This is a genomic window from Mycobacterium sp. ITM-2016-00317 (genome assembly GCF_002968295.1).
In the GTDB taxonomy this organism is placed as follows: domain Bacteria; phylum Actinomycetota; class Actinomycetes; order Mycobacteriales; family Mycobacteriaceae; genus Mycobacterium.
Genome location: NZ_CP134399.1, coordinates 1,085,136 through 1,141,742 on the forward strand (window position 1 = coordinate 1,085,136; position 56,607 = coordinate 1,141,742).

53 protein-coding genes, 3 tRNA genes and 3 pseudogenes (2 of these 59 running past the window's edge) are annotated in these 56,607 nt (G+C 68.2%); 36 read left to right on the forward strand and 23 right to left on the reverse strand.

Annotated features, from left to right (window positions below):
• From C6A87_RS05080 to C6A87_RS05125, 10 genes are all read right to left on the reverse strand, one after another.
• On the reverse strand, nt 1-355 hold the beginning of the coding sequence (locus C6A87_RS05080; protein WP_311116270.1) for an MSMEG_0565 family glycosyltransferase. The gene continues 740 nt to the left of window position 1, outside the view; 355 of the gene's 1,095 nt are visible here — the first part of the coding sequence; its start codon is at nt 353-355; its stop codon lies off the left edge, out of view.
• A complete protein-coding gene (locus C6A87_RS05085; protein WP_311116271.1) occupies nt 340-1,191 on the reverse strand; it encodes a carbon-nitrogen hydrolase family protein in 852 nt (283 codons plus the stop codon). Before C6A87_RS05085 ends, C6A87_RS05080 begins: the two co-directional genes overlap by 16 nt.
• On the reverse strand, nt 1,188-2,603 hold the full coding sequence (locus tag C6A87_RS05090; RefSeq protein ID WP_311117821.1) for an MSMEG_0567/sll0787 family protein: 1,416 nt from the start codon (nt 2,601-2,603) through the stop codon (nt 1,188-1,190). The genes C6A87_RS05085 and C6A87_RS05090 overlap by 4 nt, the downstream gene beginning before the upstream one ends.
• A 5-nt stretch (nt 2,604-2,608) precedes the next feature.
• Complete coding sequence (locus C6A87_RS05095) at nt 2,609-3,676, reverse strand: MSMEG_0568 family radical SAM protein (RefSeq protein ID WP_311116272.1); 1,068 nt, start codon at nt 3,674-3,676, stop codon at nt 2,609-2,611.
• Nucleotides 3,677-3,680: 4 nt separating this feature from the next.
• Complete coding sequence (locus tag C6A87_RS05100; protein ID WP_311116273.1) at nt 3,681-4,955, reverse strand: MSMEG_0569 family flavin-dependent oxidoreductase; 1,275 nt, start codon at nt 4,953-4,955, stop codon at nt 3,681-3,683.
• Entirely contained in the window at nt 4,952-5,248 is a 297-nt protein-coding gene (locus C6A87_RS05105; RefSeq protein ID WP_311116274.1) for an MSMEG_0570 family nitrogen starvation response protein, read from the reverse strand. Before C6A87_RS05105 ends, C6A87_RS05100 begins: the two co-directional genes overlap by 4 nt.
• Nucleotides 5,241-6,140 carry a carbon-nitrogen hydrolase family protein gene (locus C6A87_RS05110; RefSeq protein ID WP_311116275.1) on the reverse strand — a complete coding sequence of 300 codons (900 nt, stop codon included), beginning with the start codon at nt 6,138-6,140 and terminating at the stop codon, nt 5,241-5,243. The genes C6A87_RS05105 and C6A87_RS05110 overlap by 8 nt, the downstream gene beginning before the upstream one ends.
• Before the next feature lie 5 nt (nt 6,141-6,145).
• Nucleotides 6,146-6,667 carry an MSMEG_0572/Sll0783 family nitrogen starvation response protein gene (locus C6A87_RS05115; protein WP_311116276.1) on the reverse strand — a complete coding sequence of 174 codons (522 nt, stop codon included), beginning with the start codon at nt 6,665-6,667 and terminating at the stop codon, nt 6,146-6,148.
• A 143-nt stretch (nt 6,668-6,810) separates the two neighbouring features.
• A complete protein-coding gene (locus C6A87_RS05120) occupies nt 6,811-7,512 on the reverse strand; it encodes a crotonase/enoyl-CoA hydratase family protein (RefSeq protein WP_311116277.1) in 702 nt (233 codons plus the stop codon).
• Between the two features lie 312 nt (nt 7,513-7,824).
• On the reverse strand, nt 7,825-8,550 hold the full coding sequence (locus C6A87_RS05125; RefSeq protein WP_311116278.1) for an MBL fold metallo-hydrolase: 726 nt from the start codon (nt 8,548-8,550) through the stop codon (nt 7,825-7,827).
• Nucleotides 8,551-8,694: 144 nt separating this feature from the next.
• On the opposite strand from C6A87_RS05125, the gene C6A87_RS05130 reads away from it, so the two are divergent.
• The 11 genes from C6A87_RS05130 to rplA all read left to right on the forward strand — a co-directional run bounded on the left by C6A87_RS05130 (nt 8,695) and on the right by rplA (nt 13,475).
• Nucleotides 8,695-8,767, forward strand: a tRNA-Thr gene (locus C6A87_RS05130).
• A 50-nt stretch (nt 8,768-8,817) separates the two neighbouring features.
• A tRNA-Met gene (locus C6A87_RS05135) sits at nt 8,818-8,891 on the forward strand.
• Between the two features lie 39 nt (nt 8,892-8,930).
• On the forward strand, nt 8,931-9,098 hold the full coding sequence (rpmG, locus tag C6A87_RS05140) for a 50S ribosomal protein L33 (protein ID WP_003929651.1): 168 nt from the start codon (nt 8,931-8,933) through the stop codon (nt 9,096-9,098).
• Nucleotides 9,099-9,162: 64 nt separating this feature from the next.
• Nucleotides 9,163-9,642, forward strand: coding sequence for a (3R)-hydroxyacyl-ACP dehydratase subunit HadA (gene hadA / locus C6A87_RS05145; protein WP_311116279.1), 480 nt, complete (start codon nt 9,163-9,165; stop codon nt 9,640-9,642).
• Nucleotides 9,629-10,057 (forward strand): (3R)-hydroxyacyl-ACP dehydratase subunit HadB, encoded by a 429-nt coding sequence (gene hadB, locus C6A87_RS05150; protein WP_311116280.1) that lies wholly within the window; start codon nt 9,629-9,631, stop codon nt 10,055-10,057. Before hadA ends, hadB begins: the two co-directional genes overlap by 14 nt.
• An 11-nt stretch (nt 10,058-10,068) precedes the next feature.
• Complete coding sequence (hadC, locus tag C6A87_RS05155) at nt 10,069-10,593, forward strand: (3R)-hydroxyacyl-ACP dehydratase subunit HadC (protein WP_003929648.1); 525 nt, start codon at nt 10,069-10,071, stop codon at nt 10,591-10,593.
• Nucleotides 10,594-10,718: 125 nt separating this feature from the next.
• Nucleotides 10,719-10,791: transfer RNA gene (locus C6A87_RS05160), tRNA-Trp, on the forward strand.
• 103 nt (nt 10,792-10,894) lie between these two features.
• Complete coding sequence (secE, locus tag C6A87_RS05165) at nt 10,895-11,359, forward strand: preprotein translocase subunit SecE (protein WP_311116281.1); 465 nt, start codon at nt 10,895-10,897, stop codon at nt 11,357-11,359.
• A gap of 60 nt (nt 11,360-11,419) precedes the next feature.
• Nucleotides 11,420-12,232, forward strand: a complete 813-nt coding sequence (gene nusG / locus C6A87_RS05170; RefSeq protein ID WP_311116282.1) for a transcription termination/antitermination protein NusG — start codon at nt 11,420-11,422, stop codon at nt 12,230-12,232.
• Between the two features lie 42 nt (nt 12,233-12,274).
• Nucleotides 12,275-12,703: a 50S ribosomal protein L11 gene (gene rplK / locus C6A87_RS05175; RefSeq protein ID WP_003929645.1), complete on the forward strand. Its 429-nt coding sequence runs from the start codon at nt 12,275-12,277 to the stop codon at nt 12,701-12,703.
• Nucleotides 12,704-12,767: 64 nt separating this feature from the next.
• Nucleotides 12,768-13,475 carry a 50S ribosomal protein L1 gene (gene rplA, locus C6A87_RS05180; RefSeq protein WP_311116283.1) on the forward strand — a complete coding sequence of 236 codons (708 nt, stop codon included), beginning with the start codon at nt 12,768-12,770 and terminating at the stop codon, nt 13,473-13,475.
• Between the two features lie 409 nt (nt 13,476-13,884).
• On the opposite strand, the gene C6A87_RS05185 is transcribed toward rplA, so the two are convergent.
• A complete protein-coding gene (locus tag C6A87_RS05185) occupies nt 13,885-14,181 on the reverse strand; it encodes a hypothetical protein (protein ID WP_311116284.1) in 297 nt (98 codons plus the stop codon).
• A 118-nt stretch (nt 14,182-14,299) separates the two neighbouring features.
• On the opposite strand from C6A87_RS05185, the gene C6A87_RS05190 reads away from it, so the two are divergent.
• Nucleotides 14,300-15,817 (forward strand): PE-PPE domain-containing protein, encoded by a 1,518-nt coding sequence (locus C6A87_RS05190; protein ID WP_311116285.1) that lies wholly within the window; start codon nt 14,300-14,302, stop codon nt 15,815-15,817.
• Nucleotides 15,818-15,885: 68 nt separating this feature from the next.
• On the opposite strand, the gene C6A87_RS05195 is transcribed toward C6A87_RS05190, so the two are convergent.
• The 6 genes from C6A87_RS05195 to C6A87_RS05220 form a co-directional block, all read right to left on the reverse strand.
• Nucleotides 15,886-16,779 (reverse strand): cyclopropane mycolic acid synthase family methyltransferase, encoded by an 894-nt coding sequence (locus tag C6A87_RS05195; protein ID WP_311116286.1) that lies wholly within the window; start codon nt 16,777-16,779, stop codon nt 15,886-15,888.
• 142 nt (nt 16,780-16,921) lie between these two features.
• The gene (locus C6A87_RS05200) at nt 16,922-17,791 is read right to left on the reverse strand and encodes a cyclopropane mycolic acid synthase family methyltransferase (protein ID WP_311116287.1); all 870 of its coding nucleotides are present in this window, start codon (nt 17,789-17,791) and stop codon (nt 16,922-16,924) included.
• Nucleotides 17,792-17,898: 107 nt separating this feature from the next.
• Nucleotides 17,899-18,801, reverse strand: coding sequence for an alpha/beta fold hydrolase (locus C6A87_RS05205; protein WP_311116288.1), 903 nt, complete (start codon nt 18,799-18,801; stop codon nt 17,899-17,901).
• A complete protein-coding gene (locus C6A87_RS05210; protein WP_311116289.1) occupies nt 18,802-20,157 on the reverse strand; it encodes an AarF/ABC1/UbiB kinase family protein in 1,356 nt (451 codons plus the stop codon).
• 71 nt (nt 20,158-20,228) lie between these two features.
• Entirely contained in the window at nt 20,229-20,543 is a 315-nt protein-coding gene (locus C6A87_RS05215) for a hypothetical protein (RefSeq protein WP_311116290.1), read from the reverse strand.
• Nucleotides 20,544-20,618: 75 nt separating this feature from the next.
• Nucleotides 20,619-21,629, reverse strand: a complete 1,011-nt coding sequence (locus tag C6A87_RS05220; RefSeq protein ID WP_311116291.1) for an oxygenase MpaB family protein — start codon at nt 21,627-21,629, stop codon at nt 20,619-20,621.
• A gap of 82 nt (nt 21,630-21,711) precedes the next feature.
• Here C6A87_RS05220 and C6A87_RS05225 point away from each other — a divergent pair, with 82 nt between their 5' ends.
• A complete protein-coding gene (locus C6A87_RS05225; protein ID WP_311116292.1) occupies nt 21,712-22,332 on the forward strand; it encodes a TetR/AcrR family transcriptional regulator in 621 nt (206 codons plus the stop codon).
• Here C6A87_RS05225 and C6A87_RS05230 read toward each other — a convergent pair.
• Together C6A87_RS05230 and C6A87_RS05235 are read right to left on the reverse strand one after the other, a co-directional pair.
• Nucleotides 22,305-22,922 carry a DinB family protein gene (locus tag C6A87_RS05230; RefSeq protein ID WP_311116293.1) on the reverse strand — a complete coding sequence of 206 codons (618 nt, stop codon included), beginning with the start codon at nt 22,920-22,922 and terminating at the stop codon, nt 22,305-22,307. The genes C6A87_RS05225 and C6A87_RS05230 overlap by 28 nt on opposite strands.
• 1 nt (nt 22,923) lies before the next feature.
• Complete coding sequence (locus tag C6A87_RS05235) at nt 22,924-23,451, reverse strand: DinB family protein (protein ID WP_311116294.1); 528 nt, start codon at nt 23,449-23,451, stop codon at nt 22,924-22,926.
• Between the two features lie 61 nt (nt 23,452-23,512).
• Here C6A87_RS05235 and C6A87_RS05240 point away from each other — a divergent pair, with 61 nt between their 5' ends.
• The gene (locus C6A87_RS05240) at nt 23,513-24,466 is read left to right on the forward strand and encodes a YafY family protein (protein WP_311116295.1); all 954 of its coding nucleotides are present in this window, start codon (nt 23,513-23,515) and stop codon (nt 24,464-24,466) included.
• Between the two features lie 16 nt (nt 24,467-24,482).
• On the opposite strand, the gene C6A87_RS05245 is transcribed toward C6A87_RS05240, so the two are convergent.
• Complete coding sequence (locus C6A87_RS05245; RefSeq protein ID WP_311116296.1) at nt 24,483-24,833, reverse strand: hypothetical protein; 351 nt, start codon at nt 24,831-24,833, stop codon at nt 24,483-24,485.
• Nucleotides 24,834-24,990: 157 nt separating this feature from the next.
• Here C6A87_RS05245 and C6A87_RS05250 point away from each other — a divergent pair, with 157 nt between their 5' ends.
• The 13 genes and pseudogenes from C6A87_RS05250 to C6A87_RS05310 all read left to right on the forward strand — a co-directional run bounded on the left by C6A87_RS05250 (nt 24,991) and on the right by C6A87_RS05310 (nt 48,002).
• Nucleotides 24,991-29,118: an NEW3 domain-containing protein gene (locus C6A87_RS05250; RefSeq protein WP_311116297.1), complete on the forward strand. Its 4,128-nt coding sequence runs from the start codon at nt 24,991-24,993 to the stop codon at nt 29,116-29,118.
• A complete protein-coding gene (locus tag C6A87_RS05255) occupies nt 29,115-29,720 on the forward strand; it encodes a malonyl CoA-ACP transacylase (protein WP_311116298.1) in 606 nt (201 codons plus the stop codon). Before C6A87_RS05250 ends, C6A87_RS05255 begins: the two co-directional genes overlap by 4 nt.
• Nucleotides 29,720-30,631: an ROK family protein gene (locus C6A87_RS05260; RefSeq protein WP_311116299.1), complete on the forward strand. Its 912-nt coding sequence runs from the start codon at nt 29,720-29,722 to the stop codon at nt 30,629-30,631. Before C6A87_RS05255 ends, C6A87_RS05260 begins: the two co-directional genes overlap by 1 nt.
• A gap of 269 nt (nt 30,632-30,900) precedes the next feature.
• Complete coding sequence (rplJ, locus tag C6A87_RS05265) at nt 30,901-31,440, forward strand: 50S ribosomal protein L10 (RefSeq protein ID WP_311116300.1); 540 nt, start codon at nt 30,901-30,903, stop codon at nt 31,438-31,440.
• 39 nt (nt 31,441-31,479) lie between these two features.
• Complete coding sequence (rplL, locus tag C6A87_RS05270) at nt 31,480-31,869, forward strand: 50S ribosomal protein L7/L12 (protein ID WP_003929624.1); 390 nt, start codon at nt 31,480-31,482, stop codon at nt 31,867-31,869.
• Between the two features lie 186 nt (nt 31,870-32,055).
• Nucleotides 32,056-33,130: pseudogene (locus C6A87_RS05275) on the forward strand (ABC transporter ATP-binding protein).
• A 326-nt stretch (nt 33,131-33,456) separates the two neighbouring features.
• Nucleotides 33,457-35,136: an alpha/beta hydrolase gene (locus tag C6A87_RS05280; RefSeq protein ID WP_311116301.1), complete on the forward strand. Its 1,680-nt coding sequence runs from the start codon at nt 33,457-33,459 to the stop codon at nt 35,134-35,136.
• A gap of 69 nt (nt 35,137-35,205) precedes the next feature.
• On the forward strand, nt 35,206-36,936 hold the full coding sequence (locus tag C6A87_RS05285; protein ID WP_311116302.1) for a hypothetical protein: 1,731 nt from the start codon (nt 35,206-35,208) through the stop codon (nt 36,934-36,936).
• A gap of 284 nt (nt 36,937-37,220) precedes the next feature.
• On the forward strand, nt 37,221-40,733 hold the full coding sequence (locus C6A87_RS05290) for a DNA-directed RNA polymerase subunit beta (protein ID WP_311116303.1): 3,513 nt from the start codon (nt 37,221-37,223) through the stop codon (nt 40,731-40,733).
• A 41-nt stretch (nt 40,734-40,774) separates the two neighbouring features.
• Nucleotides 40,775-44,725: a DNA-directed RNA polymerase subunit beta' gene (locus C6A87_RS05295; protein WP_311116304.1), complete on the forward strand. Its 3,951-nt coding sequence runs from the start codon at nt 40,775-40,777 to the stop codon at nt 44,723-44,725.
• Between the two features lie 78 nt (nt 44,726-44,803).
• Nucleotides 44,804-45,795 (forward strand): annotated as a pseudogene (locus tag C6A87_RS05300) (calcium/sodium antiporter).
• A 153-nt stretch (nt 45,796-45,948) separates the two neighbouring features.
• Complete coding sequence (locus C6A87_RS05305; RefSeq protein WP_311116305.1) at nt 45,949-46,698, forward strand: deoxyribonuclease IV; 750 nt, start codon at nt 45,949-45,951, stop codon at nt 46,696-46,698.
• Between the two features lie 107 nt (nt 46,699-46,805).
• Nucleotides 46,806-48,002 (forward strand): phosphatase PAP2 family protein, encoded by a 1,197-nt coding sequence (locus C6A87_RS05310; protein ID WP_396837005.1) that lies wholly within the window; start codon nt 46,806-46,808, stop codon nt 48,000-48,002.
• Here C6A87_RS05310 and C6A87_RS05315 read toward each other — a convergent pair.
• A pseudogene (locus tag C6A87_RS05315) lies at nt 47,940-48,206 on the reverse strand (cupin domain-containing protein); the annotation flags it as partial. The gene C6A87_RS05310 and the pseudogene C6A87_RS05315 overlap by 63 nt on opposite strands.
• A 73-nt stretch (nt 48,207-48,279) precedes the next feature.
• On the opposite strand from C6A87_RS05315, the gene C6A87_RS05320 reads away from it, so the two are divergent.
• The 3 genes from C6A87_RS05320 to C6A87_RS05330 are packed head-to-tail and all read left to right on the forward strand — an operon-like array spanning nt 48,280 to nt 51,388.
• On the forward strand, nt 48,280-49,908 hold the full coding sequence (locus C6A87_RS05320; protein ID WP_311116306.1) for an acyl-CoA dehydrogenase family protein: 1,629 nt from the start codon (nt 48,280-48,282) through the stop codon (nt 49,906-49,908).
• Between the two features lie 5 nt (nt 49,909-49,913).
• Complete coding sequence (locus C6A87_RS05325; RefSeq protein ID WP_311116307.1) at nt 49,914-50,633, forward strand: PaaX family transcriptional regulator C-terminal domain-containing protein; 720 nt, start codon at nt 49,914-49,916, stop codon at nt 50,631-50,633.
• A complete protein-coding gene (locus C6A87_RS05330; RefSeq protein ID WP_311116308.1) occupies nt 50,630-51,388 on the forward strand; it encodes a crotonase/enoyl-CoA hydratase family protein in 759 nt (252 codons plus the stop codon). The genes C6A87_RS05325 and C6A87_RS05330 overlap by 4 nt, the downstream gene beginning before the upstream one ends.
• Before the next feature lie 30 nt (nt 51,389-51,418).
• Here C6A87_RS05330 and C6A87_RS05335 read toward each other — a convergent pair whose 3' ends face one another.
• The gene (locus tag C6A87_RS05335; protein WP_311116309.1) at nt 51,419-51,829 is read right to left on the reverse strand and encodes a DUF3060 domain-containing protein; all 411 of its coding nucleotides are present in this window, start codon (nt 51,827-51,829) and stop codon (nt 51,419-51,421) included.
• A 2-nt stretch (nt 51,830-51,831) separates the two neighbouring features.
• The gene (locus C6A87_RS05340; RefSeq protein WP_311116310.1) at nt 51,832-52,209 is read right to left on the reverse strand and encodes a DUF3060 domain-containing protein; all 378 of its coding nucleotides are present in this window, start codon (nt 52,207-52,209) and stop codon (nt 51,832-51,834) included.
• A gap of 67 nt (nt 52,210-52,276) precedes the next feature.
• Here C6A87_RS05340 and C6A87_RS05345 point away from each other — a divergent pair, with 67 nt between their 5' ends.
• The 6 genes from C6A87_RS05345 to fusA all read left to right on the forward strand — a co-directional run.
• Nucleotides 52,277-52,816 (forward strand): DUF3558 domain-containing protein, encoded by a 540-nt coding sequence (locus tag C6A87_RS05345; RefSeq protein WP_311116311.1) that lies wholly within the window; start codon nt 52,277-52,279, stop codon nt 52,814-52,816.
• 1 nt (nt 52,817) lies between these two features.
• The gene (locus tag C6A87_RS05350) at nt 52,818-53,354 is read left to right on the forward strand and encodes a DUF3558 domain-containing protein (RefSeq protein ID WP_311116312.1); all 537 of its coding nucleotides are present in this window, start codon (nt 52,818-52,820) and stop codon (nt 53,352-53,354) included.
• 53 nt (nt 53,355-53,407) lie between these two features.
• Nucleotides 53,408-53,983: a TetR/AcrR family transcriptional regulator gene (locus C6A87_RS05355; RefSeq protein WP_311116313.1), complete on the forward strand. Its 576-nt coding sequence runs from the start codon at nt 53,408-53,410 to the stop codon at nt 53,981-53,983.
• 319 nt (nt 53,984-54,302) lie between these two features.
• On the forward strand, nt 54,303-54,677 hold the full coding sequence (rpsL, locus tag C6A87_RS05360; RefSeq protein ID WP_003929602.1) for a 30S ribosomal protein S12: 375 nt from the start codon (nt 54,303-54,305) through the stop codon (nt 54,675-54,677).
• Nucleotides 54,677-55,147, forward strand: coding sequence for a 30S ribosomal protein S7 (gene rpsG, locus C6A87_RS05365; RefSeq protein WP_043405699.1), 471 nt, complete (start codon nt 54,677-54,679; stop codon nt 55,145-55,147). Before rpsL ends, rpsG begins: the two co-directional genes overlap by 1 nt.
• 131 nt (nt 55,148-55,278) lie before the next feature.
• On the forward strand, nt 55,279-56,607 hold the 5' portion of the coding sequence (fusA, locus tag C6A87_RS05370) for an elongation factor G (protein ID WP_396837071.1). It continues 723 nt past the right edge of the window; only the first 1,329 of its 2,052 coding nucleotides appear in the window; the start codon lies at nt 55,279-55,281; the stop codon falls past the right edge of the window.

The following is a 56,607-nucleotide window of genomic DNA, read 5'->3' on the forward strand; positions in this document are numbered from 1 at the left end:
GGGTGGTGAACTCGTCGAGATGGTGGATGGTGCGGATGCAGGGGCCGACGGCGTTGGCGCTGATGCAGTCCTGCGCGTGCACGATGTCGTACGCCGCCGGGGTGAAGTGACTGTGCAGGGTGTCGATCGAGCGCACGATGCGGTCGGTGACCGTCTCGCCGGGGCGGTCCGGGAATCCGAGCAGGCGCAGTTCCACCGCGGGGTCCACGTCGCGGAAGAACCCGGTGTCGCCCTGCCTGGCCAGTGACCAGACGGTGACGGCGACGCCCAGACCGGCCAGCGCTTCGGCGAGGTTCAGGGTGTGCACCACCCCGCCACGGGGTTTGGTCGAGTACGTGATCAGTGCGACGCGCATGGCCGATCCCGTCCCGCGGCCGAATACGCGTCCACCCGCCGTTCCGCGAGGTGGTCCAAAACCCTCCGGGCGCGCGCTATCTCGGTCTCCACATCGATCTCGACACAGGCCATGCCGCCCTTGGACCGGGTGGTGGCCAGCACGTCGCCGCCCGGACCGACGACCTTGGCCTGACCGAGGAACCGAAGGGACCCCATCACGCCGGTCTGGTTCGCCGACACCACGACGACCTGGTTCTCGGCGGCGCGGGCGCAGTCGTAGAGGTCGAACAACCGCGACTGGCGGTCGGCGGGCAGCCGCGACGCCCGGTCGGTGACACTGGCCGGCCACGCCGACAGTGCGGCGACGATCTGGGCCCCGTCCAGCGCGAGCGCCCGCGCGGATTCGGGGAACGTCTTGTCGTAGTCGATCAGCATGCCCAGTCGGCCGACGGCGGTGTCGAATGCGGCGAACGTGTCACCGGCCAGATAGGCCAGCGACTCCCCGGCCGGCTGGTGCACCTTGCGGTGGGCGCCCAGCACCCCGTCGCCGGACACGCAGATCGCCGAGTTGTAGCGCCCCCCGCCGGGGGCCGCTTCGGCGTAGCCGACGCACACGGTCATCGGGCCCGCCGCGGCGATCACCGCGCCGATCTCGGGCCCGTCGGGGTCGAGAGCCGGGGGAGGATCGGCCGGGTCGGGCCTGCGCAGGTCGCCGAGGTAGCCGCCGAGACAGGCGTCCGGGAACACCAGCAGCTGAACGCCGTCGCGCGCGGCCGCCTCGATGATGCCGACCACCTTGGCCACCCCGCGGTCGACGTCGCGGCCGAAGTGCGCCGCGACCGCCGCGAGCTTCATGCCGTACCCAGACCGGTCACCGCGCCGGGCAGCACCGCGGTCACCGCCCCGTCGGGCCAGCGCAGACGGACCCCGGGCTGCCGCGTGAGCCGGCCGCACACCGCGGTGGCGACCGACTGGGGCAGCGGGGCCGTGCCCGCCTCGCCCGCAGTCAGCATCCCGAAACCGGGGAAACACGTCAGCCAGGAACCGAGGTCCGCGCCGTCCGGCCGGGGAACCGTCGCGACGTCGATCTCGGCCCCGACCCCACCGGCCTCGGCCAGCATCCCCGCGGTGCCTGCGATACCGGCCATGCTGACGTCCTTGGCGGCCCGCGGCCGCACGGTGGCCACATACTCCGCCATCCGGGCGAGGTCGTCGGCGGTGCGGCCGCTGGTCGAATCCCACTGCCGGCCGTGGTAGCCGGGACGCCAACGGCCGGCCAGGTCGACCGTCAGGCGCAGTGGGTCGCCGGCTGCTCCGCCGCCTGCAGGCACCGGGTCGGCCGTGCGCCCCAGCGCGGTGATCGCCAGCGACGCCGGCACCCCGAGCTGGGTGTGCCCGCCGAGCACCGGGACCCGCCACGCCTGCGAGGCGTTGGCCACGCCGCGCACGATGCGGGTCAGCAGCGACCGGGTCGGCGCCCCGACCGCGTCGAGCAGCCCCGTGGGCGTGGCGCCCATCGCCGACAGGTCGTTGACGTTGACCAGCACGGCGCACCAGCCCGCCCACTCCGGATCCCGCTCGACCATCGACGGGATGATCGCGTCGCACGCCGCGACCGCGTCGGTACCGGGCACCGGAACACCGTCGTCGCCGACGAAACCGTTCGGCCCCAGCCCGCCTGCCACCGCGCGCAGCGGAGCGAGCACGTCGCCGAGGAAGGACTTGGTGGCTGCCGCGACGCGCGCTATCGGATCCAGCGGCCAGCTCATCCGCCGGTGGGGGCGGCCCGCGACCGTGGCCTCTCCGTCGTCGGTCCAGCCCAGCCCGGTGAACATCGTCGCGTACCGGCTCTGCACGGTGGCCTCGAAGCGCAGCGCGCCGACGGATTCGACGTAGGCGCAGGCGGCACCGATCAACGCGGGGCCCAGTCCCGCCGCGCGCGCCGCCGGGTCGGCGACCAGCCTGCTGCCGGTCCACCAGCCGATGTCCGGCGTGCAGGCCGGGGCCAGCCGCACGCCGCCGAGCACCGCACCGTCTCCGGTCACCGCCACCAGCACCACGGTGCGGGGATCGTCGTCGACGTCGTCGCGGTCGGTGCCGGCGAACATGCCTTGCTCCACGACGAACGACGCGCGGCGCAGGCGCCGGTAGTCCTGCAGCTCGCGTGCGTCGGCCTGCCGCACGAGGAACGGCGTGCTGCGCTGCGGCCGCGCTCCGGCCAGGATGGACAGATCGGGACTGTGTGACGGATCAGCATGGAAGAGCACGTCTTTCACCCGCCCATGTGCTGCAGCACACCGCACGCGCCGCACGCGGCGCAGCCGGCCTTCTGTGCGGCGCCGGTCATCCCGGCCATCCGCAGCCGGTGTGCGACCTCATGCGAGACCTTCTCCACCACCGCGGCCGCGGGCGCGGACGCGCCGTCCTGCTCCACCGCCAACGTGCCGGGGTGCGGGCGGAACGGCACCACGAACGGGTACACGCCCATCTCGATCAGCTCTTCCGCCCCGGCGATGAGCTCCTCGGGATCCTCGCCGAGGCCGACCAGCAGATAGGTGGACACCTGGTTGCGGCCGAACACCGCGACCGCCTCCCGCCACGCAGCCCGGTACTGGGAAAGCGGGACCGTCGCCTTGCCGGGCATCCAGCGGCGGCGCACCGTGTCGTCCAGCGACTCCACGTGGATGCCGATCGCGTCGGCGCCGGCCTCGCGCAACTCGGCGAGCACGCCCAGATCGGCCGGCGGCTCACACTGCACCTGGATCGGCAGCCCGGGCACCGCCTCCTTGACCGCCCGCACGCACCGCGCCAGGTGGCGGGCCCCGCGGTCGGCCCCCGCCGAGGTGCCCGTGGTCATCACCATCTGCGTGACCCCGTCGAGGGTGACCGCCGCGCGTGCCACCTCGGCCAGCTCCGCGGGCCGTTTGACCGCGGTGGTAGCCCCGGCCCGCAGCGACTCCTCGATGGAACAGAACCGGCACCGCTGATCCGGGTCGTAACGGATGCACGTCTGAACCACGGTGGTGGCCAGCACGTTCCGGCCGTGCAGCCGGGCCAGCTTCTCGAAGGGGACACCGTCGACGGTGACCAGGTCGTAGAACTTCGGGCGTTCGATCACCTCGATCTCCAGCCCGGTGTCGTGCCCGTCGTAGAGCACCTTGTCGCCGTCGAAGGCGAACGGGCTCAGCGGGTTCCGCGGGATGGCGGCGTCGAGCCCGTCGACGACCAGGTGGCCGTCGTGGCTGGGGCCCGCGCCGGCGCCGCGGCTGAGCGGCGGGGTGCCGCGGATACCGAGCAGGGCGAGGTCGACGCGGGTGGAATGCGCGTGGGAAGGAGTCATCGGCTCAGCCGCCTACCGCCAGGCGCAGCGCCGCAGGCTCGCGGTATGCGGTGACGATGCTCGCGGCGAGGTGTGCGGCGTCGCGGTCGACACCGAGGAAGCGGCCCGACCCCCAGGTGTGCATCCAGGGCAGCCCGACGAAGCTGAGCCCGGGCACCGCGGTCACGCCGCGGTTCTGCATCGGGCGGCCGGCGCCGTCGAAGGCGCTCGCCTCGATCCACCGGTAGTCCGGCCGGTAGCCGATCGCCCAGACGATGCTGGTGACCCCCGCGGCGGTCAGATCCAGTGCGGTGGCCTCGGTGTCGGGTTCCCACACCGGGACGTACCGGCTCGGCGGGCCGGCCGGGGCGCCGGTCCGCGCGATGTGTGCGTCGATGTCGGCGCAGATCGAGTTGTACACCGCGTCGGCGTGATCGAGTGCCCCGCGCAGAGTCGGAGCGAACCGCAGACCGGTGCCGTGACCGTCGACCAGCGTGCCGTAGAGGCGCATGCCTTCGACGGCGAAGCGGCGCAGGTCGATGTCCCGACCGCCGTCACGGCCGGTGACGTAGTGGTTGGTCTTCTCGATCGCGGCCCGGCCGCCGGGGTACTCGCCGGCGGGCCGGTCGTAGAGACCCATCTCGGCCAGCCACGTCATGCAGTCGCGGCCGCGGTAGGTGCGGGCCACCCGCGGGGCGCTGCCGACCGCCAGGTGCACCTGCCGTCCGGCCAGGTGCAGGTCCTCGGCGATCTGCGCGCCGGACTGCCCGGTGCCCACCACCAGCACCGCGCCGTCGGGGAGTTGACCGGCATTGCGGTACTGCTCGGAGTGCAGCTGGGTGACCGAAGGGTCCAGTGCGCCGGCGAAGCTCGGCAGCACCGGCACCGGGTAGCCGCCGGTGGCGATCACGGCGTGCTCGCAGGTCAGCGTCTGCTCGCCGGCGGGCGCGGCCAGGGTGAGCTCGAAACCGCCGGTGGCGGCGTTGCGCAGCCGGGTCACCCGGGTGTGGGTGCGCACCGGCGCGTCGAAGGTGTCCAGCCAGCCGGCCAGCCACGCGACCACCTCGTCGCGGGTCATGAAGCCGTCCGGATCAGGTCCGGTGTAGCTGTACCCGGGCAGCCGGCAGTGCCAGTTCGGGGTGACGAGAGTGAAGTTGTCCCAACGGCTGTCGGCCCACGCGTGCACGGGGGTCTGGGCTTCCAGCACCACGTGCTCGATGCCGGCGCGGGACAGATACCAGCTCACCGACAGCCCGGCCTGTCCGCCGCCGATGACCGCGACCGGCAGGTGCGTGCTCATGACGCCTCCAGAGGCGGGTGCATCTCCACCACGCGGACAGCGGCGTCGCCGGGGTAGCGGGCCGCGGCCCGGCTGACCGCCTCGGCGGTGGCCGCCGCGGCGGTGCACGCGAAGCCGAACTTGGCCCGCACCCGGTCGCCGGCCTCGGCCATCGCCCGGTCGGTGCGCTCGACGAACTCCGCCACGGTGTAGCAGCCGTCGGTGCTGAAGTGGTCGTGGACGACCAGACTCGGTGAGTAGCAGCGCTGTTCGACGCCGTCGGGCCACCGCACCCGGAAGGTCATCTCAGGCATGGCTGAGCTCCCGCCACGGCGCCCCGGCCGCCGGATCCACATCGGTCACCGCGCCGTAGACGTCCGGGCGGCGGTCACGCAGATGGAACATGCCGGCCCGCATGGTGCGGAACGTCTCGTCGATGTCGACCTCGGCCACCGCCATACCGCTGTCGAGATGCGTTGTCGCCAGGATGTTCCCGCCCGGATCGACGACCTTGGCGTTGCCGACGTAACGGAGCGACCCGAACGTGCCGCTCTGGTTGGAGGCCACCCAGAAGACCTGGTTGTCCAGCGCCCGCGCGGTGTCGAACAGATTGAACCGGTAGGTCCACCGGTCGTCCTGCAGATTCGCGGCGGTCGCGGTGCGGGCCGCCGGCGAAGCCGACAGGCTTGCGATCACCTGCGCTCCCTGCAGGGCCATCACCCGGGCCGCCTCGGGAAACGCCTTGTCGTAACAGATCTGGAGCCCCACCCGGCCGATCGGGGTGGCGAAGACCTGGTAGCCCGAACCGGGGGAGTAGGACATGCCTTCGCCCAGCGGCTGATGGACCTTGCGGTATGAGCCGTAGACCGTCCCGCCGTCGAGCACCGCCGCGGCGTTGTAGCGGGTGCGGCCGTCGTCGGCGAGTTCGCAGAACCCGATCGCCACCACCAGATCGCCGACGATCCGCTGCACCTCGGCGATCTCGGGTCCGTCCAGCCGGATGGCCGGTGGCAGCGAGTGCGCCGTCGTCGGCGCGGTGTCACCGTGATTGCCCAACGACGACAGGTAACCCCCGATGGCGGCCTCGGGCAGGGCGAGGAAGTCCACGCCCCGGGCCCTGGCCTGCTCCGCCAGCTCGGCGATCAGCGCGTAGTTCTGGTCGAGATCGCGGGTGAAGTTGGCGGCCGCGGCGGCGAGCGTCGTCATCGCACTCACACCATGTATGTCGAGTTGATGATGGCGCCTTTGCGAGCGTAGTGGATGAGCGCGTCCTGCACGTCGAGCGGGTGGGCCGGGATGACACCCTCGATCAGGTCCTCCTCGCGGCCGCCGTGCAGCGCGAGGCCGAACCGGCAGCAGAACACCGTCCCGCCCTCGCCGATGAAGGTGCCCAGCGCGTCGTTGATGTTCTGCTCGCCGGGGAAGCCGGAGTCACCGGTGGTCGGAAAGCCGCGGGTGGCTAGGCAGTTGATGGAGCCGGGCCCGTAGAAGTAGAGCGCGGACTCGAAGCCCTTGCGCAGTGCGCGGGTGGCCTGCAGCACCGCGACGAAGCTGACCGACGACTCGTGGGCGATACCGTGGACCAAGGTGAAGTAGCTCTCGCCGTTCTCCGCCTTGTAGTCCGGGAAGAGCTTCGTGCCGCCGTAGATGCTGGTGCCCTTGGGTAGGGACGGGTGCGGGATCTCGGCGAGCGAGGCCTCGATGTTGGCGGTGATCGAATCGTCAAACGTCATGCGGGCTCCCAGTGAGTCGGTGGCTTTCGGCTCACTCGATTACAGGCCCGCGGCGTTGCGCGATGGTTAGGGACGGAATACGAACTCGTTAGGTGGAGCTCACCGCCGAAATGTGCCGGAAACGCGGTACCGGCCCCGCCGGACTACCCGAGGGCGAATTCCGTTGCCAGGCCGTCGATCCCGGCCTGGATGGCGTCGAGCGCGGTCTGGCGGGCCTTGAGCTTGGTGGCCAGGTGTGCGCCGGTGTGCAGCGTGGCGGCCGCCTCCACGGCGACCTGGCGGGCGCGGGGGAGAACCTGGTCGGCCTCGACGATCTCGTCGAGCCAGCCCGTCGCGACCGCCTCGTCGCCGGCGAACGTCGCCGCCAGCGCGGCACCGCGCTGGAACGCCGCCGGGGTCAACCGCATGCGCATGATCTCCAGCGCCGAGATCGGGATGGTCATCCCGATCGCGACCTCGATGGCCTGGCAGCGTGACTTCGGCTGGCCGACACGGTGATCGGCCGACAGCAGCAGGAACGAACCCATCGCGATCGCGGGGCCGGTGGCGGCGATGATCACCGGCACCGGGAAGGTGAGGGTGCGCAGCGACAGTTCGAAACCGCCGGACAGCATGCCCAGCGCCGCGGCGGCGTCGCCGGACTGGAAGACCGACAGGTCGAAGCCTCCGCTGAACACCCGCGAATTCCCGGCCAGCACCACGGCCTTGGCCTGGTCGGCCTCGGCCCGGTCGAACGCCTCGTTGATCGCGGCCTGCATCGCGGGCCCGAGCACGTTCACCTTGCCGTCGTCGAGGGTGATGGTGGCGACGGAATCGGCGAGCTCGTAGGACACGGTGCTGGTCATGGTGTCGAACCTAACAGCGGCGCAGCCGGCACTACCTAGCCGGGATCGCGTGCCGCGGCGCCGAAAAGAGGTAGTCGGCTACGCATGCCCGGGCATCGGCGCGTTCGTAACGTGCAATGCAGGCGCGGTGCACGAGGGGGGCACCGCGCCCCGACCTTCAGGGGGAGCCATGCGTGCGAAGCGGCAACGACCGGCCGAACAGTTGGAGTCCGAGCGGTGTGCGCGGCGGCGGCGGGCACGCCCGTCCGGCGGTGTCCCGAAGCTGGGGCTGTGGGAGTGCGGGATCGGCTCGATCTTCAGGTAGGCGAGCGCTCAGCCGCCCATCAGCACGCGCCACTGATCGAGATCGCTCGCCCGGTACACGTAGTTGGTGTCACGCACCTCCGACAGCGACGCGCTCGGCTCGGCCGAGTACCAGTGCCCCGGGAACACGGTGGGGTCACCGGACAGCCGCGCCAGCGCCTGGAGGCTGCGGAACATGTCGTCGACGTTGCCGCCGGGGAAGTCGGTGCGGCCGCAGCCCTCCAGGAACAGCGTGTCTCCGGCGACCAGGCGCCCGTCCACCAGGAAGCACTGGCTGCCCGGGGTGTGCCCCGGCGTGTGCAGCAGCTCGATCTCGATGTCGCCGACGGCGACCTTGTCGCCGTGCTGATGCGTGGTCAGCTCGCTGCCGGCGATGCCGGTGATCCGCGACACCCAGTCGGCCTCGTGGGCGTTGACGTGCACGGGCACGCTGACCCGCTCCAGCAACTCGGCCAGGCCCTTGAGCTCGAACCCCATCATCGAGCCCCCGACGTGATCGGGGTGGTGGTGGGTGACCAGGACACCGGACAGCCGCATGCCGTCGGCCTCCAGCGCGTCCACCAGATCCTGCGCGGCGTAGGCGGGGTCGACGACCACGGTGTCTCCGGTCTCCCGGTCGCCGATCAGGTACGCGAAGTTGCGCATCTGCTGGGCGATCATGTCGCCGGCCGCGTAGTCGCGGCCCGAGAGCAGTTGGCGGAAGTAGAGACGGTCGTTTTCGTCGGCGGCGGCCATGCGTTTCAGCGTAGGCACCGGGGGCCCCCGAAACCGCGCGCAGGGTCTTTTTGCCGGTCCAGCGCCTGCAATGACCAGCGGTTTGGCGTGGCTATCGCCGAGAATGTACCCTCTTTAAGGCTCGTCGCAGTTCGGCGAGCGCAGGCCCCCTTAGCTCAGTCGGTAGAGCGTTTCCATGGTAAGGAAAAGGTCAACGGTTCGATTCCGTTAGGGGGCTCGGTGGTGAAGGGCGGAGCGACCGTGTGCGCCCAGCCTGGATCCGTCCGGGGCGGTGTAGCTCAGCTGGTTAGAGCGCACGACTCATAATCGTGAGGTCGGGGGATCGAGCCCCCCCACCGCTACACAAGACGAGTACGAACGTTTAACGAAGGACGACAGACGTGGCCTCCAGTACTGACGTACGGCCCAAGATCACCTTGGCCTGCGAGGTGTGCAAGCACCGCAACTACATCACGAAGAAGAACCGCCGCAACGATCCCGATCGGTTGGAGATCAAGAAGTTCTGCCCGAACTGCGGCAAGCATCAGGCCCACAAAGAGTCGCGCTAGGCGCCCCGACGGGCCCGGCGTCGATTCACGGTCGGTGAGGGTCGACTAGGTAGGTTCATCACTCGTGTCTTTCTTGGACGGATACGTCGGGACGCATTTCCGCTTTCCCGACCACTACGTCGTGGGACGCGAGAAGATCCGCGAGTACGCGACCGCGGTCAAGAACGACGACCCCGCTTTCTTCGACGAGAAAGCCGCGGCCGAGCTCGGCCATGACGCGCTGCTGGCTCCGCTGACCTTCATCTCGGTGTTCGGATACCAGGCCCAGTCGGCGATGTTCGCCGCGGCCGGTATCGGCATCAGCGACGCACAGATCGTCCAGGTCGACCAGGCGATCAAGTTCGTTCGACCCATCCACGCCGGCGACGAGCTCTTCTGCGACGTGTGGATCGAGTCGGTGCGCAAGGCCCACGGCACCGACATCATCGTCACCAAGAATGTCGTCAGCAACCGCAACGGCGACGTCGTGCAGGAGTCCTACACCACCTTGGCGGGGCGTAGCGAAGAAGACGGAGAGAGTGGCTTTACAGATGGCACTTCGTGAGTTCAGTTCGGTAAGCGTCGGCGATCAACTGCCCGAGAGGGTCATCCCGCTCACCCGGGCCGACCTGGTCAACTACGCGGGCGTGTCCGGTGACCTGAACCCGATCCACTGGGACGACGAGATCGCCAAGCAGGTGGGCCTGGACACCGCGATCGCCCACGGCATGCTCACGATGGGCCTCGGCGGCGGTTACGTGACCTCCTGGGTGGGCGATCCCGCCGCGGTCACCGAGTACAACGTGCGCTTCACCGCCGTGGTGCCGGTCCCCAACGACGGCAAGGGCGCCGAGATCGTGTTCAACGGCCGGGTGAAATCGGTCGATCCGGAAACGAAAGCGGTGACCATCGCGCTCACCGCAACCGCGGGTGGGAAGAAGATCTTCGGCCGCGCCGTCGCGGTCGCGAAGCTGGCGTAGGTAGGTATTCGATGGCACTCAAGACGGACATCCGAGGGATGGTCTGGGAATACCCAGACACCTTCGTCGTCGGCCGCGAACAGATCCGCCAGTATGCGAAGGCCGTCAAGGCCCAGGACCCGGCGACCCACGATGAAGCCGCCGCCGCCGAGCTCGGCCACGGTGAACTGGTGGCGCCGCCGACCTTCATGGCGATCTTCGCGGTGATGATTCAGAACCACTTCTTCCAGCACGTCGACATCGGCCTGGAAACCCTGCAGATCGTGCAGGTGGATCAGAAATTCCTGTTCCACCGCCCCATCACGGCAGGCGACGAGCTGACCGGAACCATGCACATCCTGACAGTGGACGAACGCTTCGGCGCCGACATCGTGACCACCCGCAACGTGCTGGCCGACCCCTCGGGTGCCGTGGTGATGGAGTCCTACACCACGCTGATGGGCCACGAGGGCGACAATTCGATCTCGGCCGGCTGGGATCCGGAGTCCGGTCAGGTCGTGCGCAAGCCGGTAACACACGAGGTGGACGAGGATTAGTAACTGTGGACCCCGGCGCGCTACACTCGGGCTTCGGGGTTTTCCCAGTTAAGCGCGCTGTCCGTCGGCTCAGATCGACCGAACGGGGAGCGCGCGAATTGTGTGGGCCCGGTAGGGACCCGTGAAGGGGCGTAGCTCAACTGGCAGAGCAGCGGTCTCCAAAACCGCAGGTTGCAGGTTCAAGTCCTGTCGCCCCTGCTCAACTGAATACTCGACAAGTGTGGACCACTCGCCGGATTTGCATACTGGAGAGTGAGCCACACAGAAGACGATCAGACGACGATCAGATGGGATACATGCGGTGAGCGACGAGCGCGACGGCGTCAGCTCCGCTGACACCGACAGCGGCGCACAGACCGACGACGGTGACACGCGCGGTCAGACCGCGGTCGTCACCCGCCCGCTGCGTCCCACGGGTAAACGGACGCGACGCGCCGCGGAGGACTCGGGCAAGACCTCCGACAAGGATGAGGACAAGGTGCCCGACACCGACGCGTCCGGTTCCAACGACGACGACGGCAAGGGACCCAAGGCCAAGAAGAAGACGGCCAGGCAGCCCAAGGACGGCCCGTCCCGCAATCCGATCGCGTTCGTCATCAACTACCTGAAGGAAGTTGTCGGCGAGCTGCGGAAGGTCATCTGGCCGAACCGCAAGCAGATGGTCACCTACACGACGGTCGTGCTGATTTTCCTCGTGTTCATGGTGGCGCTGATCGGCGGCGTTGATCTGGGCCTGACCAAGCTTGTGACCTGGGTCTTCGGTTGACGTAGCCCGATTGACCGGGCACGACGCCGCTACGGACGAACATTGAGAGAGGACTGACACGTGACTAGCTTCGACGGGGAAACGCCTTCGGGCGACACCGTCGACACCATCGACGTCGACGAGACCAACGCCGAGGTTCGCGCTGGTGCCGACGCCGAGGCCGTGGGCAGCGACGAGGACGCCGCGCCCGCCGCTGAAGGTGCCGATGACGATGTCGCCGAGGCGGCCCCGGAAGAACCCGAGGACGAGGATCCGGCGGTCGCGCTCAAGAAGGAGCTGCGGCTCCAGCCGGGCGAGTGGTACGTGATCCATTCGTACGCAGGTTACGAGAACAAGGTGAAGGCCAACCTCGAGACCCGCGTGCAGAACCTCGACGTCGGCGACTACATCTTCCAGGTCGAGGTGCCGACCGAAGAGGTCACCGAGATCAAGAACGGCCAGCGTAAGCAGGTGAACCGCAAGGTGCTGCCCGGGTACATCCTGGTCCGCATGGAGCTCAACGACGAGTCGTGGGGCGCGGTCCGCAACACTCCCGGCGTCACCGGCTTCGTCGGGGCGACCTCGCGTCCCTCGCCGCTGTCGCTCGACGACGTGGTGAAGTTCCTGCTGCCGCCGGCCGCAGCCAAGAAGCCCGGCAAGGCGAGCGCCGCAGCCTCCACTTCGGCTGCCGAGAGCGGCGGTATCGAGCGTCCGGTCATCGAGGTGGACTTCGAGGTCGGCGAGTCGGTCACCGTCATGGACGGTCCGTTCGCCACGCTGCCCGCGTCGATCAGCGAGGTCAACGCCGAGCAGCAGAAGCTCAAGGTGCTGGTGTCGATCTTCGGACGTGAGACACCGGTCGAACTGACCTTCAACCAGGTCGCCAAGATTTAACGCGGGCCGCAAGCCCACCAGGAAAAGAAGGAAAGCACAGCCATGCCCCCGAAGAAGAAGGTCGCCGGGCTGATCAAGCTGCAGATCCAGGCCGGGCAGGCCAACCCCGCCCCTCCGGTCGGACCCGCGCTCGGCCAGCACGGCGTCAACATCATGGAGTTCTGCAAGGCGTACAACGCCGCGACCGAGTCGCAGCGCGGGAACGTCATCCCCGTGGAGATCACCGTCTACGAGGACCGCAGCTTCACGTTCGCGCTGAAGACCCCGCCCGCCGCCAAGCTGCTGCTCAAGGCCGCCGGTGTGCCCAAGGGTTCGGGCGAGCCGCACAAGACCAAGGTCGCCAAGGTGACCTGGGATCAGGTGCGCGAGATCGCCGAGACCAAGAAGGAAGACCTGAACGCCAACGACATCGATCAGGCCGCCAAGATCATCGCCGGCACCGCCCGGTCGATGGGGATCACGGTCGAATAAGACCGCATCCCGTGGAAGGGCTGGCATCGGCCCGCACCACAACCTCTGAACCAGGGAGATAGCAATGAGCAAGAACAGCAAGGCATACAAGGAAGCCGCCGAGAAGGTGGACCGCACCCGGCTCTACTCGCCGCTCGAGGCCGCGAAGCTGGCCAAGGAGACGTCGTCGAAGAAGCAGGACGCCACCGTCGAGGTCGCGATCCGGCTGGGCGTGGACCCCCGCAAGGCCGACCAGATGGTCCGCGGCACCGTGAACCTGCCGCACGGCACCGGTAAGACCGCTCGCGTGGCGGTGTTCGCCGTTGGCGACAAGGCCGAGCAGGCGCAGGCCGCAGGCGCCGACATCGTCGGCAGCGACGACCTGATCGAGCAGATCCAGGGCGGCATGCTGGACTTCGACGCCGCGATCGCGACGCCGGACCAGATGGCCAAGGTCGGGCGTATCGCCCGCATCCTCGGCCCCCGTGGTCTGATGCCCAACCCGAAGACGGGCACCGTGACCCCGGACGTGGCCAAGGCCGTCGCCGACATCAAGGGCGGCAAGATCAACTTCCGCGTCGACAAGCAGGCCAACCTGCACTTCGTGATCGGCAAGGCGTCCTTCGACGAGAACAAGCTCGCCGAGAACTACGGCGCCGCGCTCGACGAGGTGCTGCGCGCCAAGCCGTCCTCGTCGAAGGGCCGTTACCTGAAGAAGGTCGTCGTCTCCACCACCACGGGCCCGGGCATCCCGGTGGACCCGTCGGTGACCCGTAATTTCACGGAGGAGTAGGCGGAGCCGGATCCGACCATCGGGCCGGAGGAGTAGGCGGAGCCGGATCCGACCAGCTTGAACAACGAGAAACCCCGCACCGTGAGGTGCGGGGTTTTCTCGTGGGGCGGAGTTTCGGAGGGTGCTCCTCAGTCGCCGGCTTCGGGCCCGCCCGAGCGCCGCCCCCCACGAACGGAAACTCGGGCTGACGGCCACAGGTCGTCGGCATCCCCCCAGACCACCGACCGCGTCACGGCGACCGAAGAGCACCCTCCCCAGCAACATATCATCGACGGCGTAGATTTGCGCAGCGACCATGCGGAATCGGAAAATAGCCAGTAAACGCAACGATTTCAGCTGATTTCGCAAGACGGATAGTTGTGCCGGCTTGATCGGCGTCTCTGAGGCAAAGAGTTGGCGCTCGGTGCCGTTATGCCACGCCGCTGACGATGCGGGCGACGACGCGCGGTGACAGCCGCTGATGCGGGATACCGGCGCGAGCGCACGCCGCGTCGACGGCGCCGGGGGAGTCGGCATCGAACACCCCGTAGAGGACCTCGTCGGTGGGCACCGAGAGTGTCACCACCAGTCGGACGTGGCTGCCCTCGCCGGAGACCGCTGCCGTGGCGGCGTCGAGACGGGACACGATGTCGTCGACCGTGGTCTCCGCCAGGTCGGGCAGGTACCACTCCGCGAGGAAATTCGTCGCATTGCGCGTGTCGCCCATGTCCTGACGGTAGCCATCGTGGCGGCCGGACGAATCGGGTGTTTCCCTATGCTTGAACCCCGTCGCCGGGTTCCCGGATCGGCTCCGATGCTACGGGCTGGTATGTGATCGTTGTCACATGCACTCACGGTTCCGGGCGCCGATGCTCGCCGTCCTCGTGTTCGCCACCACGGTGATCCTGGCTGTCGCCACGGCATTGGGGGCGGCACTGGCCTACGGCGCGACCGCGCTGATCGTCCCGGGCACCGGAACGTCCGACTCCGACGCGATCGCGGGCTACCGGGAGAATGCCTGGAGCAGGTTCATCAGCCCCGAATGCGTGGGCGACTGCGCTGATCCGGCGCTGATCGGCATCCCCTATCCCGCATCGTTCTGGCCGTTCTCCTTCCTGCCGAGGTGGTGCGTGCCCGGACGCTGCGAGAAGTGGGACGTGTCCGTCGACGAGGGCATCGAGAACCTGGTGGCCGCGCTGGATCCGTTCCTGGATCCGGCGTCGCAGGAGGACGTGTTCATCTTCGGGTACTCGCAGGGCGGAGCGGTGGTCGCCACCGTGCTCGCCGACCTCGGCGAGCGCGGACTGTCCGATGCCGTGAAGAACCGGCTGAAGGTGGTGACGATCGGCAACATCGAGAATCCCGACGGCGGCCTGTGGCAGCGCCTGGCCTGGTTGCGCTACCTGCTCGGCGAGCCCGTCCCGATCCTGGATGTGTCCTTCGAGCCGGCCATGCCGATCGACACCGGAATCGGTTCCACCACAATCGGTTTCGAGTACGACCCGGTGGTCTACGCCCCTCTCTACTGGGGCAACCCGTTCGCGATCGCCAACTTGCTCGCCGCGTTCGACACGGTGCACGGGTACTACCTGGCGCCCAACGAGGAGGATCCGGGCCTCCCGATGCCGTACGGCTACACCGACGAGACCTTGGCGCCGCAGCTCAACTGCGATCTCAATCCCGGCAATTGCCGCACCGACAGCTACGGCAACACCTACATCATGATCCCGGCGACGAGCCTGCCGCTGACCAATGTCGTGCGCAACTTGGCGGATTCGTTGGGAGTCGGTTGGCTGGCGAAGCCGTTCATCGACCTGACCGAGCCGGTGTTGCGCGAGCTGGTGGACCTCGGATTCGACTGGAGCGGCAATCCGGGGGTGTCCCGCGGATTGAGCATCCTCCCGTTCAATCTGTTCCAGAACTGGTTCCAGGTCGGCATCGACCTCGCCAAGGCGGCCGTCGAGGGCATCGAGGCATTCATTGCGAACTTCGTTCCGCCGAGGGCGCCGGAAGCCCCAGAGGGGTCGACAGTACCGACGGAACGGTCAGCGCAGAACCGGCTGACGTCCACCGAGCTCGCGGACGAGACGGCGACGGAGGCCGAGACCGAGACCGAGACCGAGACCGTCACCGAGCCCGAGACCGTCACCGACGAGACCACGGTCGAGGACGAGACAGTAGAAGACGAGACCGTGACCGACGAGACCACGACCGACGAGACGGCGACCGACGAGACCGATACGGTCACCGGGGACGACACCGTCACCGACGAGGACGCCGAGGAGACGGACCCCGACGCCGAGAGCACGGACAGCATCGAGAGCACCGAGAGCACTGCCGGCGAGACACCAGCTGCGGCCTAGTGCCGATATGAGGAATCCCCCGCATTCAGGCGTGCGGGGGATTCTTCGTTCACAGCGGGTTGGTCCGGCTAGGCGGCCGACGGCTTCAGGTAGGTCACCAGGCTCACGTCGATCGTCTCGTCGATGAAGTAGTACTGGCAGCCCCGCAGATAACGCATGTACCGCTCGTAGTTCTCCTCGTCGGTCGCAGCGATTGCCGCGTCCTTGTTGGCCTCCAAGCGGTCGGCCCAGATCCCGAGGGTCTTGATGTAGTGGTTGCGCAGCGACATCGTCTCCGGCACCTGGAACCCGGCCTTCTGACCGTGCTCGACCATCATCTGCGTCGTCGGGATACGCCCACCGGGGAAGATCTCGGTGATCATGAACTTGATGAAGCGGGCCAGCTCGAACGTCAGTTTCTTGCCGCGTTGCGCCAGGTCATAGGGGTGATAGCCGACGCTGCTCTGGATCGTCATCCGGCCGTCCTCGGGCAGGATGTCGAAGCAGGTCTTGAAGAAGTCGTCGTAACGCTCGAAGCCGAAGTGCTCGAACGCCTCGATCGACACGATGCGGTCGACGGGGGCGTGGAACTGCTCCCACCCCTCCAGTCGGACGTCGAAGGTGCGCTCGGTGTCGATCCTGCTCAGGAGCTGGTCGCAGTAGGTCTTCTGGTTCTTCGACAGTGTCAGGCCGATGACGTTGACGTCGTACTTCTCCATCGCGCGCTGCAGCGTCAGGCCCCATCCGCAGCCGACCTCGAGCAGGGTCATCCCGGGCTTGAGGTCGAGCTTGTCGAGATGCTGGTCGACGTTGGCGACCTGCGCCTCCGATAGCGTCGCGGCGGGCCCGGTGAAGTACGCACAGCTGTACTTACGGGTCGGATCCTGGAACACGCCGAAAAAGTCGTCCGACAAATCGTAGTGAGCCTGGATGTCCTCGAAATGAGGAGTCAGATCCTTCGTGCTGGTGGACTGGTCAGACATGTTTCCCCTGCTTCACGCTTCCGGCGAATGAACTGTGGAAGACGGTACCGAAGACGCGGCTCGTCCCTTCTGCAAACACGCGTCCTGAAGGCATCAGACTAGCCTCGGACGGCTTCGACGGGCCAACCCGTCGGCTGAGTTGCTATTTCGCGAGGGTGAACTGGTTGACGTCGATGTAGCCGACCCGGAAGCCCTTCGCGCAGCCCGTGAGATAGCGCATGTAGCGGTCGTAGACTTCCTCGGACTGCACGGCGATCGCCTCATCCCGGCGCGACTCCAGGGCCTCGGCCCAACAGTCCAGCGTGCGGGCGTAATGGGGTTGCAGTGACTGCCTGCGGGTCAGCGTGAATCCCGCCCGGCCGGCGTGTTCCTCGACCTTCTCGATCGACGGCAACCGCCCGCCCGGGAAGATCTCGGTCAGGATGAACTTCACGAACCTCGCCACCTCGAACGTCAGCGGCATCCCGCGCTCGGCCATCTGCGGCATCGTCAACGCGGTGATGGTGTGCAGCAGCATCACGCCGTCGTCGGGCAGAGCGCGGCCGGCCATCGCGAAGAAGTCGTCATAGCGGTCGAAGCCGAAGTGCTCGAACGCGCCGATGGACACGATGCGGTCGACGGGTTCGTCGAACTGCTCCCAGCCGGTCAGCAGCACCCGCTTCTGCCTCTTGTCGTCGGATTCCTCGAAGAGCCGTTCGACGTGGGCTTTCTGGTTCGCGCTGAGCGTCAGACCGACGACGTCGACGTCGTACTTCTCCACGGCGCGCATCATCACCGAGCCCCAGCCGCAGCCGATGTCGAGCAGCGTCATCCCGGGTTGCAGATCCAGCTTCCCCAGAGCCAGGTCGACCTTCGCCAGCTGCGCCTCCTCCAGCGTCATGTCTTCGCGCTCGAAGTATGCGCAGCTGTAGGTCTGGGACGGATCCAGGAACAGCTGGAAGAACTCGTCTGAAAGGTCGTAATGCGCCTGCACGTCGTCGAAGTGCGGCGTCAGATTTCGTTTTGCGGCCACGTTGGACCTTCCTGCGGACACAGCCCGAAGAGGATCTCCTGTAACGGCGATCATGCCCCCATCGCGGATGTTACGCGCAGATCGCTAACTGTGTATTGACTGAAAAGTCAAGCAGCCTCGCCGAAGGTGGTTTTCAGCTCGCCGACGATGTCGTCCCACAGCGGTTCGGGGAGTTCATGGCCCATGCCGTCGAACAGCACCAGGCGGGCATTCGGGATCGCCTGCGCGATGGCGCGGCCGCCGGACGGTCGCATCAACTTGTCGGCCTTGCCGTGGATCACGACGGTCGGCGCGGTGATCTGCCGGTCGTAGTGCCGCAGGCTCCCGCTGCCCAGGATTGCGGCGAAGTGCCGGGCCACCCCGGCCGGGTAGTAGCTGCGGTCGTACCCCTCGATCGCGTCGGCGCGCAGCCGTTCGCCGTCGACGGGGTATCCCGGGCTGCCGATGATCCGCGCCACCCGGACCGCGTTCTCGATCACCGCGTCGCGGTCGGATCCCTTGGGGCGCTGCAGAATTGCGGCCAGCTGACGCGGTCCCGGCGGCGGCAGTGCGGCCTGGTTGTTGCTGGAGAAGATCACGCCGAGCGACTTGGTTCGGGCGCGGTGGCGGGCAGCGAAGATCTGGGCGATCATCCCGCCCATCGAGCCGCCGACCACATGGGCGCTGTCGATGGCCAGGTGGTCGAGCAGCGCGGCCGCGTCGTCGGCCATGTCCTCCAGCGTGTACGCGGCCGGGCTGCGCAGCCCGACCAGCGACCGCGCCATTCGCGGGACCAGCGGGGCGCCGGCGTGGTGGTGGGGCAGCTTGCTGGACAACCCGACGTCGCGGTTGTCGAACCGGATCACCCGCAGGCCCTGGTCGACGAGCTTTTCGCAGAACCCGGTGCGCCACAAGATCAACTGCGCGCCCAGGCCCATGATCAGCAACACGGCCGGATCGTTGCGGTCCCCCAGGTCCTCGTAATGGATGTCCAGATCGCCGGACTTCGCGGTCCCGGTACGGATGTCCATCTAGGCGTCGAGGTCGTCGGAGTGCTCACGCGACACCTCGACCATGAAGTTCGCGAAGTACCCGGTCAACGACGGGTCGCTCATCATCTGCCAGTTCGGCGCGAGCAGCTTCATATAGCGCTCCACGTAGAGGAACTGCTTACCGATGAGCACCAGCTCGCGGGGCAACTTGACGTCGTAGGCGTCCGCCAGCGTCGAGAGCTGCTTGCCGATCTCGGCATAACTGAGATCGCCCAGCGACTTCAGCGTCAGCGGGGTAGCGAACTTCTCCAGATCCTGGGCCGCCTGCGCTTCGGGCTTGACCGTGCCGACGGCGCCCATCAGCACGACGATCTTGCCGGCCGCCGCGTGGTCCTTCTTGACCAGCAGGGCGTACACCAGCTCGCGCAGCAGCCATCGGGTGCGCGGATCGATGCGGCCCATGATGCCGAAGTCGAAGAACACGATCTTGCCGTCGTCGTCGACGTACAGATTGCCTGCGTGCAGGTCGCCGTGGAACAGGCCGTGCCGCAGGCCGCCCTCGAACAAGCTGAACAGCAGCGCCTTGACCAACTCGGTGCCGTCGAAGCCCTTCTTGCGGATCGCGGCGACGTCGTCGATACGCACGCCGGTCACCCGCTCCATTGTCAGCACCCGTTCGCTGGTCAGGTCCCAGTAGACCTGCGGTACCCGGATGTTGCGGCCCAGTGGTGACGCGTGCATGTGGGCGACCCACGCGTCCATCGACTGCGCCTCCAGCCGGAAATCGAGTTCCTCGGCCAGGTTGTCGGCGAAGTCGGCCACCACGTCCTGCGCGGAGAGCCGCTGCCCGAGCTTGGCGAACTCGACCACCCGGGCGCCGCGCTTGAGGATCTGCAGGTCGGCGGCCACCCGGCGGCGGATACCGGGGCGCTGGATCTTGACCACGACCTCCTCGCCGGTGTGCAGCGTGGCGTAGTGCACCTGCGCGATCGAGGCCGACGCAAACGGCCGCTCGTCGAACGACTTGAACAGGTTCTGCGGCTCGTCGCCGAGTTCCTCGCGCAACAACTGGTGCACGGCCTCGTTGTCGGCGGGCGGCACCCGGTCCAGCAGGCTGCGGAACTCACGGCTCAGCGGTTCGCCGAACGCGCCCGGGCTGGAGGCGATGATCTGGCCGAACTTGACGTAGGTGGGTCCGAGGTCGGCGAACGCCTGCGGGACCTCTTTGACGATCTTCTGCTGAAGGGAGCCGCGTCTGGTCAGTTTGGACAGGACACGTGCGCCGGTGCGGGTGATCTGCCAACCGGTCGCTCCGATGCGGGCCGCTTCGGCCGGAAGCGATATCCGGTCCAGCCTGGCGACCTCGCGGTGAGATGGTTTCCGCGGTGCAGTCATCTCTGCAGTGTCTCAAAAGCCACGGTCGCGTGAAAAAGCTGTGAACGGGCTCACAGTCACGATGCCCCGGCTCAGGCGGTGCACATTCCCGGCGGGGCGACCGCGACGGCGGCCGAGGTCTGCGGGGTGAGCTTGGCGCCCGGTGACGGTTTCTGTCCGCACACCTCCCAGGTCGCCGGGTTCATCGGGGTGTGTGCGGTCGTGTTGATGATCCTGGTGCCGAGCTCACGTCCGGTCATCCCGGCGAACGTGTCCTTGGCGCTCTGCAGCGTCATGCCGTCGAACGACGGCATCTCCATGAGCTCGGGCTGGGCCGCCGCGGTGGCGGTACCGAAGGTCGCGGCCAGCGTGGCCGCGGCGAAACCCGCGGCGAGGAACTTTCTCATCGATCTCCCCCTCAGAGAATGGCGTCTCAACGCGTTCGCCCCCCGGCGCCTTTCACGCTAACTCATTTGCCGGGCTCAGGCGAAGGCGTCTTCGAGTTCGGTGCGGCTGCGCACCGGATCGTCGCCCAGCTTGTAGGTCGGCACCGTGTGCGGCGCGAGCTCGGGGTCGACGCCGTCGGCGACGCGGGCCTTGGCCTGTTCGAACTCGGGCACCGGACCCGACGCGGCGTGCAGACCGTTGATGACCGACCACACCATCGCGCGGCGCGCGGTGCGCTCGATGATGTTGGGATCGCGGTGCTGGATGAGGCCCTTGGCCCAGCCCGGCATCGCATCGCGCATCGCCCAGTTCACCGCGGCCTGCGGCAACGGCAGATGCGGGCCGGTGGCCACCGCGGTGCCGTAGGTGACCGCCAGCTTGGGCAGATAGGACTTCAGGCAGTCCAGCGTCTCCTGCTTGGTGGTGGGCAGGTCGGTGCCGCCGAGGGCGTGCCCGACGCGAACGAACTCGCCGTAGTAGCGGTCGAGCTTCTTCCCGCGCAACGGCTGCGGATGGTAGAGCTCGTGCGCGGTGGCGATGCCCCACACCACCGTCGCGTAGTTCCACCGGAGCCATTCGGGGTCGTCGGCGTCGTAGCGCGCCCCGTCCGGGCGGGTGCCCTTGACGGTGTGGTGCATCGAGCGCACCGCCAGCGCGAGACGCTCGGCCGTCTCGGTGGACCCGTAGGCGGTGCCGATGAAGAACGCGACCGAGTGCCCGAGCCGGATCAGTGCGCCCTTCGGATCGATGACGGGCATCGGATCGTTCTTGGTCTCCGGCTTGACCAGCCGGGAGTGGTGGATGCCCATCCAGTAGATCGACGGGTCGAGACGCTCGATGAACGCCGCGCACTGCAGGCCGAACACCAGGGTCTCCATGTGCGAGTGCACGTGCCACACCGCGCTGCCGGGGCCGAACCAGCCGGGGTCGCCGATCGGGCCTGCGAAGTTCATGCCCTTGAAGAAGTTCCGGCGGATGCCCTCGTCGAACCGCTTGTCCACCTCGTTCTGCACGAGTTGCTGTGCGATCTGGTGCGGCAGGAACATTCGGCGCCTCCAAGCATTGGTCACGGGTGTGGCCAGAATACTGCTTGGTCACGCTTGTGGCCAGAACCACTACGCTGTAGCGGTGTCCGCTGCCGCGTCCCCATCGCCGGCCAACGCGACGCGTTGGGCCGGTGTGTCGTTGGCCGACCGCCGCGCCGAGCGCCGCGCGCTGCTGGTCGACGCTGCGTTCCGGCTGTTCGGCGACGGCGGCGAGGCCGCGCTGTCGGTGCGTTCGGTGTCGCGCGAAGCCGGGCTGAACACCCGGTACTTCTACGAGAGCTTCGGCGGCACCGACGACCTGCTCGGCGCGGTGTACGACCGGGTGAGCGCCGAGCTGGCCGCGGTGGTCGGGGACGCCATGTCGCGCGCCGGCGAATCGCTGCCGGAGCGCACCCGCGCCGGTATGGCCGCGGTCCTGCATTTCAGCTCCGCCGATCCGCGCCGGGGCCGGGTGTTGTTCACCGACGCCCGGACCCACCCGGTGCTGACCGCCCGCCGGGCCGCGACCCAGGACCTGCTCCGCGAAGCCGTGCTGACCGAGGGCTGGCGCCTGCACCCCGGCTCCGATCCGACCGCCGCGATGGTCGGTGCCGCGATGTACACCGGCGCGATGGCCGAGCTGGCCCAGGAGTGGCTGGCCGGACGCCTCGGCGACGACCTCGACGCCGTCGTCGGCTACGCGCTGCGACTCGTGCTGCGCTGAACCGGGACGAACGGCTTGAGCCATTCGGTCTCGGGCCAGCCCTCCAACCCGGCCAGTAACTCGTAGAGCGTGGCACCGTCGATGCTCTCCCGGATGATGTCGCCGTGACCTGCGTGCCGGGCCAGTTCCTCGATCATGTGGAAGACCACCCAGCGCACCGACCACGCGTCGACATCCTTGGGAAACCACGGCACGTGCTGCGGAACCGGCACCGGCGCACCGAGATCGGCGGTCTCGACCAGGCGGATCGTCTCGGCGTTCTGCCGGTCGAGCGCGGCGAGCAGATCGGCGAGGGTCTCGTCGTCGCGCATCACGAAGTCGTCCCCGTACGAGGCGGCCTGGTCGGCCATCGGACGGGTGTCGCTCTCGCACATCTGCGGCGCGGCGGCCACCCGCTCCATCCACCCGCGCTGGCAGTTCGTCACGTGCTTGATCAGACCGCCGATGGACAGAGCGCTGACCGACGGCGTCGACCGCGCCTGCTCGTCGGTGAGTCCGTACGCGATCGCGTGGAACGCGTACTGCTGGGCGTACAGGTACTCCTTGAGTCCGGCGCGTTCGTCGGCGATAGGCGGGGGCATGGCGGCCATCTCAGTTCTCCTTGGTGGTGTGGGTGAAAAGGTCACGGAGCAAGGCGATCTCGGCTCCGTGGTGGATCACTTCGCGGTTGATGTGCAGGATCAGCGTCGACATCGGCGCGGCTGCCCACGGTCCCTCGGCGGGGCCGCACGGCGTGGCCAGTCCGGCGTCGGTCAGCTCGCGCACGCCCGTCATCCAGCCCCGGTAGGCCTCGTCGAGCTGACCGAGCGCGGTCTCGGCGTCGGTCGCGAACGGCCAGGTCTGGTAATCCGCCGGCGGTCCGCCGAAATGGGAGTGGGTGCGGGCGGCCAGGACGCCGACGATCACGTGAGCCAGCCGCCACGAGATCGTGGTCAGCGGCGCAGGCTCGGGCGGCGGAAATTCGTAGTCGATGCCGCCGTCGCGGTGCACCGTCCAGCAGCCGGGCACGGGTTCGAAGAAATACTCGTCGTCGGTGAGGCCGTCGAGTCGCGGCCGCAACTGCTGTGTCCAGTGCCAGTCGAGCTGATCTGCCAGCTGCGTGGCCATGTCGTTGCCCATGAGCCCACTCTGGCAGTCGTTTAGGACAGTTTCTGTCCTCAGAGTGGGGCAGACTCGCGGTATGGCGGAGACGACCGGTCGGGTGCTGCAACTGCTGGGGTTGTTGCAGTCGCGCCGCGTCTGGAGCGGCGAGGCGCTGGCCGAACGACTCGGGGTGACCACGCGCAGCGTCCGGCGCGACGTGGAACGCCTGCGGGACCTGGGTTATCCGGTGCACGCCAGTACCGGGCACGGGGGCGGCTACCAGCTGGGCGCCGGCGCGGCGCTGCCACCGCTGCTGCTCGACCCCGACGAGGCCGTCGCCATGGCGGTGTGCCTGCGGGTCGCGGCGGGCGGCAGTGTGGCCGGGGTGGGGGAGTCGGCGCTGCGGGCGTTGACCAAGCTGGACCAGGTCATGCCTGCGCGGTTGCGGTCGCAGGTGGCGGCCGTGCACCAGGCGACGGTGACGCTGGGCGCCGCGACCGACACGCCCGTCGAACCGGAGGTGTTGATGACGCTGGCCCGGGCCAGCAGGGACCGCGAGCACGTCGAGGGCGGCTATGTGGACATGCACGGCCGGCCCAGCCGGCGGCGGTTGGAGCCCTACCAGCTGGTGACCACCGGGCGGCGCTGGTACCTGTTGTGCTTCGACCGCGACCGCGACGACTGGCGCAGCCTGCGGCTGGACCGGATGTCGGAGGTGCGCGCGGTCGGCACCACCTTCCGGCCGCGGGAGGCGCCGGACGCGGCGGCCTACGTGCGCAGGGCCATCTCGTCCTCGCCCTACCGGTACGTGGCACGGGTGCGGTACAGCGCACCGCACGACGTGGTGGAGCGGGCATTTCCCGCGGCGTCGGTGGACGTGGAACCGGACGGTCCCGACGCGTGCGTTGTGACCGTGGGCGCCGATGATCCCGAGGGCATGATCCCGTGGCTGGCGATGCCGGGGTGTGACTTCGAGGTGCTGGAACCGCTCGAGGTCATCGAGGCGGTGCGGGTGGTCGCCGACCGGATAGCCGGCGCCGCCCGTCGTTGACGGTCAGACCGTCAGATCACCAGTCGCCGATGGCCGGACCCGCGGGGAAACCACCGCGGAACGGACGGGACTTGGAGCCGACGATCGCCATGGTGCCGTCGCGGACCTCGCCCTGGGCGCTGACCACACCGGCGTCGCCGACGCGCGCCTCGGAGATACCGCGTGCGACGCCGAAGTCGTTGATCCGGATCACCGAGTTCTCGGAGGCCTGCCGGCTCTTGACGGTGGGGCCGGGACCGACCTTGCGGACGTCGGCCTCGGCCGAACCGGTGCCCAGACCGAGGAACGCAGCCGCACCGAACGCGCCGAGACCGACGATTCCGAGCGCTTTCGCGCTGTTGACGAGGACTCGGGTGGATACGGGCATCGGCGTCTCCTTCAGTTACGAGCTCACGAACGTTTCGTGCGGGGAATCGCTCGACTATGTCACATTCGTTACACCGGCAACGAGTTCCCTGTGAATTTCCTGGACGTCGCTACATCGTCCCCTACATCTCGGCTCCGTGAAGTCTTAGGGTGCTGAGGTGGACGTCATCTCCGCCGAATCGACGGAGCTGTTCACCGGACCTTCGGACGCCCCGTTCCAGGTGGTACGGGTCGACTACCGCGACGCGGTGGGGCCGACGCCGGTACACGTGGCGGGTCCGGGGCTGCAGACCGTCGGCGAAGCGGTGGCCCGCCCGGATGCGACGACGGTCGAGGTGTCCGTCCGGGTCAGCGGTGCGGTACCGGGCAGGCGGCGCGCGGCGCGGGCGGTGGCCGGCTCTGTGTCGGCCGACTTCGACTTCGTGGATGCCGAACCCGGTTGGACGATGTTCATGGTCAGCCACTTCCACTACGACCCGGTGTGGTGGAACACCCAGGCCGCCTACACCAGCACATGGACCGAGGACCCGCCGGGACAGTGCCGGCAGACCAACGGCTTCGAACTGGTCGGCGCTCACCTGGAGACGGCCAGGCGCGAACCGGAGTACAAGTTCGTGCTCGCCGAGGTCGACTACCTCAAGCCGTACTGGGACACCCACCCCGAGGACCGGGCCGACCTGCGCAGGCTCCTGGCCGAGGGGCGGGTGGAGATCATGGGCGGCACCTACAACGAGCCGAACACCAACCTCACGGGGCCGGAGACCGCGATCCGCAATTTCGTGCACGGCATCGGCTTCCAGCGCGACGTGCTGGGCGCCGACCCGGCCACCGCCTGGCAGCTCGACGTGTTCGGCCACGACCCGCAGTTCCCCGCGATGGCTGCCGACGCCGGGCTGACGTCCAGTTCGTGGGCGCGCGGGCCCTTTCACCAGTGGGGCCCGATGGCCTCGACGAACGGGCAGGCCGGCGACGCCGCACGCATGCAGTTCGCCAGCGAATTCGACTGGCTCGCCCCGTCCGGACGCGGGGTGCTCACCCACTACATGCCCGCGCATTACGCAGCGGGCTGGTGGATGGATTCGTCCCCGTCGCTGGCGCAGGCCGAGGACGCCACCTACGACCTCTTCGCCCGGATGAAGAAGGTCGCGCTGACCCGCAACGTGTTGCTGCCCGTCGGCACCGACTACACCCCACCGAACAAGTGGGTGACCGACATCCACCGCGACTGGAACGCCCGCTACACGTGGCCGAGGTTCGTCTGCGCGCTGCCCCGCGAGTTCTTCGCCGCGGTGCGGGCCGAACTCGACGCCACCGGCCGGACGCCGTCGGCGCAGACCCGGGACATGAACCCGATCTACACCGGCAAGGACGTGTCCTACATCGACACCAAACAGGCCAACCGCGCCGCCGAACTCGCGGTGCTGGAGGGTGAGCAGTTCGCGGTGTTCGCCGGCCTGTTGACCGGGGCGACCTATCCCGAGGCTGCGCTGGCCAAGGCCTGGGTGCAGCTGGCCTACGGCGCCCACCACGACGGCATCACCGGCTCGGAGTCCGACCAGGTGTACCTCGACCTGCTCACCGGCTGGCGGGACGCCTGGCAGCTGGGCGTCACCACGCGCGACCGCTCCCTGGAACTGCTCTCCGATGCCGTCGATGCCGCCGACGCGTCCGTGGTGGTGTGGAACACGTTGTCACACAATCGTTCCGACATCGTCACTGTGCGGCTGGCCGAGCCGTTCGCGGGCCGGGTCGTCGACATCGACGGGCGGCCGGTGCCGGCGCTGAGCGAGCACGACGGGCACTCGCTGACCTGGCTGGCCCGCGACGTGCCGTCGCTGGGCTGGCGGTCCTACCGGCTGGTGCCCGACGGGACGGCGGTGTCATGGGAGCCTGCGGACGGCGCCGCGATCGGCAACGAGTACGTCCGGCTTGTCGTCGACGGCACCCGTGGCGGCGGGGTCAGCTCGCTGGTCGCCGGCGGCCGCGAACTGATCGCGGACGGCCGCGTCGGCAACGAACTGGCGGTCTACGACGAGTATCCGGCGCATCCGGTGGCCGGGGAGGGTCCCTGGCACCTGCTGCCCAGCGGGCCGGTCGTCACCTCCGCGCAGCAGCCGGCGACGTCGGTGCGCGCCTGGCGCAGTGACCTCGTCGAGCGGATCGTGGTTACCGGGAAGATCCCCGGAATTCTGCGCTACACACAGACTTTGACGTTGTGGCGGGGCGTCGACCGGGTGGACTGCCGCACCACCATCGACGACTTCGCCGGACAGGACCGGTTGCTGCGGGTGCGCTGGCCGTGCCCGGTGCCCGGCGCGATGCCGGTCAGCGAGGTCGGCAGCGCGGTGATCGGCCGCGGCTTCGGCCTGCTCCACCCGCCGGGTTCGGCGGCATCGGTCGACACCGCGGAGTTCCCGTACACGCTGGACAACCCGGCCTACGGCTGGTTCGGGCTGTCCTCGACGCTGCGGGTGCGCTTCCGCGGCGAATCGGTGCGCGCGGTCGCGGTCGCCGAGGTGATCTGTCCGGCGGTCGACGACGCGGTCCGCGAGCTGATCGCCGCGCTCGGGCGGGTGGGGGTGACCGCGACGTGCAGTGAGGCCGGTGCGCCGCGGTACGGCGATCTGTCCGTCGACTCCAACCTGCCAGACGTGCGGATCAGCATCGGCGGACCGGACGAGAATACTTTCACCGCAAAGGTTCTCGATGACCGGCGGGACGCGCGCGTGTGGGTGCCTGCGAGTCGCCCGCTGCGCGCGGTGTGGGTGCCCGGCGCCGACCTGCGCGACCCGGCCGCGCTGCCGGTGCTGGTCCTGGGCGCCGACGGCGACACCGCGGCCGCGGTGGCCGCGCTCGTGGACGACCTGGCCGATGCCGAGATCGTCGTCGACCAGGACGTGGTGGAACCGTTCGAGTCCCGCACCGTGGCGGTGATCAACCGCGGCATGCCCGGGTTCGCTGTCGAAACCGACGGCACCCTGCACTCCTCGCTGATGCGCAGCTGCAGTGGGTGGCCGTCGGGAACCTGGATCGACCCCCCGCGGCGCACCGCCCCGGACGGATCGAACTTTGCGCTCCAGCACTGGACCCACACCTTCGACCATGCCCTCGTCACCGGTGTGGGCGACTGGCGGGATTGTGACATGCCTTCTCGCAGTGCGGAGTTCAACCAGCCGCTGATCGCTGTGCGGGCACGGCGCGACGCCGGGGGCGGAGGCCTGCCGCCGTCGGGTTCGCTGTTGGAGGTGCAGCCCGAACGTGCGGTACGCGTCGGCGCCGTCAAGGCAGCGGGGAACCCGACTGCGCATGGCAGTGGCACGCCCGCCGATCCCGGAGCCGGGGTGGTGGTCCGGGTCGTCGAGACGCTGGGCCGCGCCGCCGAAATCTCGGTGCAGTCCGGGTTGCGTCACCTCGACGACCCGCAGCGGCTGAACCTGATCGAGGAGCCGGTCGCCGCCGCCGACGGGCCGCTGCACGGTTACGAAACAGCCACTCTCAGAACCCAACTGAACTTGTCCCGGGTCGCCGACGCCGACCAGGTGTCGTTGTGCGCCGATGCCGAACCGGTGCAGCCGCTCTATGCGAGGTACTGGCTGCACAACCGCGGGCCCGCGCCGCTGGGTGGACTGCCCGCGGTGGCGCACCTGCATCCGCACCGGGTGGACGCCGAGGCCGGTGACGTCGTCGCGCTGCGGCTCACCGCGGCCAGTGACGCCACCGACACCCCGTTGCACGGCGTGGTGCGGGTGCTCGCGCCGCCGGGCTGGGACGTCGGCGTCGCGGAGCTGCCGTTCGTGCTGCCGCCCGGGGGGTACCTGGAATCGGCGGTCGAGGTCGCCGTGCCCGACGGGGCCGCCGGCCTCTACCCGGTGCGTGCGGAGCTCGCCGTCACGGGCCCCGCGGTACCGGCCTCGTGGCAGCAGACCGTCGAGGACGTGGCCGTGCTGTCGGTGGGCCGCCACGACGACAGGCTGCTGCGGCTGGTCTCCGGTCCACGCGACGTCGAGGTCTCCGCAGGCTCGGTGGCGCAGTTGAGCGTCACCGTCGGCACCGACGCGTACACCGACCTCACTGTCGAAGGCCACCTGATCTCCCCGTGGGGCACCTGGGAGTGGTTGACGCCCAACATCACCGGTGGTTCCGTCCAGCCGCGGGGCACGCTGGAGCTCGTGTTCGACGTCGCGCCGCCGGCGTGGACCGAACCCGGCCGGTGGTGGGCGCTTGTTCGGATCGCCGCCGCGGGGGAACTGGTGTACTCGCCTGCGGTCCGGGTGACGGTGCGGTGAACGCCGTCGCGGCGACCGTCGGGTCGCAGGTTCTCACCGTCGCCGACGTCGACGCCCGCGAACGCGCCGTGCGGGCGGGACCGTTGCGGCATGCGCTGCCGGCGCCGGGCACCGGCGAGTCCCGCCAACTGCGTCGCTGGCTCACCCAGGTACTGGTCGCCGAGACCGTGGTCGTCGCGTCGTCGGCCGGTCTCGATCCGGCGGCGGCGCCCGCCGAGGGCGAACTGCTGCCCGATATGGTCGCGCGTATGGAGATCGGCAGCGTCGCGGCGGCCACGCTGGCCGACCCGGTCGGCCGGGCGGTGTTCGTCGCCGTCACCGCAGGCGTCCAGGTCACCGACGAGGCTGTCGCCGCCTATCATGCGCGAAATCCGGTGCGCTTCAGCGCATCCGGTGGGGAAGTCGGCGGTTGGCGGCGCACCCCGGCCGTCGCGGCACTCGCGGACGTGCGCGCCGAGATCGCCGGGCATCTGCTGGCCGCCGGCCGGCGACGGGCATACCGCAGGTGGCTCGACGCCCGGACCGCCGAACTCGCCACGCTGGCCGAGGGATTCGAGCATCCCGGAGACCCCCGGCAGCCCGACAACACCCACAGGCACTGATGAACGACCTCGTCCTGGCTCTCGACATCGGCGGCACCAAGATCGCCGCCGGACTCGTCGACCCCGACGGCGCTGTGGTGCACCATGTCCAGCGGCCCACCCCCGATCGCGATGCCGAGACGGTGTGGGAGGCGGTCGCATCGCTGCTGGCGGACGTGCGGGAGGCCGCACCGGGTCCGGTGTCGGCGGTCGGGGTCGGATCGGCGGGCCCGATCGATGTGCCCGCGGGCACGGTCAGCCCGATCAACATCGCTGCGTGGGTGGGATTTCCGATCGTGCGGCGGGTCGCGGACCTGACCGGGTTGCCGGTCACGCTCGGTGGCGACGGACTGTGCATGGCGATGGGGGAGTGGTGGTGCGGCGCCGGCCGCGGCGCCGACTTCCTGTTGGGGATGGTGGTCTCCACCGGGATCGGCGGTGGGCTCGTGCTGACCGGAGCCCCGTACCACGGGCGCAGCGGGAACGCGGGCCACGTCGGGCACGTCGTCGTCGAACCCGGCGGGGCGCCGTGCACCTGCGGCGGCCGCGGCTGCGTCGAGACCGTCTCCGCGGGTCCGCACCTGGTGCGGTGGGCCCGCGAACAGGGCTGGACCGCCGGCACCGACGCGAGAGAACTCGCGGCCGCGGCCGGCCGCGGCGACCCGGTGGCACTGCGCGCGTTCGACCGGGGCGCGGACGCACTCGCGCGCGCAATCGCGTCGGTGGCGGCGGTGTGCGACCTCGACCTCGTCGTCGTCGGCGGGGGCGTCGCCAAAGCCGGCGGGTTACTGTTCGATCCGCTGCGCGAGGCCCTGACCTCGTACGCGGGGCTGGACTTCCTGCGCGGGCTGCAGGTGGTGCCCGCCGAACTCGCCGGGGACGCGGGCCTGGTCGGGGCGGCCGCGCTGGCCCGGTCCCCGCGTTTTGCCTGATCGCGGCACGGCACGCTATCCTGATCCGGTTCCACCGAAGACCGTCGGTCACCGAGCAATCGGTTGAAGGTCCGGATGCATCTGTTGTTCTCGCGCAAGCGGCTCACCAGACACCCGGCGGCCCACGCAGGAGGACGAGGCTGGTACGTCTGATACGTACTCTTGTGCGCCCCGACCTGTCTGCGTCGGGGCGCTTGTGTTTTCCGGACTTTCAGTCGCCTCTCGGGCTTGCGGTTGGTGGACATCCCAACCATCACGAGGAGGCAAGCATGGCCAAGGCTGACAAGGCCACCGCGGTCGCCGACATCGCCGAGAGGTTCAAGGAGTCGACGGCCACCGTCGTCACCGAGTACCGCGGCCTGACGGTGTCCAATCTTGCCGAGCTGCGTAGGTCCCTGGGTTCGTCGACGACCTACACCGTCGCCAAAAACACCCTGGTGAAGCGTGCCGCGGCAGAGGCGGGTATCGAGGGGCTCGACGAGCTCTTCACCGGCCCGACCGCCATCGCGTTCATCGAGGGTGAGCCGGTCGACGCTGCCAAGGCGCTCAAGAAGTTCGCCAAGGACAACAAGGCGCTGGTCGTCAAGGGCGGCTACATGGACGGTCGCGCGCTGACCGTCTCCGAGGTCGAGCGGATCGCCGATCTCGAGTCGCGTGAGGTGTTGCTGTCCAAGATGGCCGGCGCACTCAAGGCGAAGCAGTCCCAGGCCGCGGCGCTGTTCGCAGCCCCCGCGTCCCAGGTCGCTCGCCTGGCCGCAGCTCTGCAGGAAAAGAAGGCCGGTTCGGAAAACTCCGAATCCGCCGCGTAACAAACCCCCCAACCGAAGTAATCAGGAAGGACCATCACCATGGCCAAGCTCTCCACCGACGAACTGCTCGACGCCTTCAAGGAAATGACCCTGCTCGAGCTCTCTGAGTTCGTGAAGCAGTTCGAGGAGACCTTCGACGTCACCGCCGCGGCCCCGGTCGCCGTTGCCGCTGCCGGCCCCGCCGCCGGTGCCCCCGCCGAGGCCGCCGAGGAGCAGTCGGAGTTCGACGTCATCCTCGAGTCCGCCGGCGAGAAGAAGATCGGCGTCATCAAGGTCGTCCGCGAGATCGTCTCCGGCCTAGGCCTCAAGGAAGCCAAGGACCTGGTCGACAGCGCCCCCAAGCCGCTGCTGGAGAAGGTCAACAAGGACGCCGCCGAGGACGCCAAGGGCAAGCTCGAGGCTGCCGGCGCGACGGTCACCGTCAAGTAATTCGCCTTATCTGGAAGCTGTGGGGTCGGCCTGGCAAACAGGCCGGCCCCACAGTTGTCCGGGGCCCGGAGTCGCGGACGATGTCGGCCGACCGAGTGTTGCCGCGAACGGGCGTAGGTTACAGTGACTCAAGCCACAGGTGGGAATCTGTGGCTTGTCGTTTAGTTTTGGGCGGAAGGAATTCGCGTGGGCATTGGCATTCAGGTTGAGGGACTGACGAAGTCCTTCGGAGCCCAGCGAATTTGGGAGGACGTGACCTTCGACCTGCCCGCCGGAGAGGTCAGCGTTCTGCTCGGGCCGTCCGGTACCGGTAAGTCCGTGTTCCTGAAGTCGCTGATCGGTCTGCTGCGCCCGGAGCGCGGCAAGATCATCGTCGACGGCACCAACATCATCGAGTGCTCGGCCAAGGAGCTCTACGAGATCCGCACGCTGTTCGGCGTCATGTTCCAGGACGGCGCGCTGTTCGGTTCGATGAGCCTGTACGACAACACCGCGTTCCCGCTTCGTGAGCACACGAAGAAGAAGGAAAGCGAGATCCGCAAGGTCGTCATGGAGAAGCTGGACCTCGTCGGTCTGGCCGGTGACGAGGACAAGTTCCCCGGTGAGATCTCCGGCGGAATGCGCAAGCGCGCCGGCCTGGCCCGTTCGCTGGTGCTGGACCCGCAGATCATCCTCTGCGACGAGCCGGACTCCGGTCTGGACCCCGTGCGTACCGCGTACCTGTCGCAGCTGCTGATCGACATCAACGCGCAGATCGACTGCACGATCCTGATCGTGACGCACAACATCAACATCGCCCGCACGGTGCCCGACAACATGGGCATGCTGTTCCGCAAGCACCTGGTCATGTTCGGCCCCCGCGAGGTGCTGCTGACCTCCGACGAGCCGGTGGTCAAGCAGTTCCTCAACGGCCGCCGGATCGGCCCGATCGGTATGTCCGAAGAGAAGGACGAGTCGACGATGGCCGAAGAGCAGGCCATGGTCGACGCCGGTCACCACGACGGCGGCACCGAGGAGATCGAGGGCGTGCCGCCGCAGGTGATGGCGACCCCGGGTATGCCGGAGCGCAAGGCCGTGGGCCAGGCGCCAGGCGCGTGTGCGCGAGATCATGCACACCCTGCCGCCCGCCGCCCAGTCCGCGATCCGCGAGGATCTCGACCGCCAGAGCAACTACTCGTCGCAGGATTACCCCGACGACACGCAGCAGCGGACCGAGGACGACGCCCCGACCGGGCGCATCCCGGTTGCCGGCGAGCGCTGATTCGCCGACTCTGAGCTACTGACACCACCCGGCCTGCGCCGGGTGGTGTCTTAGCATTCGCTGCCAACGCGATACTGCACCTTCCCGTGCGCGCGCACGTGCCGTTGTCGTGCGGTTTTGCGCCGCGATCGCCGTTGCGAAGCACAGATACGCGTCGACGTTAATTTCCTCTTGAAAATGTTAGCTCTCGCGCTATAAAGTTTGCCAGAATCGCATGTTCGCGTCGGAAAACCCTCTTGGAGATCCAGGCGCGGCGTCGCTGCGTGATATCTGACAACGGGAGAGTGATGGTCGACCGCTATCGAGTCTGGCTGGGGGCAGGCGTTTTGGCGGGGGGATTCTCGGCGGCGATGCTCGCCGGTGCCGGGGTGGCTTCGGCCGACGACGGAACGTCGGCCAACTCGGGAAATGCGGACAAGCCGGCCTCTGCCAGCTCGGACACCGACCGGGACGCCGAGGACGACCGGGACGCCGAGGACGAGCAGGACGCCGAGGACGACCGGGACACGGAAGCACCCGAGGCCGACGACGAACCCGAAGCCCATGAACCCGAAGTCGACGAACCCGAAGCCGATGACGAGGCATTCGACGAGGCTGATGACGAGCCCGACGTTGCCGACGACGAGATCGGCGGGGACGGCGGCGAGATCGGCGGGGACAGCCCGCCGGTTCCGCCTGGCGCCGCCGCGCCCACGCCGGGCAGGCACGCGCTGCCGGACCCTGAGCCGATCAGCGAGCCGATCAGCGAGCCGGTCGAGCCCGTCGGGCCCACCGAGCCGGCCGGACCTGAGGCCGCCGCCGGGGCCGATGCGGAGCCGCCGTCACCGCTGGTCGAGTCCGTCGAGACCGATCTGTCGGCTCGCGACGGCGCCGCCGTCATCCAGCTCGCGGCCGCGAGCTCACCCTGGATTGGCGCGTCGACGTTCAACCTCTTCGACGTCGTCGAGGACATCAGCACGATGTTCTACAACTGGTACACCGGCACGATGCAGTTCCTGGCCGGACCGGCCCGGGCGCCGTTCGGCAGCCGAGTCCGGGTAGAGAGGTCGTCGCTGGATCTGGGCCACGGTGTCGTCGTCTCGGCCGACTGGTACTTCCCGCCCGGCAAGACGGCTCCGAAGGGCCTGATCTATCTGCAGCACGGCATGCTCGCGAGCGCGTCGTTCTACACCGCGACCGCCGCCTACCTCGCCGAGAAGACGCACAGCATCGTGGTGGCGCCGACGCTCACCTGGAACGTCTTCGACACCGACAACCTCCCGCTGACGCTGCCCGCCACGCACCGCGCGATCGCCGAACTGTTCTCCGGCGACCGAGAGGCGCTCACCGCCAGCGCCCAGCAGGCGGGTTGGCGCACCGCGCTGCCTACCCGCGTGGTGCTGGTCGGACACTCCGCAGGCGGAGGTCTGGCCGTGGGCACCGCGAGGTACATGACCGAGCAGGGGCTCGCCGGCGACCTCGCGGGCGTGGTCATGCTCGACGGCGCCGGCCAGTACGGGGTGCTGCGAGCTGATCTGGCGAAGATCCCGCGCTCGATCCCGGTGTACAACCTCGCCGCAACCCCCGACTCGTGGAACAACAGGGGGCACGCCAGCCAACGCCTCAAGCAGGTCAGGCCGGACATGTTCACCGGCGCTCTGGTCCGCGGGGGACACCATTCCGACTCCATGCAGAGCACCAGTGGGATGGTGCAGTTCGTGGCCTATCTGGCCACCGGCTTCTCGTCGCCGTGGAACGTGGAGGCCAACGAGATCCTGTCCGCGGGCTGGATCAACGACATGCTCGACGGCACCTACACCGAACGGTTCTACCGGCCCGCGGTGTCACCGGTCGGCCTGGTCACCGGTTTGTGGCTGGATCCGCCCTCGACCGTCGACGCGCCGGGGCTGACGGCGTACGCCACCGCGCGCGACGTGTGCCCGGTGGCCCCGACCGTGGTCGCGTGCACAGACCCGCTGCCGCGCCGGGGCGTCGGACGGACACCGGGTTCGACCGCAGTGGCCTGATTCGGGCAAACCACTTCGGCGCCCGGGCTGCCGGGATAGGTTTTGCCCGGCTCGGACGGAGGGTCAGCGATGGACGACCGGTTGTCGAAGTTGGTGGGCGCGGGCGTGATCACCGCCGGTGTGACGGCCGCATTGCTGTCCGGCGCCGGTGTGGCGGCCGCAACGACCGAATCCGAGACGGGCAGCGCGACGACGAGTTCGGAATCGTCACCGCCGGACTCGGGTGAACCCGCCGACAGCGACGACACCGCCGAGTCCCCGGCCGCCGACGACGCGGAGCCGGACGACGACGCGGAGCCGGACGACGACGCGGAGCCGGACGACGACGCGGAGCCGGACGAAGGCGCCACGGACGAAGACGCGGCCGAAGAAGAACAGGGCGCCGAAGACGAGGGCGCCCAAGACCCGGGCGCCGAAGAAGCGCAAGGCCTCGAAGAAGAAGCGGTCGTCGAGGAAGACCCCGACGAGGACGTGGCGTTCGTCGTCGAGGAAACGCCCGAAGCGGACGTCGACACGGCCACCGAAACCCCGGCCGAGATGGACGAGGCCGGGTCCGAGACCACCGTGCGGACACCGCTGAACACCCAGCAGGCCGTGGTGAGCGCGCAGGCCGACCGGGATCTGGCCACCGCGCCCCGACAACAGACGCTGCTCAGCGCCATCGGCACGATCATCTTCAACATCTACTCCGTCGCGGTCCGGGTGCTCGGCGGACCGCCGCTGCTGCCGTGGGGCAGCAGCGTCACCGTGCGCAGCTCCTCGTTGAGGATCGACTGCGGCGACGGCTACGACGTGCCGGCGGACTGGTACGTCCCGGCCGGCGACGTCCCGACCCGGCTGATCTACCTGCAACACGGCTTCCTGGCCTCGGGAGCGTTCTACAGCTACACCGCCGCCCGGCTGGCCGAGGCGACACACAGCATCGTCGTCGCCACGTCGGTGACCTCGAACTTCCTGGCCTGCGACGGTTGCTGGGTGGGCGGCTCACCGCTGCACAAAGCGGTGGCCGGCCTGTTCGTCGACGGCAATGCCGCACTGGCGCAGAGCGCGCTGGCCGCCGGCTATACCGGCACGCTGCTCGACGGCGTGCAGAAGGTCGCGTTGGTCGGGCACTCCGCCGGTGGCGGGCTGGCCGCCGGCGCGGCGGGGTACATGACACAGAACGGCGCCTTCGACCGGTTGGCCGGCGTGGTGCTGCTCGACGGGGTGGGCTTCGGCGACGTGACCCCGGCGGCGCTGCGCAAGCTGCCGCAGGACTTCCCGATCTACAACCTGGCCGGCCGGTCCTATTACTGGAACCTGTCCGGCACCTCGAACACGTCGCTGGAACAGTGGCGTCCGGGGAAGTTCAACGGTGTCCAGCTCGTCGGCGGATCCCACTCGGACACCATGCTCGGCGGCAATCCGTTGATCCAGGCCGCGCTGAACATCGTCACCGGGTGGTCGAAGGTGGCCAATGTCAAGGCCGCCGAAAAGATCAGCGCCGGCTGGCTCAACGACATGTTCGCCGGCACACCGCCGTCGGAATCGGGCTTCTACGGGGCCCCGGGGGACACCCTCACCGTCGCGACCAGCCGCGGAGCGGCAACGGCCGTCGTGCTGCCGGGCACGGCCGAGCGCCCGACGTTCCTCGACTGGCTGTTCACCTTCGGCGCGCGCGTGCTGTTCGGGATCAACTTCGCCACCTGCGCGGTCGACCCGGACGAAGTGTTCACAGAAAAGTCCACAAACACCGCGTCATCTCTTGACGCAACGGCGAAACCGGGCCAATCTATTGCCCAGCAATGTATGCACGGATGACAGCAGGTGGGCCGCAGCCAGCGACCGGAAGTTCCGTAGCACACAGTGCTGCCTCGAGGGTTGAGGAATGGGCTGTCCTGCGCTATCGTTAGACGTTGCGCTGGCTGCGCCCTGCCCACCTCGCTTTTCCGACCCGCACTAGTCATGTGGTTCTAGCCTGAGCCCCCCGGCTCAGCGATCTAGACGCGTGCCGTGCGTCCGGTGGTTGGTGTAGCCAGCCGAACCGACGCAGAAACGCGGCATAAAACGGACCGGCTTCTCCGGTTTCGAAAGAGCCGCATTAGGTGCTGGAAGGATGCATCTTGGCAGGGTCCCGCCAGATCGAGTCAACCACTAACCACTCCGTTCCCGGAGCACCAAACAGAATTTCCTTTGCCAAGCTCCGCGAACCGCTCGAGGTTCCGGGGCTTCTCGACGTTCAGACCGAGTCCTTCGAATGGCTCATCGGCGCCGAGGACTGGTTCCGCCGCGCCGCCGAGCGCGGGGACGTGGACCCCAAGGGCGGTCTGCAGGAGGTCCTCGAGGAGCTCTCGCCGATCGAGGATTTCTCGGGCTCGATGTCGCTGTCGTTCTCCGACCCGCGCTTCGACGAGGTCAAGGCGCCGGTTGACGAGTGCAAAGACAAGGACATGACGTACGCGGCTCCGCTGTTCGTCACGGCCGAGTTCATCAACAACAACACCGGCGAGATCAAGAGCCAGACGGTCTTCATGGGCGACTTCCCGATGATGACCGAGAAGGGCACCTTCATCATCAACGGCACCGAGCGTGTCGTGGTGAGCCAGCTGGTCCGTTCGCCCGGTGTGTACTTCGACGAGTCGATCGACAAGTCGACGGAGAAGACGCTGCACAGCGTCAAGGTGATCCCCGGCCGCGGCGCGTGGCTGGAGTTCGACGTCGACAAGCGCGACACCGTCGGTGTCCGCATCGACCGCAAGCGCCGTCAGCCCGTCACCGTGCTGCTGAAGGCACTCGGCTGGACCAACGAGCAGATCGTGGAGCGCTTCGGCTTCTCCGAGATCATGATGAGCACGCTGGAGAAGGACAACACCGCAGGCACCGACGAGGCGCTGCTGGACATCTACCGGAAGCTGCGACCGGGCGAGCCCCCCACCAAGGAGTCGGCGCAGACCCTGCTGGAGAACCTGTTCTTCAAGGAGAAGCGCTACGACCTCGCCCGGGTGGGCCGCTACAAGGTCAACAAGAAGCTGGGTCTGAACCTCGGCCAGCCGATCACCAGCTCGACGCTGACCGAAGAGGACGTCGTCGCGACCATCGAGTACCTGGTGCGTCTGCACCAGGGCGACCAGACGATGACCGCCCCCGGCGGCAGCGAGGTCCCCGTCGAGGTCGACGACATCGACCACTTCGGCAACCGTCGTCTGCGCACCGTGGGTGAGCTGATCCAGAACCAGATCCGGGTCGGCCTGTCGCGTATGGAGCGCGTCGTCCGCGAGCGGATGACCACCCAGGACGTCGAGGCGATCACGCCGCAGACCCTGATCAACATCCGTCCCGTCGTGGCGGCGATCAAGGAGTTCTTCGGCACCAGCCAGCTGTCGCAGTTCATGGATCAGAACAACCCGCTGTCGGGCCTGACCCATAAGCGCCGTCTGTCGGCGCTGGGCCCCGGTGGTCTGTCCCGTGAGCGTGCCGGCCTCGAGGTCCGCGACGTGCACTCCAGCCACTACGGCCGCATGTGCCCGATCGAGACCCCTGAGGGTCCGAACATCGGTCTGATCGGCTCGCTGTCGGTGTACGCCCGGGTCAACCCGTTCGGCTTCATCGAGACGCCGTACCGCAAGGTCGTTGATGGTGTCGTCACCGACGAGATCAACTACCTGACCGCCGACGAGGAGGATCGCCACGTCGTGGCGCAGGCCAACTCGCCGCTGGACGCGGACGGCCGGTTCACCGAGGACCGCGTGATGGTCCGCCGTAAGGGTGGCGAGGTCGAGAACGTCGCCCCCACCGACGTGGACTACATGGACGTCTCGCCGCGCCAGATGGTGTCGGTCGCGACGGCGATGATCCCGTTCCTCGAGCACGACGACGCCAACCGTGCCCTGATGGGTGCCAACATGCAGCGCCAGGCGGTTCCGCTGGTCCGCAGCGAGGCCCCACTGGTCGGCACCGGTATGGAACTGCGCGCCGCGATCGACGCCGGCGACGTGGTCGTGACCGAGAAGGCCGGTGTGGTCGAGGAGGTCTCCGCCGACTACATCACCGTGATGGCCGACGACGGCACCCGGCACACCTACCGGATGCGTAAGTTCGCCCGGTCCAACCACGGCACGTGCGCCAACCAGCGTCCGATCGTGGACGCCGGGCAGCGGGTCGAGTCGGGCCAGGTGCTCGCCGACGGTCCGTGCACCGAGAACGGTGAGATGGCGCTGGGCAAGAACCTGCTCGTCGCGATCATGCCGTGGGAGGGCCACAACTACGAGGACGCGATCATCCTCTCCAACCGTCTGGTGGAGGAGGACGTGCTCACCTCGATTCACATCGAAGAGCACGAGATCGATGCCCGCGACACCAAGTTGGGCGCCGAGGAGATCACCCGGGACATCCCGAACGTCTCCGATGAGGTGCTGGCCGATCTCGACGAGCGCGGCATCATCCGCATCGGCGCCGAGGTCCGCGACGGCGACATCCTGGTCGGCAAGGTCACCCCGAAGGGCGAGACCGAGCTGACTCCGGAGGAGCGCCTGCTGCGCGCCATCTTCGGTGAGAAGGCCCGCGAGGTCCGCGACACGTCGCTGAAGGTGCCGCACGGCGAGTCCGGCAAGGTCATCGGCATCCGCGTGTTCTCGCGTGAGGATGACGACGAGCTGCCCGCCGGCGTCAACGAGCTGGTCCGCGTCTACGTGGCCCAGAAGCGCAAGATCTCCGACGGCGACAAGCTCGCCGGACGCCACGGCAACAAGGGCGTCATCGGCAAGATCCTGCCGGTCGAGGACATGCCGTTCATGCCCGACGGCACCCCGGTGGACATCATCCTGAACACCCACGGTGTGCCGCGTCGTATGAACATCGGCCAGATCCTGGAAACCCACCTCGGGTGGGTTGCCAAGGCGGGCTGGAACATTCAGGTGGCGGACGGGACCAACGAGGTTCCGGCGTGGGCGGCCAAGCTGCCCGAGCACATGCTGTCGGCCCCGCCGGACAGCATCGTGGCCACCCCGGTGTTCGACGGTGCGCAGGAAGGCGAGTTGTCCGGCCTGCTCGGTGCGACGCTGCCCAACCGTGACGGCGAGACCATGGTCAACGCCGACGGCAAGGCGGTGCTGTTCGACGGCCGCAGTGGCGAACCGTTCCCGTACCCGGTCACGGTCGGCTACATGTACATCCTGAAGCTGCACCACCTGGTGGACGACAAGATCCACGCCCGCTCCACCGGTCCGTACTCGATGATCACCCAGCAGCCGCTGGGCGGTAAGGCGCAGTTCGGTGGTCAGCGGTTCGGTGAGATGGAGTGCTGGGCCATGCAGGCCTACGGCGCGGCGTACACGCTGCAGGAGCTCCTGACGATCAAGTCCGACGACACCGTCGGCCGCGTCAAGGTCTACGAGGCGATCGTCAAGGGCGAGAACATCCCCGAGCCGGGCATCCCGGAGTCGTTCAAGGTGCTTCTCAAAGAGCTGCAGTCGCTGTGCCTCAACGTCGAGGTGTTGTCTTCTGACGGCGCGGCGATCGAGATGCGTGACGGTGACGACGAGGACCTGGAGCGTGCTGCTGCCAACCTCGGAATCAACCTGTCCCGCAACGAATCCGCCTCTGTCGAAGATCTCGCCTAAGTGTTATTGGCTACAAATCCCGCAAGGGGAAAGGGAGTTACGTGCTAGACGTCAACTTCTTCGATGAACTCCGCATCGGTCTCGCGACCGCGGACGACATCCGCAACTGGTCCTTCGGCGAGGTCAAAAAGCCGGAGACCATCAACTACCGCACGCTCAAGCCAGAGAAGGACGGCCTGTTCTGCGAGAAGATCTTCGGACCTACTCGCGACTGGGAGTGCTACTGCGGCAAGTACAAGCGCGTCCGGTTCAAGGGCATCATCTGTGAGCGCTGCGGCGTCGAGGTGACCCGTGCCAAGGTGCGTCGTGAGCGGATGGGCCACATCGAGCTGGCCGCTCCCGTCACGCACATCTGGTACTTCAAGGGTGTGCCGTCGCGGTTGGGCTACCTGCTCGACCTGGCCCCGAAGGATCTCGAGAAGATCATCTACTTCGCGGCCTACGTGATCACCGCGGTCGACGACGAGATGCGCCACAACGAGCTGTCGACGCTCGAAGCCGAGATGGTCGTCGAGAAGAAGGCCATCGAGGACCAGCGCGATGCCGACCTGGAGGCGCGGGCCCAGAAGCTCGAAGCCGACATGAAGGAGCTCGAGGAAGAGGGCGCGAAGTCCGACGTGCGCCGCAAGGTGCGCGACGGCGGCGAGCGCGAGATGCGCCAGCTGCGCGACCGGGCCCAGCGTGAGCTGGACCGGCTCGACGAGATCTGGACGACGTTCACCAAGCTGGCTCCCAAGCAGCTGATCGTCGACGAGCTGCTCTACCGCGAGCTGCAGGACCGCTACGGCGAGTACTTCGAGGGCGCCATGGGCGCGGAGTCGATCAAGAAGCTCATCGAGACCTTCGACATCGACGCCGAGGCCGAGTCGCTGCGCGACACCATCCGCAACGGCAAGGGGCAGAAGAAGCTTCGCGCGCTGAAGCGGCTCAAGGTGGTCGCGGCGTTCCAGACCAACGCCAATTCGCCGATGGGCATGGTCCTCGACGCCGTTCCGGTGATCCCGCCGGAGCTGCGCCCGATGGTCCAGCTCGACGGTGGCCGTTTCGCGACGTCGGACCTCAACGATCTGTACCGCCGCGTGATCAACCGCAACAACCGGCTCAAGCGACTGATCGACCTCGGCGCTCCCGAGATCATCGTCAACAACGAGAAGCGCATGCTTCAGGAGTCGGTGGACGCGCTGTTCGACAACGGCCGTCGTGGACGTCCGGTCACCGGACCGGGCAACCGTCCGCTCAAGTCGCTGTCCGATCTGCTCAAGGGCAAGCAGGGCCGGTTCCGCCAGAACCTGCTCGGCAAGCGCGTCGACTACTCGGGCCGTTCGGTCATCGTGGTCGGCCCGCAGCTCAAGCTGCACCAGTGCGGTCTGCCGAAGCTGATGGCACTCGAGCTGTTCAAGCCGTTCGTGATGAAGCGTCTGGTCGACCTGAACCATGCGCAGAACATCAAGAGCGCCAAGCGGATGGTGGAACGTCAGCGTCCCCAGGTGTGGGATGTCCTCGAAGAGGTCATCTCCGAGCACCCGGTGCTGCTGAACCGTGCACCCACGCTGCACCGCCTCGGTATCCAGGCCTTCGAGCCACAGCTGGTGGAGGGTAAGGCCATCCAGCTGCACCCGCTGGTCTGTGAGGCGTTCAACGCCGACTTCGACGGTGACCAGATGGCCGTGCACCTTCCGCTGAGTGCGGAGGCGCAGGCCGAGGCCCGCATCCTGATGCTGTCCTCGAACAACATCCTGTCGCCGGCGTCGGGCCGCCCGCTGGCCATGCCCCGTCTGGACATGGTGACCGGTCTGTTCTTCCTGACCACCGAGATCGAGGGTGACACGGGCGAGTACACCCCGGCCGCCAAGGACACCCCGGAGACCGGCGTGTACAGCAGCCCGGCCGAGGCGATCATGGCCATGGACCGCGGTGCGCTGAGCGTGCGCGCCAAGATCCGGGTGCGGCTGACCCAGCTGCGTCCGCCGGCCGACATCGAGGCCGAGCGGTTCCCCGACGGCTGGAAGATGGGCGACGCCTGGACGGCGGAGACCACCCTGGGTCGTGTGCTGTTCAACGAGCTGCTGCCGCGGGGCTACCCGTTCGTCAACAAGCAGATGCACAAGAAGGTCCAGGCGGCGATCATCAACGATCTCGCCGAGCGCTACCCGATGATCGTGGTCGCGCAGACCGTGGACAAGCTCAAGGACGCCGGGTTCCACTGGGCCACCCGTTCGGGTGTCACCGTGTCGATGGCCGACGTGCTGGTCCCGCCGGAGAAGACCGAGATCCTCGAGCGCTACGAGGCGGAAGCCGACAGCATCGAGAAGCAGTACCAGCGCGGCAAGCTCAACAAGGGTGAGCGCAACGAAGCGTTGGTGAAGATCTGGCAGGACGCGACCGAAGAGGTCGGTCAGGCGCTGCGGTCGCACTACCCGAAGGACAACCCGATCATCACGATCGTGGATTCGGGCGCCACGGGTAACTTCACCCAGACGCGGACACTGGCCGGCATGAAGGGTCTGGTGACCAACCCCAAGGGTGAGTTCATCCCGCGTCCGATCAAGTCCTCGTTCCGCGAGGGCCTGACGGTGCTGGAGTACTTCATCAACACCCACGGCGCCCGTAAGGGCCTGGCGGACACCGCACTTCGTACCGCCGACTCGGGTTACCTGACCCGTCGTCTGGTCGACGTGTCGCAGGACGTCATCGTGCGTGAGACCGACTGTGAGACCGAGCGTGGCATCACCGTCACGCTGGCCGAGCTGCAGGGCGACGCCTTGGTGCGCGATCAGCACATCGAGACGTCGGCCTACGCACGGACGCTGGCCACCGACGCGGTCGACGCCAACGGCAACGTCGTCGTCGAGCGTGGACACGATCTCGGCGATCCGGCGATCGATGCGCTGCTGGCCGCCGGCATCACCGAGGTGAAGGTCCGCTCCGTGCTGACCTGCGCCACCGGCACCGGCGTGTGCGCGATGTGCTACGGCCGTTCGATGGCGACCGGCAAGCTGGTCGACATCGGCGAGGCCGTCGGCATCGTGGCCGCGCAGTCCATCGGTGAGCCCGGCACGCAGCTGACCATGCGTACCTTCCACCAGGGTGGTGTCACCGGCGGTGCCGACATCGTCGGTGGTCTGCCCCGCGTGCAGGAGCTGTTCGAGGCGCGTATCCCGCGCAACCGGGCTCCGATCGCCGACGTCTCCGGCCGGGTCCGGCTGGAGGAGAGCGACAAGTTCTACAAGATCACCATCGTTCCCGACGACGGGGGCGAGGAGGTCGTGTACGACAAGCTCTCGCGTCGTCAGCGTCTGAAGGTGTTCAAGCACGACGACGGTTCCGAGCGTCTGCTGACCGACGGCGACCACGTCGAGGTCGGCCAGCAGCTGCTGGAAGGTTCGGCCGACCCGCACGAGGTGCTGCGCGTCCAGGGTCCCCGCGAGGTGCAGATCCACCTCGTCAAGGAGGTCCAGGAGGTCTACCGCGCCCAGGGTGTGTCGATCCACGACAAGCACATCGAGGTCATCGTCCGGCAGATGCTGCGTCGCGTCACGATCATCGATTCGGGTGCGACGGAGTTCCTGCCCGGCTCGCTGACCGAGCGTGGCGAGTTCGAGACCGAGAACCGTCGCGTCGTGGCCGAGGGCGGCGAGCCCGCGGCCGGACGTCCGGTGCTGATGGGTATCACGAAGGCATCGCTGGCCACGGATTCGTGGCTGTCGGCGGCGTCGTTCCAGGAGACCACTCGCGTGCTGACCGATGCGGCGATCAACTGCCGCAGCGACAAGCTGCAGGGTCTGAAGGAGAACGTGATCATCGGCAAGCTGATCCCGGCAGGCACCGGGATCAACCGGTACCGCAACATCCAGGTGCAGCCGACCGAGGAAGCCCGCGCTGCGGCGTACACGATCCCGTCCTACGAGGATCAGTACTACAGCCCGGACTTCGGCCAGGCCACCGGTGCCGCGGTGCCGCTGGACGACTACGGCTACTCGGACTACCGGTAAGTCGACGGGAAGCCCCCGCCCCGATGGGGCGGGGGCTTTTCCGTGTGTGGTTCTTCTGTATCTGATCTGAAACCGATGATGACGACGAACATTCTCTGGTTCCTCGCGGGATTGGCCGCACTGGTCGTGGGCGCCGAGGTGATGGTGCGTGGCGGGGTGGGGCTGGCCGGGCGGTTGGGCATCAGCCCGATCGTCATCGGTCTGACCGTGGTCTCGATCGGCACGAGCCTGCCCGAGCTGGCCGTCGGGGTGGTCTCGGCGGGGGAGGGCAGCGGCGCGCTGGCGGTCGGCAACATCGCCGGCACCAACATCGTGAACCTGCTGCTCATCCTCGGGTTGAGCGCACTGCTGGTCCCGCTGGCGCTGCAGATGCGCACGATCCGGTTCGAGCTGCCGTTCATGGCGGTGGCCGCGGGGCTGCTGTGGCTGCTGGCCGCCGACGGGGTGCTGACGCGTCTGGACGGGCTGATCCTGGTGGTCTGCGCGATCGCCTATACCGCGGGGGTCATCTGGTCGTCGCGGCGGGAGTCATGGCAGGTCAACGAGGAGTTCGCGGGGGAGTATCCCGCCGACGAGGTCGACGGTGACGCCGCGACCATCCTGGTCCGGCGGCGCACCTCGGCCTACCTGACGATGACGCTGGTCGGCATCGGGATCGTGGTGATCGGCGCCGAATGGCTGGTCGACGGCGCGGTGGGGCTGGCCCGCGGGTTCGGCGTCAGCGACGCGCTGATCGGACTGACCGTGGTGGCGATCGGTACCTCGGCGCCCGAGCTGGTGACGACCGTGGTGTCGACCATCCGCGGCGACCGCGACATCGCGATCGGCAATCTGATCGGCAGCAGCATCTACAACATCCTGCTCATCCTCGGCATCACCTGCCTGGTGCGGCCGGCGGCCTGTTGCTGCCCGACAGCCTGGTCCGCATCGACATCCCGATCATGGTCGCCGTCGCAGTGGTGTGCATCCCGATCTTCCTGTCGGGCCGGCGGGTCAGCCGCCTCGAAGGCGGCTTCATGGTCGCCGCGTACCTGGTTTACCTGGCGTTCGCGATCAGCACGCAGTCGTAGTGGGGTGAACCGCGCGAGGTTCGCTGCGAGGAATTCGCGCACGGTGACCGGTTCCCGGCCGATCAGGCTGCGCTGCGCTACTGCACGCCAGGACCGCGGCGGCCCGGCTGATCGATGACGCGACTGTCGCGGCGCGGGCCTAGACTCGGCGGCGTGCTCATAGGTTCGCACGTCCACGGAGACGACCCCCTGGCAGCGGCGCAGGCCGACGGCGCCGATGTGGTGCAGTTCTTTCTCGGCAATCCGCAGAGTTGGAAGAAGCCGCCGCCGCGCGAGGACGCCGAGGCGCTCAAGGCCGCCCCGATCCCGATCTACGTGCACGCGCCGTACCTGATCAACGTCGCGTCGGCGAACAACCGGGTGCGGATCCCGTCGCGCAAGATCCTGCAGGACACCTGCGACGCGGCTTCGGCGGTCGGCGCCACCGCGGTGATCGTGCACGGCGGCCACGCCGACGACAACGACATGGAGGCCGGCTTCGAGCGCTGGGTCAAGGCGCTGGCGAGCCTGAAGACCGACGTGCCGGTCTATCTGGAGAACACCGCGGGCGGTGACCACGCGATGGCCCGGCACTTCGACACCATCGCCAGGCTGTGGGACCGGATCGGCGACACCGGTATCGGCTTCTGCCTGGACACCTGCCACGCGTGGGCGGCCGGCGAGGCGCTCGTCGGCGCGGTGGAACGCATCAAGGGCATCACCGGGCGCATCGACCTGGTGCACTGCAACGACTCCCGCGATGCGGCGGGCTCGGGCGCCGACCGGCACGCCAACTTCGGCTCCGGCCAGATCGATCCGCAGCTGCTCGTCGCGGTGGTCAAGGCCGCGGGCGCGCCGGTGATCTGCGAGACGTCCGACGAGGGCCGCAAGGACGACATCGCGTTCCTGCGCGAGCACCTCTGAGCCCTCGACGATCGCATTTGTCGCTGAAGAGTTACCGAACTGCGGGTGGCGAAGCGGTTAAATAGGCTGGCACCGGAATTCCGGTGCTTCCTCGTCGAAAGGCCTCCGTGTCCGCGATTGACGACCCACCGTCGATTGCGGGCCCTGCGGGCTACGCGGCGCCGAGCGGTCGGCGCATCCGCAGACTGACCGTGCTGCGCTGGGCGGCCGTGGCCACCTGGGCCGTCGTCGTGGGGTGGCGCACCGTCGACGACGGGTTCGCGTTCAACCGCGAGTTGCTGCTGCTCTACATCTCCACCGGACTGCTCGCCGCCAGCATCGGGCAGGGCCGCCGGATGTTCTATGTGATCCGCGACTGGCTCCCGTTCGCGCTGGTACTGCTGGCCTACGACCTGAGCCGCGGCGCGGCCACGATGGTCGGCCTGCCTACGCTGTGGCACTGGCAGGCCGACGCCGACCGCTGGTTGTTCGCCGGAACAATGCCGACGGTGTGGCTGCAGGAACGGTTGAAGCTGCCGACGCCGCCGTGGTGGGAGATCGGCATCAGCACCGTCTACATGTCGTTCTTCATCCTCCCGTATGTGATCGCCGGGGTGCTGTGGCTGCGTAACCGCGCGGAGTGGAAGGCGTTCGTGCGGTTGTTCGTCGGGCTGAACTTCGCGGCGCTGATCGTCTACGTGCTGCTGCCCGCCGCGCCGCCGTGGGCGGCGGCGCGCTGCACACCGGCCGACGTGGCCGGCGGCCCGTCCGGCCCGCGGTGCATGTTCAGCTCCGCACGCGGAGTGCCCGACGGCGGTGTGCTGGGCGCGATGCAGTTCAGCCAGGACGGAGCGAACCAGTGGGTGGAGCGGATCGTCGGCCGTGGCTGGGGCAAGTTGAACCTGCACTCCGCGAGCGCGCTGATCGACCAGGGACAAGCCAGCGTGAACCTGGTGGCCGCCATCCCGTCGCTGCACGCCGGGATGACCGCGGCGATCGCGGCGTTCCTGTGGGTGCGCCTGAGCCGGCGCTGGCGTCCGGTCCTGGTCGCCTACGTGCTGGTGATGGCGTTCACGCTGGTCTACACCGCCGAGCATTACGTGGTGGACATCCTGCTCGGGTGGGCGCTGGCGGCGGCCGCGGTGTACGTGCTGCACCGCTACGACAGCCGGCGACGTTCGCGGGTCTCAGCCCGCGGTGAGGTAGACCTTGCGCAGCGGCTCGGTGACGGTCCAGACCGTGCGGGTGCCCGCACCGAGCCGGACGACGTCCCCGCTGCCGAGGTCCAGTCCTGGGCTCCCATCCGCGAACTCGACCCGCGCTGAACCACTGAGCACCACGAAGACCTCGTCAACCTCGACATCACGCATGCCGCCGACGCTCATCTCCCATACGCCCACCTCCACACCGGCGAACTCGGTGAGTGTCTGCACCCCGGTGGTCGGGGCGCCGGCGACGAGCTGATCGGCGGGCACCGGTTCGTGGGTGAGGGCAAGGGTGGCCGCGTGCGTGACGGAGTTCGGGCGCATGGGAAGAATTATGCGGTGCCACGAGGCATTACAAGTCTTGTGCGATTGTCGAGCCAGGTGTAACACTTCGGGTATGTCGGACACTCACGTCGTCACCAACCAGGTCCCGCCGCTGGAGGACTTCAACCCCGCCGCCGCGCCGGTCCTGACCGAGGCGCTGATCCGCGAGGGCGGCGAGTGGGGCCTCGACGAGGTCGCCGAACTCGGCGCGCTGGCCGGCGGCCGCACCGCGCAGCGCTGGGGCGAACTCGCCGACCGCCACCGGCCGGTGCTGCACACCCACGACCGCACCGGCCACCGCATCGACGAGGTGGAGTACGACCCCGCCTACCACGAGCTGATGAACGTCGCCGTCGGCCACGGCCTGCACGCCGCGCCGTGGGCCGACGACCGCCCCGGAGCGCACGTGGTGCGCGCGGCGAAGAACTCGGTGTGGACGCCCGAGCCCGGCCACCTCTGCCCGATCTCGATGACCTACGCCGTGGTGCCCGCACTGCGGCACAACCCCGAGCTGGCGGCGATCTACGAGCCGCTGCTGACCAGCAGCGTCTACGACCCGGAACTGGCGGTGCCGGCCGGCAAGCCCGGTATCACCGCCGGGATGTCGATGACCGAGAAGCAGGGCGGCTCCGATGTCCGGGCCGGCACCACCGAGGCGGTGCGCAACGCCGACGGCAGCTACACGCTGACCGGCCACAAATGGTTCACGTCCGCGCCGATGTGCGATGTCTTCCTGGTGCTGGCCCAAGCCCCCGGCGGCCTGTCCTGCTTCTTCCTGCCGCGGATCCTGCCCGACGGCACCCGCAACCGGATGTTCCTGCAGCGACTCAAGGACAAGCTCGGCAACCACGCCAACGCCTCCAGCGAGGTCGAATACGACGGGGCCACGGCATGGCTGGTCGGCGAGGAGGGCCGCGGGGTCAAGACCATCATCGAGATGGTCAACCTGACCCGGCTGGACTGCACCCTGGGCAGCGCCACCAGCATGCGCAGCGGGCTGACCCGCGCCATCCACCATGCCCAGCACCGAAAGGCCTTCGGCGCCTACCTGATCGACCAGCCGCTGATGCGTAACGTGCTCGCCGACCTCGCGGTCGAAGCTGAAGCGGCGACCATGCTCGCCATGCGGATGGCCGGCGCCACCGACCACGCGGTACGCGGCGACGAACGTGAATCGCTGCTGCGCAGAATCGGTCTGGCCGCCGCCAAGTACTGGGTGTGCAAGCGCGCCACCCCGCACGCCGCCGAGGCGATGGAGTGCCTGGGCGGCAACGGCTACGTCGAGGACTCGGGAATGCCCCGGCTGTACCGGGAGGCTCCGCTGATGGGCATCTGGGAGGGTTCGGGCAACGTCAGCGCGCTGGACACCCTGCGCGCCATGGCGACCCGGCCCGAGTGCGTCGACGTGCTGTTCGACGAACTGGCCGCGACCGACGGCCACGACGCCCGACTCGACGCGCACGTGCGGGGTCTGCGGCCGCAGCTGGAAGACCTTGCCACGATCCAGTACCGGGCCCGCCAGGTCGCCGAGGACATCGCGCTGGCGTTGCAGGGCTCGCTGCTGGTGCGCCACGGTCACCCCGCCGTCGCCGAGGCGTTCCTGGCAAGCAGGCTCGGGGGGCAGTGGGGTGGCGCGTTCGGCACCCTGCCCACCGGCCTGGACCTCGCGCCGATCATCGAGCGCGCCCTGCTCAAGGCGTAGCGGACATGCGCATGACGGCGCGCTCGGTGGTGCTCAGCGTGCTGCTGGGCGCGCATCCGGCGTCGGCCACGGCAGCCGAGTTGGTCCGGCTCACCGGCGATTTCGGCATCAGGGAGCCGACGGTCCGGGTGGCGCTGACCCGGATGGTGGGTGCGGGCGACCTGGTGCGCTCGGAGGACGGCTACCGGCTCTCGGACCGGCTGCTCGCGCGGCAGCGCCGGCAGGACGACGCGATCACCCCGCGGTGGACGGACTGGGACGGCACCTGGACCACGCTGGTGATCACCAGTGTCGGAACCGAGGCCAGGGCCCGCGCGCAGTTACGAAACACACTGCAGGACAAACGCTTCGCCGAGCTCCGCGAAGGTGTCTGGATGCGCCCGGCGAACCTGGACGTCGCCCTGCAGGACGAGATCGCGAACAGGGTGCGGGTCCTGTCGGCCCGTGACGACGACCCCACAGAACTGGCCGCCCGCCTGTGGGACCTGTCGGGCTGGTCCGCGACCGGGCACCGACTGCTGGCGCAGATGGCCGACGCCGACGACGTGCCGGGCCGGTTCGTGGTCGCGGCGGCGATGGTGCGCCACCTGCTGACCGATCCGGTGCTGCCCGACGAACTGCTGCCCGCCGGCTGGCCCGGTGCCGCGCTGCGGCGTGCCTACGAAGACTTCGCCGCCGAACTGGTCGCGCGGCGTGACGGTGTGGAACTCATGGAGGCGACGTGACGGTCAGGGTGGAGAAGAACGACGCGGTGACCACGGTCATCCTGGACCGGCCGCACGCGCGCAACGCCGTCGACGGACCCACGGCGATGGACCTCCATGCCGCCTTCGACGAATTCGACAAGGACGACTCGGCATCGGTGGCGGTGCTCTGGGGAGACAACGGGACGTTCTGTGCCGGAGCCGATCTCAAGGCGATGGGGACGCCGCAGTCGAATCCCGTGCACCGCTCGGGGCCCGCCCCGATGGGGCCCAGTCGGATGGTGCTGTCCAAGCCGGTGATCGCGGCGGTCAGCGGGTACGCCGTCGCCGGTGGCCTGGAGTTGGCGCTGTGGTGCGATCTGCGCATCCTCGAGGAGGACGCCGTGATGGGTGTCTTCTGCCGCCGCTGGGGCGTGCCGCTGATCGACGGCGGTACCGTGCGGCTGCCTCGGCTGATCGGCCACAGCCGGGCCATGGACCTGATCCTGACGGGCCGCGCCGTCGCCGCCGACGAGGCCCACGCGATCGGGCTGGCCAACCGCGTGGTGCCGAAAGGCCAAGCGCGCCAACACGCCGAAGCGCTGGCGGCCGAACTCGCCCAGTGGCCGCAGCAGTGCATGCGGTCGGACCGGATGTCGATGCTGAATCAGTGGGGGATGTCGGAGGCCGACGCGATGGACGTCGAGTTCGGCAGTCTGTCGCGGGTTGCGGCCGAATCCCTGGACGGCGCCGCGCGTTTCAGCGCGGGGGCGGGCCGCCACGGACAGAAGGCCTAGTTCCGGGCGGGCTTGCCCGCGTGAGACCGGTCAGCCCTTGCTGATGTCGTTGTTCCTGCCGGTGTCGTTGACCTTCGGCTCGCCGTCGCGGTAGGTCACGGTGTTGTTCAAGCCGACCACCGACAGTTCGGCGTCCACCCGGTCGAACGAGATCTTGTTGTCCGCGCCGCCGATGTTGGCCTTGGCGCACGTGCCCTTGACCGTGAGGGTGTTGTTGGAGCCGCCGACGTTGAGCGACTTGCCGTCGGCGCAGTCGATCTCGGCGGTCGTGCCGAACGACCCGTAGTTGATGGTGTTGCCGATTTCCACCTGCGCCCCGGATGAGCCCGCCGTTGCCGTCGGTGTGCCGGTGTCCTGACTGGTCGAACCGCACGCGGTCAGCGAGACCGCCAGTGCGGTGGCACCGAGACAGCTGATCAGGCGGAGGCGGTGAGGCGTCATGCCTAGGCGGATACCCGATCGATCCGGTTTGTCATCCCCAGCTCGCGGCCGCGGTCCCACACGATCGGTGCGCCGTCCTTGTAGTACACCGTCTGGTCCCAGCCGTACACGGTGATGTCGTTGATGACGTTGTCGGCGATCACGACGTTCGACGAACCCTGGACGGTCACCGCCCAGCAGGTGCCCAGCGCGTTGATCTGGTTGTTGTTGCCCAGGACGATCAGCGTGGCGTTGTTGCAGTCGATGGTCTGGACGACGCCGATCCCCGTGATGTGGGTGTCGCCGTTCTTCGCCTGCGCGACCGGGTGTACCGAGGCCAGCGAGGCCCCGACCGCCAGCGCGCCCACCGCGAACACACGTCCCACCACCGATGCAGTCACACGGGCAGCCTACGACGTCGTTCGCTCGCACTGTCGGGGATCGCCGACACGAGTACCGTGAGCAGCGATGCTCCGGGTCGGACGTGTTCTCGCCGTCGCGGTCACTGCGACGGCGACGGTTGCAGGCTGCGCGCAGACCGTCAGCGGCACCGCGCAGCGCGCCGACGGCGCCGCCGCGGGCCAGGACCGCAGCTACGGCTACGTCGACGACCGCTGCGGACTGCTCGACGACAGCACGGTGCAGGCCATGCTCGGCGCCGACGAGGTGACCCGCCCCTACAGCGGCGCGGTCTGCCAGTACATCCTGACCCGTCGCGCAGGCGGCGCGGCGACCGTCGACGTCACGTTCTCCTGGTTCGACACCGGAACCCTGCAGAGGGAACGGCAGCTGGCCACCGCGCGCGGCGCCACCGTCACCGACGAGGTGGTGGAACGCCACAAGGCGTTCTCCGCGCGCCGGGACACCACCGGCGCCGCCTGTTCGGCCACCGCCGCGGCCGGCTCGGGCGTATTGAGCTGGTGGGTGCAGTACCGCGGGCAGTCCACCGGGGATCCCTGCATCGACGCCGCGAAGCTGCTCTCGGCGACGTTGCGCTCGGATATGTGACGTGAACACCCGCATCACCGCCCGCCTCTGCGTGGGGCTGGCTCTCGGCGCGCTGCTGACCGGCTGCGGGGCCGACGACGACCGCGACGGTCCGGCCGCCGGCCCCGGCGGCTCGACGTCGGGGGAGGGGTTCGAGAGCGTGGACTGCAACGGCATCACCGACGCCGACATCGCCAAGGTGGCGGGGCCGGACATGTACACCCCCGCGGCGGTCAGCGATGCCGGCTGTTTCTGGCAGGAAGACAATCTGGCCGACGGCATCGGGGCGGGCATGGGCATCTCGACCTGGTGGTACCGCGGCTCCGACATGGACACCGAGCGGGGGCTTGAGGAGCGCGCCGGCCGCACGCTGACCGAGATGACCGTGGACGGGAACAAGGGCTTCATGGCCTATGACGACGCCGCGTGCAGCATCTACGTGGCCAAGGGCACCGACGTGATCACCTGGTCGATCCAGACGATGAACGCCACCGGCATGCCCGATCTGTGCGGCGTGATCGAAGAACTGGCGCAGCTGAGCCAACAGCGGGTGAACTAGAGTTGCCTGCTGGCCCGGATGTTTCCGGGCCGGGACGATGCGAGGGGGATGGCATGGCAGCGCGTCCGCCGCGCTCGACAAAGCTCAGCCGCGACGCCATCGTCAACGCCGCGCTGACGTTCCTCGACCGGGAGGGCTGGGACGCGCTGACCATCAACGCGCTGGCCAATCAGCTCGGTACCAAGGGCCCGTCGCTCTACAACCACGTGCACTCGCTCGATGACCTGCGCCGCACAGTCCGCATGCGGGTGGTGGGGGACATCATCGAGATGCTCAACACCGTCGGGCAGGGCCGCAGCCCGGACGACGCGGTGATGGTGATGGCCAGTGCCTACCGCAGTTACGCCCACCACCACCCGGGCCGGTACTCGGCGTTCACCCGGATGCCGCTCGGCGGTGACGACCCGGAGTTCACCGAGGCCACCAGGGCCGCTGCGACGCCGGTCATCGAGGTGCTGGGCACGTTCGGCCTGGAGAGCGAGGCCGCGTTCAACGCGGCGCTGGAGTTCTGGTCGGCGATGCACGGCTTCGTTCTGCTGGAGATGACGGGTGTGATGGCCGGCGTCGACACCGACGCGGTGTTCAACGACATGGTGGCCCGATTGGCCGCCGGTATGCGGCTCCGTTGAGGGGCCGCTGTCGGAGATTCGCAGGTCAGCGGGTTTTGTTGAGGTATGCGGCCCTGGTATTGTGGACGTTCGTGCCTGGCAGATAAGGCGCTGGTGGTTCTCGCGCGATCTTTTGGGCACCGCCAGCATGCCTGCACGCCGGGCAAATTCGCATGACTCGCTCTCCGCGGGGTGCCGTGAAACTGTCCCGCAGTTCACGGCGACCGCATGCGACACGCCCGGACGCGGGGTAACCGCCGGGGGCATAACAGCAGTACAGAGAACTTAAGAAGAACCAAGCACGCACGTCAGAACGACGAGGAACACAGAAAGCCGGTACATGCCAACCATCAACCAGCTGGTCCGTAAGGGTCGCCGCGACAAGATCGCCAAGGTCAAGACCGCGGCACTCAAAGGCAGCCCGCAGCGTCGCGGCGTGTGCACTCGCGTGTACACCACGACCCCGAAGAAGCCGAACTCGGCGCTTCGCAAGGTCGCGCGCGTGCGCCTGACCAGCGCGGTCGAGGTCACCGCTTACATCCCCGGCGAAGGCCACAACCTGCAGGAGCACTCGATGGTGCTGGTGCGCGGCGGTCGTGTGAAGGACCTCCCCGGCGTGCGCTACAAGATCATCCGCGGCTCGCTGGACACCCAGGGCGTCAAGAACCGCAAGCAAGCCCGCAGCCGTTACGGCGCGAAGAAGGAGAAGAGCTGATGCCGCGCAAGGGACCCGCGCCCAAGCGTCCGTTGGTCAACGATCCGGTTTACGGGTCGCAGCTGGTCACCCAGCTGGTGAACAAAGTTCTGCTGGATGGGAAGAAATCGCTGGCTGAGCGCATTGTTTATGGTGCGCTCGAACAGGCCCGTGACAAGACCGGCACCGACCCCGTGGTGACGCTGAAGCGCGCCATGGACAACGTGAAGCCGTCGCTCGAGGTTCGCAGCCGTCGCGTCGGTGGCGCCACCTACCAGGTTCCCGTCGAGGTCCGCCCGGACCGCTCGGTCACCCTGGCACTGCGTTGGCTGGTCAGCTTCTCCAAGCAGCGTCGCGAGAAGACCATGGTCGAGCGCCTGGCCAACGAGATCCTCGATGCCAGTAACGGCCTGGGTGCCGCCGTCAAGCGACGCGAAGACACCCACAAGATGGCTGAGGCCAACCGCGCCTTCGCGCACTACCGCTGGTGATCGCTCGCCCGCGGGCACTGCTCCGGGCGTGAGAAGCCAAGGCTGACAACAGCAACGATCAAGCGAGAGAGAAGACTTCCGTGGCACAGGACGTGCTGACCGACCTGAGCAAGGTCCGCAACATCGGCATCATGGCCCACATCGATGCCGGTAAGACGACGACGACCGAGCGCATCCTCTACTACACCGGTGTGAACTACAAGATCGGTGAGACTCACGACGGCGCCTCCACCACCGACTGGATGGAGCAGGAGCAGGAGCGTGGGATCACCATCACCTCCGCGGCGGTGACGTGTTTCTGGAACAACAACCAGATCAACATCATCGACACCCCCGGCCACGTCGACTTCACCGTCGAGGTGGAGCGTTCGCTGCGTGTGCTCGATGGCGCCGTGGCCGTCTTCGACGGCAAGGAAGGCGTCGAGCCGCAGTCCGAGCAGGTGTGGCGCCAGGCCGACAAGTACGACGTGCCGCGTATCTGCTTCGTCAACAAGATGGACAAGCTGGGCGCTGACTTCTACTTCACCGTCCGCACCATCGAGGAGCGCCTCGGCGCGAAGCCGCTGGTCATCCAGCTGCCGATCGGCGCTGAGAACGAATTCGAAGGCATCATCGACCTCGTCGAGATGAAGGCCAAGGTGTGGCGCGGCGAAACGGCGCTCGGCGAGAAGTACGAGGTCGCCGACATCCCCGCCGACCTGGCTGACAAGGCTGCGGAGTACCGCACCAAGCTGCTCGAGACGGTCGCCGAGACCGACGAGGCACTGCTGGAGAAGTACTTCGGCGGCGAAGAGCTCACGATCGAGGAGATCAAGGGCGCGATCCGCAAGCTCACCATCGGCAGCGAGCTGTACCCGGTGCTGTGCGGCAGCGCGTTCAAGAACAAGGGCGTGCAGCCCATGCTGGACGCGGTGATCGACTACCTGCCGTCGCCGCTGGACGTCGAGTCCGTGCAGGGCCACGCGCCCGGCAAAGAGGACGAGCTGATCACCCGCAAGCCCTCCGTCGACGAGCCGTTCTCGGCCCTGGCATTCAAGGTCGCGACGCACCCGTTCTTCGGCAAGCTGACCTACGTCCGCGTGTACTCCGGCAAGGTCGACTCCGGTTCGGCGGTCGTCAACGCGACCAAGGGCAAGAAGGAGCGGCTCGGCAAGCTGTTCCAGATGCATGCCAACAAGGAGAACCCGGTCGAGCGCGCGTCTGCCGGCCACATCTACGCGGTGATCGGCCTGAAGGACACCACGACCGGTGACACCCTGTCGGACCCGAACCAGCAGGTTGTTCTGGAGTCGATGACGTTCCCCGATCCGGTGATCGAGGTGGCCATCGAGCCCAAGACCAAGAGCGACCAGGAGAAGCTGGGAACGGCGATCCAGAAGCTCGCCGAAGAGGACCCGACCTTCAAGGTGCACCTGGACCAGGAGACCGGCCAGACCGTCATCGGCGGCATGGGCGAGCTG

What these genes read in the sequence shown, in the direction of transcription:
- C6A87_RS05320 (WP_311116306.1), top strand. Translation starts at nt 48,280, where the DNA reads ATGTCGGACACTCACGTCGTCACCAACCAGGTCCCGCCGCTGGAGGAC.
- C6A87_RS05190 (WP_311116285.1), top strand. Translation starts at nt 14,300, where the DNA reads ATGCACTCACGGTTCCGGGCGCCGATGCTCGCCGTCCTCGTGTTCGCC.
- C6A87_RS05120 (WP_311116277.1), bottom strand. Translation starts at nt 7,512, where the DNA reads ATGACCAGCACCGTGTCCTACGAGCTCGCCGATTCCGTCGCCACCATC.
- C6A87_RS05105 (WP_311116274.1), bottom strand. Translation starts at nt 5,248, where the DNA reads ATGCCTGAGATGACCTTCCGGGTGCGGTGGCCCGACGGCGTCGAACAG.
- C6A87_RS05125 (WP_311116278.1), bottom strand. Translation starts at nt 8,550, where the DNA reads ATGGCCGCCGCCGACGAAAACGACCGTCTCTACTTCCGCCAACTGCTC.
- rplL (WP_003929624.1), top strand. Translation starts at nt 31,480, where the DNA reads ATGGCCAAGCTCTCCACCGACGAACTGCTCGACGCCTTCAAGGAAATG.
- hadB (WP_311116280.1), top strand. Translation starts at nt 9,629, where the DNA reads ATGGCACTTCGTGAGTTCAGTTCGGTAAGCGTCGGCGATCAACTGCCC.
- C6A87_RS05205 (WP_311116288.1), bottom strand. Translation starts at nt 18,801, where the DNA reads ATGGACATCCGTACCGGGACCGCGAAGTCCGGCGATCTGGACATCCAT.
- C6A87_RS05085 (WP_311116271.1), bottom strand. Translation starts at nt 1,191, where the DNA reads ATGAAGCTCGCGGCGGTCGCGGCGCACTTCGGCCGCGACGTCGACCGC.
- rplK (WP_003929645.1), top strand. Translation starts at nt 12,275, where the DNA reads ATGCCCCCGAAGAAGAAGGTCGCCGGGCTGATCAAGCTGCAGATCCAG.
- rpsL (WP_003929602.1), top strand. Translation starts at nt 54,303, where the DNA reads ATGCCAACCATCAACCAGCTGGTCCGTAAGGGTCGCCGCGACAAGATC.
- C6A87_RS05215 (WP_311116290.1), bottom strand. Translation starts at nt 20,543, where the DNA reads ATGAGAAAGTTCCTCGCCGCGGGTTTCGCCGCGGCCACGCTGGCCGCG.
- C6A87_RS05110 (WP_311116275.1), bottom strand. Translation starts at nt 6,140, where the DNA reads ATGACGACGCTCGCCGCCGCGGCCGCCAACTTCACCCGCGATCTCGAC.
- rplA (WP_311116283.1), top strand. Translation starts at nt 12,768, where the DNA reads ATGAGCAAGAACAGCAAGGCATACAAGGAAGCCGCCGAGAAGGTGGAC.
- C6A87_RS05115 (WP_311116276.1), bottom strand. Translation starts at nt 6,667, where the DNA reads ATGACGTTTGACGATTCGATCACCGCCAACATCGAGGCCTCGCTCGCC.
- C6A87_RS05345 (WP_311116311.1), top strand. Translation starts at nt 52,277, where the DNA reads ATGCTCCGGGTCGGACGTGTTCTCGCCGTCGCGGTCACTGCGACGGCG.
- C6A87_RS05230 (WP_311116293.1), bottom strand. Translation starts at nt 22,922, where the DNA reads ATGGCCGCCATGCCCCCGCCTATCGCCGACGAACGCGCCGGACTCAAG.
- C6A87_RS05220 (WP_311116291.1), bottom strand. Translation starts at nt 21,629, where the DNA reads ATGTTCCTGCCGCACCAGATCGCACAGCAACTCGTGCAGAACGAGGTG.
- C6A87_RS05285 (WP_311116302.1), top strand. Translation starts at nt 35,206, where the DNA reads ATGGACGACCGGTTGTCGAAGTTGGTGGGCGCGGGCGTGATCACCGCC.
- C6A87_RS05325 (WP_311116307.1), top strand. Translation starts at nt 49,914, where the DNA reads ATGCGCATGACGGCGCGCTCGGTGGTGCTCAGCGTGCTGCTGGGCGCG.
- C6A87_RS05195 (WP_311116286.1), bottom strand. Translation starts at nt 16,779, where the DNA reads ATGTCTGACCAGTCCACCAGCACGAAGGATCTGACTCCTCATTTCGAG.
- hadC (WP_003929648.1), top strand. Translation starts at nt 10,069, where the DNA reads ATGGCACTCAAGACGGACATCCGAGGGATGGTCTGGGAATACCCAGAC.
- C6A87_RS05355 (WP_311116313.1), top strand. Translation starts at nt 53,408, where the DNA reads ATGGCAGCGCGTCCGCCGCGCTCGACAAAGCTCAGCCGCGACGCCATC.
- rplJ (WP_311116300.1), top strand. Translation starts at nt 30,901, where the DNA reads ATGGCCAAGGCTGACAAGGCCACCGCGGTCGCCGACATCGCCGAGAGG.
- C6A87_RS05240 (WP_311116295.1), top strand. Translation starts at nt 23,513, where the DNA reads ATGGCGGAGACGACCGGTCGGGTGCTGCAACTGCTGGGGTTGTTGCAG.
- C6A87_RS05185 (WP_311116284.1), bottom strand. Translation starts at nt 14,181, where the DNA reads ATGGGCGACACGCGCAATGCGACGAATTTCCTCGCGGAGTGGTACCTG.
- C6A87_RS05095 (WP_311116272.1), bottom strand. Translation starts at nt 3,676, where the DNA reads ATGACTCCTTCCCACGCGCATTCCACCCGCGTCGACCTCGCCCTGCTC.
- rpsG (WP_043405699.1), top strand. Translation starts at nt 54,677, where the DNA reads ATGCCGCGCAAGGGACCCGCGCCCAAGCGTCCGTTGGTCAACGATCCG.
- C6A87_RS05335 (WP_311116309.1), bottom strand. Translation starts at nt 51,829, where the DNA reads ATGACGCCTCACCGCCTCCGCCTGATCAGCTGTCTCGGTGCCACCGCA.
- C6A87_RS05260 (WP_311116299.1), top strand. Translation starts at nt 29,720, where the DNA reads ATGAACGACCTCGTCCTGGCTCTCGACATCGGCGGCACCAAGATCGCC.
- C6A87_RS05245 (WP_311116296.1), bottom strand. Translation starts at nt 24,833, where the DNA reads ATGCCCGTATCCACCCGAGTCCTCGTCAACAGCGCGAAAGCGCTCGGA.
- C6A87_RS05235 (WP_311116294.1), bottom strand. Translation starts at nt 23,451, where the DNA reads ATGGGCAACGACATGGCCACGCAGCTGGCAGATCAGCTCGACTGGCAC.
- C6A87_RS05100 (WP_311116273.1), bottom strand. Translation starts at nt 4,955, where the DNA reads ATGAGCACGCACCTGCCGGTCGCGGTCATCGGCGGCGGACAGGCCGGG.
- C6A87_RS05210 (WP_311116289.1), bottom strand. Translation starts at nt 20,157, where the DNA reads ATGACTGCACCGCGGAAACCATCTCACCGCGAGGTCGCCAGGCTGGAC.